This window comes from Bacillus sp. 1780r2a1, assembly GCA_024134725.1.
GTDB classification, from domain to species: Bacteria; Bacillota; Bacilli; order Bacillales; family Bacillaceae_H; genus Priestia; species Priestia aryabhattai_A.
This window is the reverse complement of record CP099863.1, coordinates 677,501-735,171: the sequence shown is the minus strand read 5'-3', so window position 1 is coordinate 735,171 and position 57,671 is coordinate 677,501. Positions and strand designations below refer to the sequence as shown.

Annotated in this window: 48 protein-coding genes, 9 tRNA genes and 2 rRNA genes (2 of these 59 running past the window's edge); 17 read left to right on the top strand and 42 right to left on the bottom strand. The window is 38.8% G+C overall.

The genetic code is table 11. The annotated features are described in order from the left end of the window. A protein-coding gene (locus tag NIZ91_03840; GenBank protein USY55798.1) for an undecaprenyl-diphosphate phosphatase crosses the window boundary here: on the top strand, positions 1–732 show its 3' portion. 81 nt of this gene lie to the left of the window's left edge; the window shows 732 of its 813 coding nt (coding positions 82–813); its start codon lies off the left edge, out of view; its stop codon occupies positions 730–732. Positions 733–764: 32 nt separating this feature from the next. Here the strand turns inward: NIZ91_03840 and NIZ91_03835 are convergent, their stop codons facing one another. The 9 genes from NIZ91_03835 to NIZ91_03795 form a co-directional block, all read right to left on the bottom strand. Further along, positions 765–1,409, bottom strand: a complete 645-nt coding sequence (locus NIZ91_03835; GenBank protein ID USY55797.1) for an SDR family oxidoreductase — start codon at positions 1,407–1,409, stop codon at positions 765–767. A 313-nt stretch (positions 1,410–1,722) separates the two neighbouring features. Further along, entirely contained in the window at positions 1,723–2,673 is a 951-nt protein-coding gene (gene argF, locus NIZ91_03830) for an ornithine carbamoyltransferase (protein ID USY55796.1), read from the bottom strand. After that, entirely contained in the window at positions 2,670–5,786 is a 3,117-nt protein-coding gene (locus NIZ91_03825) for a carbamoyl phosphate synthase large subunit (GenBank protein ID USY55795.1), read from the bottom strand. Before NIZ91_03825 ends, argF begins: the two co-directional genes overlap by 4 nt. Continuing rightward, the gene (locus tag NIZ91_03820; protein ID USY55794.1) at positions 5,779–6,849 is read right to left on the bottom strand and encodes a carbamoyl phosphate synthase small subunit; all 1,071 of its coding nucleotides are present in this window, start codon (positions 6,847–6,849) and stop codon (positions 5,779–5,781) included. The genes NIZ91_03825 and NIZ91_03820 overlap by 8 nt, the downstream gene beginning before the upstream one ends. A 70-nt stretch (positions 6,850–6,919) precedes the next feature. After that, on the bottom strand, positions 6,920–8,074 hold the full coding sequence (locus NIZ91_03815; protein USY55793.1) for an acetylornithine transaminase: 1,155 nt from the start codon (positions 8,072–8,074) through the stop codon (positions 6,920–6,922). After that, positions 8,040–8,864: an acetylglutamate kinase gene (gene argB / locus NIZ91_03810; GenBank protein ID USY55792.1), complete on the bottom strand. Its 825-nt coding sequence runs from the start codon at positions 8,862–8,864 to the stop codon at positions 8,040–8,042. Before argB ends, NIZ91_03815 begins: the two co-directional genes overlap by 35 nt. Before the next feature lie 12 nt (positions 8,865–8,876). After that, positions 8,877–10,136 carry a bifunctional ornithine acetyltransferase/N-acetylglutamate synthase gene (gene argJ / locus NIZ91_03805; GenBank protein USY57083.1) on the bottom strand — a complete coding sequence of 420 codons (1,260 nt, stop codon included), beginning with the start codon at positions 10,134–10,136 and terminating at the stop codon, positions 8,877–8,879. After that, complete coding sequence (argC, locus tag NIZ91_03800) at positions 10,136–11,179, bottom strand: N-acetyl-gamma-glutamyl-phosphate reductase (GenBank protein USY55791.1); 1,044 nt, start codon at positions 11,177–11,179, stop codon at positions 10,136–10,138. The genes argJ and argC overlap by 1 nt, the downstream gene beginning before the upstream one ends. Positions 11,180–11,377: 198 nt before the next feature. Continuing rightward, positions 11,378–11,686, bottom strand: coding sequence for a metal-sulfur cluster assembly factor (locus NIZ91_03795; GenBank protein USY55790.1), 309 nt, complete (start codon positions 11,684–11,686; stop codon positions 11,378–11,380). 205 nt (positions 11,687–11,891) lie between these two features. Here NIZ91_03795 and NIZ91_03790 point away from each other — a divergent pair, with 205 nt between their 5' ends. From NIZ91_03790 to NIZ91_03780, 3 genes are all read left to right on the top strand, one after another. Next, positions 11,892–12,704, top strand: coding sequence for a Cof-type HAD-IIB family hydrolase (locus NIZ91_03790; GenBank protein ID USY55789.1), 813 nt, complete (start codon positions 11,892–11,894; stop codon positions 12,702–12,704). A gap of 118 nt (positions 12,705–12,822) precedes the next feature. Then, positions 12,823–12,975 (top strand): hypothetical protein, encoded by a 153-nt coding sequence (locus NIZ91_03785; protein USY57254.1) that lies wholly within the window; start codon positions 12,823–12,825, stop codon positions 12,973–12,975. Between the two features lie 3 nt (positions 12,976–12,978). Next, on the top strand, positions 12,979–13,350 hold the full coding sequence (locus NIZ91_03780; protein ID USY55788.1) for a hypothetical protein: 372 nt from the start codon (positions 12,979–12,981) through the stop codon (positions 13,348–13,350). A gap of 43 nt (positions 13,351–13,393) precedes the next feature. Here the strand turns inward: NIZ91_03780 and NIZ91_03775 are convergent, their stop codons facing one another. After that, entirely contained in the window at positions 13,394–14,242 is an 849-nt protein-coding gene (locus tag NIZ91_03775; protein ID USY55787.1) for a YitT family protein, read from the bottom strand. A 208-nt stretch (positions 14,243–14,450) separates the two neighbouring features. Here NIZ91_03775 and NIZ91_03770 point away from each other — a divergent pair, with 208 nt between their 5' ends. Both NIZ91_03770 and NIZ91_03765 read left to right on the top strand, forming a co-directional pair. Then, positions 14,451–15,314 carry a DegV family protein gene (locus tag NIZ91_03770; GenBank protein ID USY55786.1) on the top strand — a complete coding sequence of 288 codons (864 nt, stop codon included), beginning with the start codon at positions 14,451–14,453 and terminating at the stop codon, positions 15,312–15,314. A gap of 55 nt (positions 15,315–15,369) precedes the next feature. After that, positions 15,370–15,501, top strand: coding sequence for a DUF3941 domain-containing protein (locus NIZ91_03765; protein USY55785.1), 132 nt, complete (start codon positions 15,370–15,372; stop codon positions 15,499–15,501). 48 nt (positions 15,502–15,549) lie between these two features. Here NIZ91_03765 and NIZ91_03760 read toward each other — a convergent pair whose 3' ends face one another. After that, positions 15,550–16,413 (bottom strand): S1-like domain-containing RNA-binding protein, encoded by an 864-nt coding sequence (locus tag NIZ91_03760; GenBank protein USY55784.1) that lies wholly within the window; start codon positions 16,411–16,413, stop codon positions 15,550–15,552. 189 nt (positions 16,414–16,602) lie between these two features. Between NIZ91_03760 and NIZ91_03755 the strand changes: the two genes are divergently transcribed. The 3 genes from NIZ91_03755 (at position 16,603) to NIZ91_03745 (ending at position 19,606) form a co-directional block, all read left to right on the top strand. Then, positions 16,603–17,094 carry a YajQ family cyclic di-GMP-binding protein gene (locus tag NIZ91_03755; protein USY55783.1) on the top strand — a complete coding sequence of 164 codons (492 nt, stop codon included), beginning with the start codon at positions 16,603–16,605 and terminating at the stop codon, positions 17,092–17,094. Positions 17,095–17,232: 138 nt separating this feature from the next. Further along, the gene (locus NIZ91_03750; protein ID USY55782.1) at positions 17,233–18,099 is read left to right on the top strand and encodes an SDR family oxidoreductase; all 867 of its coding nucleotides are present in this window, start codon (positions 17,233–17,235) and stop codon (positions 18,097–18,099) included. Between the two features lie 109 nt (positions 18,100–18,208). Further along, positions 18,209–19,606, top strand: a complete 1,398-nt coding sequence (locus NIZ91_03745; GenBank protein USY55781.1) for a sigma 54-interacting transcriptional regulator — start codon at positions 18,209–18,211, stop codon at positions 19,604–19,606. Between the two features lie 10 nt (positions 19,607–19,616). Here NIZ91_03745 and NIZ91_03740 read toward each other — a convergent pair whose 3' ends face one another. The 11 genes from NIZ91_03740 to asnB all read right to left on the bottom strand — a co-directional run bounded on the left by NIZ91_03740 (position 19,617) and on the right by asnB (position 35,114). Next, on the bottom strand, positions 19,617–21,275 hold the full coding sequence (locus tag NIZ91_03740) for a M20/M25/M40 family metallo-hydrolase (protein ID USY55780.1): 1,659 nt from the start codon (positions 21,273–21,275) through the stop codon (positions 19,617–19,619). Positions 21,276–21,343: 68 nt separating this feature from the next. Further along, the gene (locus NIZ91_03735) at positions 21,344–22,546 is read right to left on the bottom strand and encodes an ornithine--oxo-acid transaminase (protein ID USY55779.1); all 1,203 of its coding nucleotides are present in this window, start codon (positions 22,544–22,546) and stop codon (positions 21,344–21,346) included. A 37-nt stretch (positions 22,547–22,583) separates the two neighbouring features. Continuing rightward, positions 22,584–24,131: an L-glutamate gamma-semialdehyde dehydrogenase gene (pruA, locus tag NIZ91_03730; protein ID USY55778.1), complete on the bottom strand. Its 1,548-nt coding sequence runs from the start codon at positions 24,129–24,131 to the stop codon at positions 22,584–22,586. 270 nt (positions 24,132–24,401) lie between these two features. Then, positions 24,402–25,421 (bottom strand): LacI family DNA-binding transcriptional regulator, encoded by a 1,020-nt coding sequence (locus NIZ91_03725; GenBank protein ID USY55777.1) that lies wholly within the window; start codon positions 25,419–25,421, stop codon positions 24,402–24,404. 89 nt (positions 25,422–25,510) lie between these two features. Next, on the bottom strand, positions 25,511–26,956 hold the full coding sequence (locus NIZ91_03720) for an alpha-amylase family glycosyl hydrolase (protein ID USY55776.1): 1,446 nt from the start codon (positions 26,954–26,956) through the stop codon (positions 25,511–25,513). Positions 26,957–27,087: 131 nt separating this feature from the next. After that, the gene (locus NIZ91_03715; GenBank protein USY55775.1) at positions 27,088–28,485 is read right to left on the bottom strand and encodes an ammonium transporter; all 1,398 of its coding nucleotides are present in this window, start codon (positions 28,483–28,485) and stop codon (positions 27,088–27,090) included. A gap of 26 nt (positions 28,486–28,511) precedes the next feature. Beyond that, the gene (locus NIZ91_03710) at positions 28,512–28,853 is read right to left on the bottom strand and encodes a P-II family nitrogen regulator (protein ID USY55774.1); all 342 of its coding nucleotides are present in this window, start codon (positions 28,851–28,853) and stop codon (positions 28,512–28,514) included. Between the two features lie 240 nt (positions 28,854–29,093). Continuing rightward, complete coding sequence (locus NIZ91_03705; protein USY55773.1) at positions 29,094–29,930, bottom strand: phytoene/squalene synthase family protein; 837 nt, start codon at positions 29,928–29,930, stop codon at positions 29,094–29,096. A gap of 71 nt (positions 29,931–30,001) precedes the next feature. After that, a complete protein-coding gene (gene crtI, locus NIZ91_03700; GenBank protein USY55772.1) occupies positions 30,002–31,456 on the bottom strand; it encodes a phytoene desaturase family protein in 1,455 nt (484 codons plus the stop codon). After that, positions 31,453–32,982: a phytoene desaturase family protein gene (gene crtI / locus NIZ91_03695; GenBank protein ID USY55771.1), complete on the bottom strand. Its 1,530-nt coding sequence runs from the start codon at positions 32,980–32,982 to the stop codon at positions 31,453–31,455. Before crtI (NIZ91_03695) ends, crtI (NIZ91_03700) begins: the two co-directional genes overlap by 4 nt. Positions 32,983–33,266: 284 nt before the next feature. Next, on the bottom strand, positions 33,267–35,114 hold the full coding sequence (gene asnB, locus NIZ91_03690) for an asparagine synthase (glutamine-hydrolyzing) (protein USY55770.1): 1,848 nt from the start codon (positions 35,112–35,114) through the stop codon (positions 33,267–33,269). Between the two features lie 172 nt (positions 35,115–35,286). Between asnB and NIZ91_03685 the strand changes: the two genes are divergently transcribed. Further along, positions 35,287–35,847 carry a DUF2777 domain-containing protein gene (locus NIZ91_03685; protein ID USY55769.1) on the top strand — a complete coding sequence of 187 codons (561 nt, stop codon included), beginning with the start codon at positions 35,287–35,289 and terminating at the stop codon, positions 35,845–35,847. A 369-nt stretch (positions 35,848–36,216) separates the two neighbouring features. Here NIZ91_03685 and NIZ91_03680 read toward each other — a convergent pair whose 3' ends face one another. Together NIZ91_03680 and NIZ91_03675 are read right to left on the bottom strand one after the other, a co-directional pair. Further along, a complete protein-coding gene (locus NIZ91_03680) occupies positions 36,217–37,212 on the bottom strand; it encodes a DUF3231 family protein (GenBank protein ID USY55768.1) in 996 nt (331 codons plus the stop codon). A gap of 422 nt (positions 37,213–37,634) precedes the next feature. Continuing rightward, positions 37,635–37,976 carry a DUF1516 family protein gene (locus NIZ91_03675; protein USY55767.1) on the bottom strand — a complete coding sequence of 114 codons (342 nt, stop codon included), beginning with the start codon at positions 37,974–37,976 and terminating at the stop codon, positions 37,635–37,637. 203 nt (positions 37,977–38,179) lie between these two features. Here NIZ91_03675 and NIZ91_03670 point away from each other — a divergent pair, with 203 nt between their 5' ends. From NIZ91_03670 to NIZ91_03645, 6 genes are all read left to right on the top strand, one after another. Further along, on the top strand, positions 38,180–38,401 hold the full coding sequence (locus NIZ91_03670) for a spore germination protein (protein USY55766.1): 222 nt from the start codon (positions 38,180–38,182) through the stop codon (positions 38,399–38,401). Positions 38,402–38,427: 26 nt separating this feature from the next. Then, complete coding sequence (locus NIZ91_03665) at positions 38,428–38,700, top strand: spore germination protein GerPB (protein ID USY55765.1); 273 nt, start codon at positions 38,428–38,430, stop codon at positions 38,698–38,700. Between the two features lie 85 nt (positions 38,701–38,785). Beyond that, entirely contained in the window at positions 38,786–39,436 is a 651-nt protein-coding gene (locus tag NIZ91_03660; GenBank protein USY55764.1) for a spore germination protein GerPC, read from the top strand. Then, entirely contained in the window at positions 39,433–39,609 is a 177-nt protein-coding gene (locus tag NIZ91_03655) for a spore gernimation protein GerPD (GenBank protein USY55763.1), read from the top strand. The genes NIZ91_03660 and NIZ91_03655 overlap by 4 nt, the downstream gene beginning before the upstream one ends. Before the next feature lie 14 nt (positions 39,610–39,623). After that, complete coding sequence (locus tag NIZ91_03650) at positions 39,624–40,079, top strand: spore germination protein GerPE (GenBank protein USY55762.1); 456 nt, start codon at positions 39,624–39,626, stop codon at positions 40,077–40,079. A gap of 60 nt (positions 40,080–40,139) precedes the next feature. Continuing rightward, on the top strand, positions 40,140–40,358 hold the full coding sequence (locus NIZ91_03645; protein USY57082.1) for a spore germination protein: 219 nt from the start codon (positions 40,140–40,142) through the stop codon (positions 40,356–40,358). Between the two features lie 25 nt (positions 40,359–40,383). Here the strand turns inward: NIZ91_03645 and NIZ91_03640 are convergent, their stop codons facing one another. From NIZ91_03640 to NIZ91_03610, 7 genes are all read right to left on the bottom strand, one after another. Beyond that, the gene (locus NIZ91_03640; GenBank protein USY55761.1) at positions 40,384–40,689 is read right to left on the bottom strand and encodes an HNH endonuclease; all 306 of its coding nucleotides are present in this window, start codon (positions 40,687–40,689) and stop codon (positions 40,384–40,386) included. A gap of 19 nt (positions 40,690–40,708) precedes the next feature. Next, a complete protein-coding gene (locus NIZ91_03635; protein ID USY55760.1) occupies positions 40,709–44,095 on the bottom strand; it encodes an SMC family ATPase in 3,387 nt (1,128 codons plus the stop codon). A gap of 3 nt (positions 44,096–44,098) precedes the next feature. Then, positions 44,099–45,274: an exonuclease SbcCD subunit D C-terminal domain-containing protein gene (locus NIZ91_03630; GenBank protein ID USY55759.1), complete on the bottom strand. Its 1,176-nt coding sequence runs from the start codon at positions 45,272–45,274 to the stop codon at positions 44,099–44,101. A gap of 51 nt (positions 45,275–45,325) precedes the next feature. Beyond that, a complete protein-coding gene (gene addA / locus NIZ91_03625; GenBank protein USY55758.1) occupies positions 45,326–49,045 on the bottom strand; it encodes a helicase-exonuclease AddAB subunit AddA in 3,720 nt (1,239 codons plus the stop codon). After that, positions 49,023–52,529: a helicase-exonuclease AddAB subunit AddB gene (addB, locus tag NIZ91_03620; GenBank protein ID USY55757.1), complete on the bottom strand. Its 3,507-nt coding sequence runs from the start codon at positions 52,527–52,529 to the stop codon at positions 49,023–49,025. Before addB ends, addA begins: the two co-directional genes overlap by 23 nt. A 178-nt stretch (positions 52,530–52,707) precedes the next feature. Next, positions 52,708–53,448, bottom strand: a complete 741-nt coding sequence (fabG, locus tag NIZ91_03615) for a 3-oxoacyl-ACP reductase FabG (protein USY55756.1) — start codon at positions 53,446–53,448, stop codon at positions 52,708–52,710. Between the two features lie 332 nt (positions 53,449–53,780). Continuing rightward, positions 53,781–54,383: a TVP38/TMEM64 family protein gene (locus NIZ91_03610; protein ID USY55755.1), complete on the bottom strand. Its 603-nt coding sequence runs from the start codon at positions 54,381–54,383 to the stop codon at positions 53,781–53,783. Positions 54,384–54,576: 193 nt separating this feature from the next. On the opposite strand from NIZ91_03610, the gene NIZ91_03605 reads away from it, so the two are divergent. Then, positions 54,577–54,813, top strand: coding sequence for an IDEAL domain-containing protein (locus tag NIZ91_03605; GenBank protein USY55754.1), 237 nt, complete (start codon positions 54,577–54,579; stop codon positions 54,811–54,813). Positions 54,814–54,847: 34 nt separating this feature from the next. Here the strand turns inward: NIZ91_03605 and NIZ91_03600 are convergent. From NIZ91_03600 to NIZ91_03550, 11 genes are all read right to left on the bottom strand, one after another. Beyond that, a tRNA-Ile gene (locus NIZ91_03600) sits at positions 54,848–54,921 on the bottom strand. A gap of 4 nt (positions 54,922–54,925) precedes the next feature. Next, positions 54,926–54,999: transfer RNA gene (locus NIZ91_03595), tRNA-Gly, on the bottom strand. Positions 55,000–55,022: 23 nt separating this feature from the next. Further along, positions 55,023–55,099 (bottom strand) — tRNA-Pro (locus tag NIZ91_03590). Positions 55,100–55,104: 5 nt separating this feature from the next. After that, positions 55,105–55,181, bottom strand: a tRNA-Arg gene (locus tag NIZ91_03585). Positions 55,182–55,187: 6 nt separating this feature from the next. Then, a tRNA-Lys gene (locus NIZ91_03580) sits at positions 55,188–55,260 on the bottom strand. 4 nt (positions 55,261–55,264) lie between these two features. Beyond that, positions 55,265–55,339, bottom strand: a tRNA-Gln gene (locus NIZ91_03575). Between the two features lie 6 nt (positions 55,340–55,345). Further along, positions 55,346–55,429: transfer RNA gene (locus NIZ91_03570), tRNA-Tyr, on the bottom strand. 12 nt (positions 55,430–55,441) lie between these two features. Next, positions 55,442–55,517: transfer RNA gene (locus NIZ91_03565), tRNA-Val, on the bottom strand. A gap of 22 nt (positions 55,518–55,539) precedes the next feature. After that, a tRNA-Glu gene (locus NIZ91_03560) sits at positions 55,540–55,614 on the bottom strand. A 9-nt stretch (positions 55,615–55,623) separates the two neighbouring features. After that, positions 55,624–55,739: ribosomal RNA gene (rrf, locus tag NIZ91_03555) — 5S ribosomal RNA — on the bottom strand. Positions 55,740–55,919: 180 nt separating this feature from the next. Next, positions 55,920–57,671 (bottom strand): 23S ribosomal RNA (locus tag NIZ91_03550); it runs 1,183 nt beyond the window's last position.

Below are 57,671 nucleotides of genomic sequence, written 5' to 3'. Positions count from 1 at the left end.
AGCGGACATATTGTACTTGCTCAACATTTATTTGGTTTAAATATTGAAGGCCTCAGTTTCGAAATTTTAGTAAATACAGCTTCTTTGATTGCAGTACTTATTATTTATCGTGAAGATATTCTTCGACTTATTGTAAATGGTCTTAAGTTCTTAAAAACAAAGGATCAAGACGCAAAATCTGATTTTCAATTTATCATTTACTTAATCATCGGAACAATTCCGGCCGGTATTATTGGAGTACTTTTTGGTGATGTGATTGAAGCAAATCTAAAATCGTTGAAAGTACTTGGTTTTGCTTTAATTGCTACGGGTATTGCCCTTTGGATTATTCGTAACCTTCGAGGACGAAAAAATGACGCAGCGCTTTCTGTAAAAGACGCTATTATTATTGGACTAGCGCAAGCTGTAGCACTTATCCCTGGAATTAGTCGCTCAGGAGCAACTATTGTTGCTGCTATGCTACGCGGAACAAAACAAGAAACGGCTCTTCGTTTCTCATTCTTACTTTACATTCCCGTAAGCTTAGGTGTAACAGTATTAGGGATTAGCGACATCTTAAATGATCCAAACTTTTCTGAGCTATTATTACCCTATACAGTAGCTTTCTTTGCTTCATTAATTGCTTCTTATTTCTCATTAAAGTGGTTTATGGGTATTATGGCGCGAGGAAACTTAAAATATTTTGCTTTTTATTGTTTTATTGTCGGTGCATTAGTGGTTATTTTTCTTTAAAAAAATGCGGATGGAAAACCATCCGCATTTTTTTAATGAGCAAATTGAATCGCTTGTTCAATTTCTGTTTTTCCGCTTAGTATTTCAAACGTTTTTCCAATTGTTGTTTCCTCATCTAAGCTTGCTACCAGTGCTTTTGCTACGTCTGCTCGAGGAATTGTTGCAGATTTGTCCGCAATGTCTGTGTTCACATCAATTTTTCCAGTGGCTTGATCATCGGATAAACTTCCTGGGCGAACAATTGTATACGCTAAATTTGATTGCTTTAAGTATTCATCAGCAATTGCTTTAGCACGAAGATAAAGTTGAAGCCCCTCTGGGCCTTGCTCAGGCGCGTCTGTTCCCATTGAACTTAACATAACAAAGCGCTTCACTCCTGCTTTTTTGGCCGCATCAATGACATTCTTCGCTCCATTTTGATCCACAGCAATTGTCTTATCATCTCCAGTGTGACCACCAGAACCCGCTGCAAAGATGACAGCATCCATTCCTTTAACCGCTTCTGATACATCTTTTTCTAAATCCGCTAGTATCACATCTACATTTTGCTGTTCAAAAGCTTTCTTTTGCTCTTCTTTACGTATCATGGCATATGGTTGATGTTGACTGGAGTTAGCTAATAATTCCACTACCTGTTTACCCGTTGTTCCATTTGCTCCTACTACTAAAACTTTCATAGATGTCCTCACCTTTCGTTCTGCTTAATATGTTTATGGTGTTCCCCTGGAATGTACAAATTAAACCCGATATGAAAGAAACATATAGACAACAGGCTTGGATCTAACGAACTAATTCCACCTTAAAGACGAATCATGACGTTTCTAGACTAGTTAGGTTAAAAAAACCACGTTCCTTCCATTGTGCTCCACTAGTTGTTAATAATTTTTCGTTCTACCAAAAAATATCCGAGCTACCAAAAGTAATTAACTTTTAATAGTTCGGATATTTCATCAATTAAAACCCTTATGTCACGGCCTTTTTATACCATCATTAAGCTAAGATTGCTTGTAGCAAGGCTTTTTGTACATGCATGCGATTTCCAGCTTGCTGGAACACAACAGAGTTTGGCCCATCAATAATGCTCGCCGTTACTTCTTCTTCACGATGTGCAGGTAAACAGTGTAAAAACAGATAATCTGACTTGGCATGTTGAACAAGTTCATCGTTTACTTGATACGAAGCAAATACTTCTAAACGCTTTTTCGCTTCTTCTTCCTGTCCCATACTCGTCCATACATCTGCATAGATTGCATCAGCATTTTGAACGGCTTCAACAGGATCTTCTGTAATAGTAATGGTTGCTCCAGTTTCGTTTGCAACTTTTTTTGCATATTCCGTTACAAATGCCTTTGGTTCATAGCCAGAAGGACAACCAATTGAACAATCAATCCCCATTTTTGCACATGCAATCATTAACGAATGAGCTACATTATTTCCGTCACCTACGTAAGCTAACTTTAAGCCGCGGAACGTTTGTTTATGCTCATAAATTGTGAGCAAATCTGCTAGTGCTTGGCACGGATGATAATCATCCGTCAAGCCATTAATTACTGGGATAGATGCGTATTCCGCCAGCTCTTCTATTTTAGAATGTTCAAACGTACGAATCATAATTGCATCGATAAACTGAGACAGCACTTGAGCCGTATCACCGATAGTTTCACCACGACCAATTTGAAGGTCTTGACTGCTTAAAAACAGTGCATTTCCGCCTAACTGAAGCATACCTGCTTCAAACGATACTCGCGTTCTTGTTGAAGACTTTTCAAAGATCATGCCTAAAGTTTTTCCTTCAAGCGTTTTAACGATTTCTCCATTTTTATGCTTTTCTTTTAAGCTAATAGCACTTTCTAGTAAAAACATAATATCTTCTGGTGTTAAATCTTTTAATGTCAGCAAATCTTTACCTTTTAAATTTGCAGATGCTGATACAGTACTCATGAGATTGTCACTTCCTTTTCATTATGTTGAAACCACTCTTGTAATGACGATACGCTATACTCACTTACATGATATGACTGTAAGAACAGTTCGAACGTTTCTAGTTCTGTTAATACTAGCAGACCGTGCTTTAATGCAAGCATACGATTATCTTTCTTTGCAGAATCAAAACTTACAAATAGTAATGCTTCTTTGCTTTTTGTCCAAGCTTGTAGATCTTTCGTATCTACAAGTTTCAAACCAGCCTGAGTAATCGCTACTTTTAATTTTTCTGGTACTTCTACTGCATCGATATAGATTTCAACTGCTTCTTTTTTAGACGTTGCATACTGATGAAATACTTTCTTAGACGCTTCCTCGATTGTAGAAGCAATCGCAATTCCTTCTCCTGTTGATTTCATTTCTGGTCCAACAAGTGGATCTACTCCTGATAATTTACTTGTCGAGAAGACAGGAAACTTTACTGTTACGTATGCTGGGTCTGGCAATAAACCTGTTTGTTCGCTCATTTCCGACAAAGATTTCCCGAGCAATACTTGCGTTGATAGCGAAATAAGCGGAACATCACATACTTTACTTACAACAGGAACTGTACGACTTGCACGAGGGTTTACCTCTAAAACGTATACTTCATCGTTATAGATTACATATTGAATATTCATAATCCCTTTATAGTTAAGCTTTTGAACAATTTTTTGAGCATATAAAACCATTTGTTGTTTATGAGCGTTCGTTACACTTTGGGCTGGTAAAAGCGCATAGCTGTCACCAGAGTGAACACCTGCTTTTTCAACATGCTCAACGATCGTTGGAATTAAAACGTCTTTTCCGTCGCAAACGACATCCACTTCAGCTTCTTGCCCAGGATAGTAAGCATCAAGCAGCATTGGGAAATGTGATGATTTAATCGATGATAAACAATCCATGAGTTCCTGTTCATTTTGAAGCGTAAGCATTCCTTTCCCTCCAATAACGTAAGAAGGACGAATTAATAGTGGAAAGCCCATTTCTTTTGCCTTTGTAACCAGCTGTTGCTCACTATCTGCCATCTCACCAGGAATATGTGGAATGTCACAATCGTCTAACAGCTGATAAAACTGCTCGCGATCTTCTAAGGCGTCTATCATGCTATTCGTAATACCTAGCAAGTTAACTCCTGCCTCTTCAAGACCTTTAACTAATGAAATAGCCGTTTGTCCACCGTATTGAACAATAACATCATTTACGTTTTCTGCTTCTAAGACATTTAAGACATCTTCAACCGTAACTGGTTCGAAATAGAGACGATCTGCTACCTCAAAGTCTGTGCTAACCGTTTCCGGATTATTGTTAATCAAAATGGTTTCATAACCCGCCTTTTCAAGCGCCCACACACCGTGTACTGAACTGTAGTCAAATTCTACACCTTGCCCAATTCGAATCGGACCAGATCCAATAATTGCTACTTTTTTATTTGAAGACGGTTCAATTTCGTTTTCTCCATAGTAGCTAGAATAAAAATATGCAGTGGATGATTCAAATTCTGCTGCGCACGTGTCAACCATTTTATAGCTTGGATAAATCTTTAAATCTTTACGCTTAGCGCGCACCTGCAGCTCTGACACATTCCAAATAGAAGCTAAATATGCATCCGTAAAGCCATGTTCTTTTGCATGCTTTAGTGCTTCTTTATCAATTGAATCAAAATTAACGTTCTTTAATTCTTGTTCTTGATCAATTAAATGACTGAAATGATTTAAGTAGAAGTAGTCAATTTTCGTCTTTTCATGAATTTCTGCTGTTGTCACATCACGACGCAACAATTCTAAAATGATAAAGATACGCTCATCGCTTTGGTCTGCTAGCTTATCAAATAAAGCATCTAAAGATAAAGCCTGTAGTTCTTCTACTTCTAGTCCATTTAAATCAATTTCAAGAGATGATAATGCTTTTTGGAAGCTTCTTGTAAAGGTGCGGTCAATGGCCATCACTTCACCAGTTGCTTTCATCTGCGTTCCTAGCGTTCTTTCTGCATAGAAAAATTTATCAAAGGGCCATCTAGGAAACTTCACAACCACATAGTCTAACGCTGGTTCAAAGCTAGCATACGTATCTCCTGTAACAGGATTTAATAGCTCATGAAGGTTATACCCGACCGATAGTTTTGCTGCAATCTTTGCGATTGGATATCCCGTTGCTTTTGATGCCAAAGCAGACGAACGACTGACGCGGGGATTGACCTCAATTAGATAATATTGTTTGCTGTTAGGATCAAGTGCAAATTGGATATTACAACCACCAATAATACCGAGAGCCGAGATAATTTTAATTGATGATGATCGCAGCATCTGATACTCAACGTCTGTTAATGTTTGTGAAGGTGCGACTACAACAGAATCTCCTGTATGTACACCAACTGGATCAATGTTTTCCATGTTACAAATCGTAATGCACGTTCCGTTAACATCACGCATAACTTCGTACTCTACTTCTTTAAATCCTGCGATGCTTTTCTCAATTAAACATTGATGAATAGCACTTTCTCGAAGGCCTGATGTGGCAAGCTTTTCAAGCTCTTCTAATGAATGTGCAATTCCTCCACCCGTTCCACCGAGAGTGTAAGCTGGTCGAACAATAACCGGAAAACCAATTTCTTTCGCAAACGTTAACGCTTGCTCAACTTCAGTTACAACTTCACTTTCAGGAACTGGCTCATTTAATTCCTGCATGAGGGCACGAAACTCTTCACGACTTTCTCCTTGCTTAATGGATTCAATTGGTGTACCTAGCAGCTTCACGCCGTATTTTTCTAAAATTTGATGTTCGTGTAGCTCTAATGCTAAATTCAGTCCCGTTTGTCCTCCTAGCGTTGCTAAAAGGCCATCAGGCTTTTCTTTTGCAATAACTTTTTCAACAGAATCAACCGTAAGTGGCTCAAAATAAATACGATCAGCTATATGTGTATCCGTCATAATTGTAGCCGGATTGTTGTTAATTAAAATGACTTCATATCCTTCTTCTTTCAGTGAAAGACACGCCTGTGTACCTGAATAATCAAATTCGGCTGCTTGCCCAATCACAATTGGACCAGAGCCAATAACTAAAATGGTTTGTAGTGTTTTATCTTTAGGCATATACTTTTTCGCTCCCAACTTGCTGTACTTGCTTCATAAATTCATCAAAGATATATGTGCTATCACTTGGTCCTGGATGTGCTTCTGGGTGATACTGTACCGATAACACCGGAAGTTGCTCATGTACAAGACCTTCAACTGACTGATCATTAACATTTTTAAATCGTACTTTAAGAGGCGTTTGCTCGACTGTCACTTCATCTACCACATAGCTATGGTTTTGTGATGTCATACATACTTTATTTGTAAATAAATCAATAACCGGCTGATTTGCTCCACGATGACCGAACATTAATTTCTTGGTTTTTGCACCGAATGCTAACCCGATTAACTGATGACCAAAGCAAATTCCAAGCGTTGGATATTTACTGATAATTGCTTTGATTTCTGATAATTGATCTGCTACTTGCATTGGGTCTCCCGGTCCGTTTGATAGAACAATCCCATCTGGCTTTAACGCTTTAATTTCTTCAAGTGAAGTCGAGTAAGGAACCACCGTCACTTGGCAGTTGCGATTTAATAGCTCTTGTAAAATTGATTTTTTATAACCAAAATCCATTAGTACAATATGTTGTTTATCTCCAGCGTGTGATACAACCTCTTTCGTTGATACTTGCTTAACCACGTATGGTTCAGAGTCCGTTACTACGTTACCTTGAGCAGAAGCGGAAAAGGCTGCTTGCATTGTTCCCTCTTTTCGAATTCGTTTAACGACCGCTCTCGTATCCACATGTGTGATAAGAGGAATATTCCACTTTTTTAAATATTGCTTAAAGCTATACATCGCTTCATAATGGAATCCTTCATCGGAACATTCGTATACGACAACGCCTGCTACATGAGGCTTTTTACTTTCAAAGTCTTTCTCATTAATCCCATAATTTCCAATCAATGGATAGGTAAAAACAATAATTTGGTCTTTATAAGAAGGATCCGTCACAACTTCTTGATAGCCTGTCATTCCTGTAAAAAAGACAATTTCTCCGCTTGCTTGGTGAGAGGCAGTATTTTCAATACTACCTTCAAATGAATCTCCGTTTGCTAAATGTAAATATCCATTCATTTTGCATCCCTCTTCGAATAATTATTTATTTTAAAGAATTTTTATACATCACTTTCAAAAAAATAACTGTTTATATCGTTATCTTAAGCTCTTGAAATACTTGCTCAATAACAGTCAGTGCTTCTGATAACTCTTCACTGCTAACTGTTAATGGTGGTAGTAAACGTATTACGTGAGGACCTGCACCTAACACTAACAGTCCTTTTTCACGCATAGCAGTGATTAACTGGGCTTGATATTTCCCGCACTCAATACCAATCATAAAACCTTTTGCACGAACTTCTTTCACAATTGAATAGCTTTCTAACATGACGGTTAGCTGTTTTTTGAAAGTGGCTGACTTGGCATTTACTTCTTCTAAGAATTGTTGATTAAAAATAATTTGCAGCGTTGCTTTAGCCGATGCTAAGGCAATTGGATTCCCCCCAAATGTCGTACCATGGGTTCCAGGTCCGAATGATTCCTTTAAAAGACCTTTCCCAATCATTGCACCAATAGGCATTCCGCTTCCTAAGCCTTTCGCAGCTGTGATAATATCAGGCGATAAATTAAAGTGCTGATAAGCAAATGGTTTACCTGTTCGGCCAATTCCTGTTTGTACTTCATCGACAATAAACAGCGCACCGTATTCCTGACATAGCTTTTGAATAGTTGTTAAAAAACTTTCTGTTCCTGGCACTACTCCGCCTTCACCTTGAACAACCTCAGTCATAATTGCAGCTACCGTATCATCCATTTCTGCCTCTACGCTTTCTACATCATTATAAGGAAGATAAACAAATTCATTAACGAGTGGTCCAAACCCTTCATGAATCTTTGCTTGCCCAGTTGCCGTCATCGTTGCAAACGTACGGCCATGGAACGATTTCGTAAACGTAATAATTTTATGCTTTTTGGTATGCTTTCTTGCTAGTTTAATAGCCGCTTCGTTAGCTTCTGCTCCACTATTGCAAAAGAACACTGCGTCTCCGCTTGAATTAGCAACAAGTAAGTTGGCTACTTCTTCTTGGATGGATTGGTGAAATAAATTAGACACATGCCACACTTTATTTAACTGTTCTTCTACTGCTTTTTGAACTTCAGGGTGACGATGCCCTACGTTACATACAGCAATTCCTGAAATGAAATCTAAATATGTTTGGTTATTTTCATCCGTTAAATACGTTCCATTCGCTTCTTTTACATGTATATCAAGACGTTGATACGTTGGAAATAACGAGCTCATCTTTATCCTCTCCACCTTTAATAATATGTTTAATTGCAGTTCCAACTAAGTTTCCACTTTGATCTAAAAAGCCGTTAATACCACTGATGATATTGACCTCGTGTAGCGTTGGAGACAATGCTTTGACTGCTGACATAACCTTAGGAATCATCCCTCCATAAATGGTTTTCTCTTCGATTAGCTGGCTCACTTCTTCTACCGTCAACTCTGTTAACAACTGCTGGTCTTTTAAAACTCCTTGCACATCTGTTACAAACATAAGCTTCTGTGCTCCGAGTGCCTTAGCAATTGAACCTGCTGCTACATCAGCATTAATATTAAACATCTCACCTTGACTATTTACACCAATCGATGAAATAACAGGGATGTAGCTTTTTTCTATCAGCTGCTTTAAAAGGTTTTCATTGACAGAAACCACTTCCCCAACATAACCTAATTTTTCAAAATCAATAGCTTCAGCTTCTAAAAGCTGAGCATCACACCCTGACAAACCAATTGCTTGAAGACCTTGAATTTGAATATCACGCACAAGCTGTTTGTTAACCTTTCCTGATAGCACCATTGTCACCACATCTAAAGCTTCTTTAGATGTTCGTCGTAAGCCATCTACGAATTCTGCTTTAATATCAAGCTTTGCTAACATATTCGCAATATCTGGCCCCCCACCATGTACTAATACAATGTTATGGCCACTCTCAATCAGCTTCTTTAAGTCTCTAAAAAATGAATTTGTTAACTGATTAATGATGCTTCCTCCACACTTTATAACAATTGTTTTTGCATCCGACATCGTCTTCTCTCCTTACGTTCGGTAACTTGCATTAATTTTCACGTAATCATAAGTTAAATCACAACCCCATGCTTTTCCTTTAGCTGTTCCTTCATTAAGAAATACATTCAAAGCTACATGTTCCTGCTGTAAATAGTTCTTAGCCGCTTCTTCATCGAAAGCTTGAGGCTGACTATTTTGCAACATCACGATGTCACCTAACGCCACCGTTATATCATTTGGATTAATTTTGACCCCGCTGTAGCCAACTGCGCAAATAATTCTTCCCCAGTTTGCATCCGCTCCGTACACAGCTGTTTTAACAAGGCTTGATCCAACAATTTGCTTCGCAATTGTATTGGCATCTTCATTTGTAGCAGCACCTTCAACATTTACTTCAATAAGCTTTGTTGCACCTTCTCCATCGCGAGCAATTTGCTTGGCAAGATCCTCACACACAAGTCGAAGTGCCTCATAAAATGCGTTCCAATCAGAGTGATTTACCGTTAGCATTTCGTTTTCAGCTTTTCCATTTGCAAGGACTAACACCATATCATTTGTGGATGTATCTCCATCAACCGTAATCTGATTAAAGCTTTTATTCGTAATAGATCGAAGGGCATCTTGTAAAACTATTGATTCAATATTGGCATCTGTCGTGACAAATCCAAGCATAGTTGCCATATTCGGATGAATCATCCCTGATCCTTTCGCCGCTCCACCAATCGTAACGGTTTTTCCATCGACAACCACTTCGTAGCAAGCAGTTTTCATTACTGTGTCAGTTGTTAAAATCGCCGTTTGGAAAGCTTCTGCTCCTTCCTTTGTATTTGCTGGTTGAAGCTGCTTGATTCCTGCATTAATCTTCTTCATATTTAATAGTTCACCAATCACACCTGTAGAAGCGACGGCTACATAATGAGCAGGTATTTGAAACTGTTCGGCGCTTGTATCCCGCATTTCGTATGCGTCTTTTAACCCTTGTTCACCTGTACAAGCATTCGCACAAGCGCTGTTCACAACAACAGCTTGTAGCTTTTGTTCTTGGCTGATGCTATCTTTTGTCACATATAAAGGTGCTGCTTGAAACGTATTTAGCGTATAAACCGCCGCACAGTTAGCAGGCACATCGCTCATAATGACGCCAATATCTTTTTTCTCATATCGAAGTCCGGCATGAATTCCCGCAGCGGAAAATCCTTTTGGACTAACAATCGTACCATTCTCGATTTTTTTAATATCTACCAAACTCTTTTTTGCTGTAATCACATTATTCCCTCCTACGCTGCTCATCATGGATAGACAGGTAATCCGTTAATACCCAAGTTCTCTTCAAAGCCCAGCATGATATTTGCATTATGTACCGCTTGCCCTGCTGCACCCTTCATCAAATTATCAATCACTGAGACGATTGTGATCCTTTTCGTGCGCTCATCATAATCAAGGCCTATATCACAATAGTTTGATCCGCTCACTTCTTTTGTTGACGGAAATTCTCCTAGCTTTCTCACTCGAACAAAAGGCTTTGCTTCATACGCTTGCACATACAACTCATGAAGTTCTTCTATCGACTTCTCTTCCTTTAACTCTGCATACATCGTGGCCATAATCCCCCGCGTCATCGGAACAAGGTGCGTATTAAACATTACGTTACCAATTTCAGAATCCCATCGTGATAAAACTGATTCAATTTCAGGAATATGCTGATGCTTGTTAACTTTATAAATTTTCATATTTTCATTGATTTCAGCATAATGTGCCAGTTGAGATAATCCGCGACCTGCTCCTGAAATACCGGACTTTGCATCAACGATAATGGAATTAGAAACCACTATTTTTTCTTGAGCAAGCGGTGCTAGCCCCAATAACGTCGCCGTTGGATAACACCCCGGATTTGAAATGAAATCAGCGGATGATACTTCATCTGCAAACCATTCTGACAAACCATAAACGGCCTTCTCTAAGTCTTCCAAACTAGCAGAAGGCTTTTTATACCATTTTTCATATAGCTCTTCATCTTTTAATCGAAAGTCTCCCGAGAGATCTATTACTTTTAATCCTTCGTTAATTAATGTAGGAACTAGCTTACTCGATACACCTGAAGGGGTTGCTGTAAAAACCATTTCAAGCTCTTCCGCCATTTCTTTAGGGTTAATTTCTTTTAATTTATATGCAAAATGTGATAAGTGAGGGTACACTTCAGATATTGGCAAATCATTCTGTGAAGATGAATACACTGAATGAATATTTAAATATGGATGACCGTCTAACAACCGAATTAGTTCAGCGCCACCATAACCTGTTGCTCCAACAATACCGACGTTAATCTGTGTCATAATACTACTCCTTTTTCTACGTAACTATTTGAATTATTTCTCATTATAATACTGTATAAAAATAAAATCAAACGAATATTTAAAAAAAGTTTATCTTTTTTGAAGTTTGTTAATTTGTTTTAAATATACATATAAATTTATTTTTATTAAAAAACACTCAAAAAAAGTACTCCAACTTTTAAGCTGAAGTACTTTTTTTCACTGAATGCCTAGTGCAATTTTCGCATAGCGTGACATTCTCTCCTTTTCCCACGGAGGGTTAAAGGTAATATTCACCTCGACATTTTCAACGCCATCGAGTCCAATTACGTTTTTCTTCACATCTTCTGTAATTGCTCCTGCTAATGGGCAACCAATGGATGTTAGCGTCATCGTCACAACAACTGTTTGATTTTCTTCCATCATTACATCATAAACAAGGCCTAAGTTTACAATATCAACGCCTAGTTCAGGATCAACTACCTCTTCAAGTGATTCCATAATCTTTTCTTTTAATTGTTCATCCATGTCGCAATCTCCTTTCATATTATGAGATTCTTTTTCGATTGTTTTACCGTAACAATCTCGTTTCTATCTGTCAAACGTTGTGCTTTGTTCTTTTCACAAACTTATGTAAGATAGAAAATAAGCGAATGAATTACGCTGATTTTTAATATATATAAAACCAACTAATTAAGTTCGATTACTTATTAAGATATGTAAAGGAGATCCTATGAATACAGAAAAACATTTAATCGCTTTAGATTTAGACGGCACGTTATTAGCTGATAATAAAACCATTCTACCTAAAACAAAACGGACGCTTGAACGAGCGAAAGAACTTGGACATATCGTCATGATTGCTACTGGAAGACCTTATCGTTCAAGCGCGATGTATTATGCGGAAATGGAACTCACGACCCCTATCGTTAATTTTAACGGAGCATTGGTTCATCATCCACGTGAAAAAAATTGGGGAGTGTATCATGAGCCGCTTCATAAACAAACCGTTGATGATATTGTCGAAGCAATGAGCAACTTCCGCATTAACAACATTTTGGCTGAAGTAAAAGATGATGTGTACCTACACTTTGAAGATCGAAAGCTGATGGATGTTCTAAGCTTAGGAAATCCACGCTTGGAAACAGGAGATTTGCGTCAACGACTTCATCACAACCCAACTTCTCTACTTATCCATGCGGATGAAGAACACGTAGCTGACATTAGGTCTCACCTATCTGATGTACATGCTGAAGTGATTGAACATCGCCGCTGGGGCGCTCCTTGGCACGTTATTGAGGTTGTCAAAAAAGGATTAAATAAAGCTGTTGGGCTTGAACGCGTCGCAAATTATTACGGAATCTCCCAAGAAAATATTATTGCCTTTGGTGATGAAGACAACGACCTTGAAATGATTAAATTTGCTGGTCATGGGATTGCAATGGGCAATGGAATTCAGGAACTAAAAGATATTGCTCGTGAAGTCACGTATTCAAATGAAGATAATGGTATTGCTTATTATTTGGAAAAGACCTTAAATTTATAACTTAACTATTTTTTGAAAGCACAGGTAATTTTTTTACGCTATCTTTTCATTAAAGCTGCACACACTATAATCGACGCTTAGTTAAGTGTCGATTTTCTTTATTTTAGAGGAGGAAGATATGATGGGTAGAAGCAATCGATCAAAGCGTTTTGTCAAACAAGGTGCAGATTCAGTACAAAAGCATGATGAACGTATTCCTTATCATATGACAATGGCGGAGGCTGAAGCGTTTCAAGCCCAGCAAAGTCAAGCTCCTCATGGAGGTCAGTAACGTATGAAACATTCGTTTTTTCAACAAGTAAAAGAAACAATCCAAAATGTTGTTTCAAATCGCTCTGAGAATCATAAAGGAGAAGGTCAGTCAAATCATGAAAATCATAAAAGCCATAACGGCGAACTTGATATTTCAAGCGAAATGTTAAAAGCCGTAATGACTGATGCTTCACCTCAAGAACAAGAGCAAATCCAGCATTTTGAAAATTCTTTAAATCAAACATATAACACAAAGCAAGCTGCTTCATCACACACACCAGCAGGTCAGATGGAAATTGCGGAAGATATGTTATCTCATATTGAAAACAATGCCTCTCCATCTGAACAAGCACAGCTACATGAGCTTGCTGAAGATTTAGAGAAAAAGAATTAACAAAGACAAAAGCACGCTACATATCATAGCGTGCTTTTATCTTTTATTCGTCTTTGCGAAATAACCCAAATATGCCTGTCGTTTGTACAATGTTTGTGAATGCATGAGGATCAACCTCTTTAATGGTTTTTTCTAAATCAAACAGCTCATACCTTGTCAAAACAATCATTAGCATTTCCTTCTCTTCATTTGTAAAACCACCTTTTGCAGGAACAGCAGTGATACCTCGTACTAATTTGGAATGAATGGCTTTTCTAAGCTCCTCGCCTTTTTTGGTCACAATCATAGCTGTCACTTTCACGTGGCGCGTATGAATAACATCGATGACCCTTGTCGTCGTATATAAAGCAACCAACGTATATAATGATTTTTCCGCACCATATAACAAACCTGCAGCTGCAATAATGACAGCATTTAACGTAAATAAATAACCACCAATTGGCTTATCCTTCATACGTGATAACACCATAGCAATGATGTCTAACCCTCCCGTTGAAGCACCAAACTTCAGCGTAATTCCTACTCCTACAGCTAAAATGACTCCTCCAAATACCGCGTTTAAAATGATGTCTTGAGATAAAGCTTCAATCGGTACAAACTCTAAAAACACCGTTGTAGCTAAGACGCTATAGAAGCTATAAATCGTAAATGTCTTACCTACCTTTTTCCAACCTAAAATCGTTACGGGAATGTTTAATAAAAGCAGCAGAATACCTGTAGAAATTGTAAATGGCGTATAGTCAGTTACAACACTTGAAATTAATTGGGCAACTCCTGTAAATCCACTGGAATAAACATTCGCTGGAATTAGAAATAAGTTTAAAGCAACTGCGTTTAATAAAGCACCAACTGTAACAACAATAATTTTTTTGACTTCCAGCCACTTGTTCAATTGTTTCAGACCTCCAAACTATATATACATGTAGTATTTGCTCATTCTTTTTTTATAGTATGAACATTTTTACTTTATAAAAAAATTATTCATAAATTGTATTTTTTCCTCAGTACTTATACACTAGTATTATTATTGTATTTATTTTCTTTCCGTCAAACTGTAAAAAAGTAAACGCTTAGATAAATGTAGTAGGAAGGTGACATTTATGTCAATAAAAATTTTAACAGACAGTGCTAGTGACTTACCACGTTCTTTTTTCGAAGAAAATAACGTTTCGTTACTCCCTCTTCGTGTTCATTTACGCGATACAGAATATTTAGATTTAGAAACAATCAACCCTGCAGAAGTATACAAAGCCATTCGAGAAGGAGCAATGCCGAAAACATCTCAAGCTGCTCCAACTACTTTATATGAAACATTTGAAGAGTTGGCCAAATTAGACGAGCAATGTGTTTATATTGCATTTTCTTCTGAACTCTCAGGAACTTATCAAACGGCTGTGATGGTTAAAAATGAACTATTAGAAACGTACCCTAACTTCGAGCTAGAAATTATTGATACAAAATGCGCTTCTCTTGGGCAGGGTCTTGTTGTACACTATGCCGTTCAACAGCTGGCAACTGGCCTCAGCTTTAAAGAACTTGTAGCAAAGACAAAACAATATGCGACTAGCATGGAGCATATCTTCACGGTAGACGACCTTGATTTTCTTGCACAAGGTGGACGCGTAAGCAAAGCTTCTGCATTTGTTGGAGGATTGCTAAATATCAAACCTTTATTACATGTTGAAGATGGTAAGCTCGTTCCAATTGAAAAATTAAGAGGACGCAAGAAAGTGTTAAAGCGTATGGTCGATATCATGGAAGAACGCGGTGCAAAAAATCTAAGGGACCAAACAATCGCAATTAGCCACGGTGATGATGAAGAAACAGCTAAGCAGTTAAAAGTACTAATTGAAGAGCGATTTGGCTCCAAATCGTTTTTAATTAACATGATTGGAGCAGCTGTTGGTTCTCACGCTGGACCTGGGACGATTGCACTTTTCTTTTTAAACGACATTATCGAATAATGCTTATAGTTCAGGGTAATCTAACGATATGTTCTAAAAAGGAGTGTGTGTTAGAATGCCTCATACAAGTGATAATGATAAAAAAGCAAAAGATAATCAAGCAAAGCAAGAACAAAAGAATCTACATGAACAAAGAAATCGACAAGCAGGAAAACATTCATTTTCTAAAAAGACAGATCACCTATAAATTCATGACAAAACCGCTTGGATGGTTCCAAGCGGTTTTGTTTCGTCTTTATTTATCTTTTTTAAAGTATGTCCAGCCTTCTTCTTGATACACCTTGTCTTCTTTCATTAGCTTTCCTAAGGCGCGCTTAAACGCTGCTTTACTCATATTAAAACGTGTACGAATATCTTCTGGGTAACTTTTATCCCAAAATGGCATAACGCCTCCGCGACTTTCCATGTAATCGTATAACACCTGCGCATCTTCATCCATACTTTCTTGTTTTCGGGGTAGTAACGAAACATTCAATGTACCGTCTTCTTTTACATTCACAACACGTCCCGTTACAAGCGCTCCAATCTTCGGCTCTTCCTTACGTTCTGATTCGTGAATAAATCCAACATAACCTTCTTCTGTCATAATAAAAGACCCTACTCGTAGCACGCGATAGATACGACCCGTGACTTCGCGATTAAACAGATGACTTGGAGCTGGCTTAGCCATTGCTTTCATAACGTCATCTGTGGCAACTTTGCCATAAATTTTTCCACGCTTTGATATTTTCATCGTACAATAAAGCTTGTTGCCTACATCAGGCCACAGGCTCTCTAGAGCTGGAAGGTCCGTTGAACCGATAAGCATGTCTTTGCTCATACCGATATCCACAAATACACCTAAATCATCATTTACGTCAACTACTTCAACCCACGCATACGTTCCCTCTTCAACAACTGGCATATGCATCGTAGCTGTTAGTCGACTTTGGTTATCTAAGTATACAAACACTTCTACTTCTTCTTGTTCTGCTAACTCTTGCGTTGTTTCATTTTTATGAAGAAGAATCTCTCCATCTTCGCTATCAAGCATATATCCCATCGGCGTTTCACGGCTTACAGTCAAATATGCTCTTTGGCCTGGTTCTACTCTACTCATTTTTTATCCATCCTTTATGTGAAGTTCATTTATTCCTTTTATAATCGAATTGTACTCTCATCATTGATTCTACACTACGAAAACAAACGTTCAAAATTGTATTGTATCAATTTCAAGATGCTTGTTCAATATCAGTTGTATCCCCTTTTCGTTTTATTTATAATTAAAGAAAAAAACAAGGAGGATTCTATGGCAAAAGATAGCTCATTTGACGTAGTATCACAGGTTGACTTACAAGAAGTAACAAATGGAATCACAATGGCTTTAAAAGAAATTCGAAACCGCTATGATTTTAAAGGAAGCAAAAGCGACATTTCTGTTGATAAGGAAGAGCTCGTATTAGTTTCAGATGATGAGTTTAAGCTGGAACAACTGAAGGATGTTATGGTTTCAAAATTAATTAAGCGCGGTGTACCAACAAAGAATATTGAATATGGTAAAGTTGAGAACGCTTCAGGTGGTACAGTCCGCCAGCGCGGTAAGCTGATTCAAGGTATCGATAAAGAAAATGCTAAAAAGATTACTGCTCTAATCAAAAAAAGCGGATTAAAAGTAAAGAGCCAGATTCAAGATGATCAGCTGCGTGTAAGCGCTAAAAGCCGCGATGATCTACAACAAGTCATTGCCGCAATTAGAGAAGCAGATTTATCAATTGACGTGCAGTTTATTAATTATCGCTAAGTTTATTCATTATCATTAAGGGTAAAGACCAGTAGCTATGCTATTGGTCTTTTTTTCCTTTACGCATACTTATTCTAGCACCACGCATACTATTTACGTTCAATATCATCAATTACTTTTAAAGGAGTGTATGAGCAAATGAGTCAACAACAGCAAAAACAAACCTTTCCCCCACAGCATCAGCAAACACAACCTGGCATTGAATCAGAAATGAATCCAAAACCAACTTCTATTTCCACAGACTATAAAGCCAGTGGAAAACTTTCTGGAAAAGTAGCGATTATTACAGGAGGTGACAGCGGTATTGGACGTTCGGTTGCATACCATTTCGCAAAGGAGGGTGCCAATATTGTTCTTACGTATTTAGATGAGCATGACGATGCAGGTGAAACGAAAAAGACCATTGAAGAATGTGGGGTGTCGTGCTTAGCTCTTTCTGGAGATATCGGTGAAGAGCTGTTTTGTGAAAAAGTGGTTCATGAAGCCGTTCAGAAGTTTGGACAACTTGATATCTTGGTAAATAACGCAGCTGAGCAGCATCCTCAAAAAGATATTACACAGATTAGTGCAGAACAGCTACAGCGAACGTTTCAAACAAATATTTTCTCATTCTTTTATTTTACAAAAGCAGCGATGCCTCACTTAAAAAAAGGAAGTTCTATTATTAATACAACGTCTGTGACTGCTTATCATGGTCACGATCAGCTTATTGATTACTCATCAACAAAAGGAGCCATTGTATCATTCACTCGCTCTTTGTCAGCATCATTAGCAGCAAAAGGGATTCGAGTAAATGGCGTTGCTCCTGGACCTATTTGGACACCTCTTATCCCTTCAACATTTGATGAACAGCAAGTAGCTTCATTTGGAGCAGACACGCCGATGCAGCGTGCTGGTCAGCCTTCTGAGCTTGGACCTGCTTATGTATTTTTAGCAAGCAGCGATTCATCTTATATATCTGGACAAGTTATCCATATAAACGGTGGAACCATTGTAAATGGATAATTTGTTATTGAAGCTGTAGACTTCTCTACAGCTTCTTCTTTTTGCATATAAAAGACATATCTGCTTAAATAATAGATGATACGATGCTGCTTTAAAGGGGATTGAGGAAATGACAAAGTCTAACTATTCTACACCGCTGGTTCAGTCCATCTTCGAAAAAATTATTAATGAGGTTGATGCTGGTATTCATGCAATTGATGAACATGGTACAACCATTATTTATAATGAACAAATGATGCAAATGGAATCCATGGAAAAGCACGATGTGCTTCACAAGAACGTGCTGGATGTTTTCATGTTTCAAGATAATCAAGAGAGTACGCTTGTCAAAGCTCTACGTGAGGGTAAATCAACTATTAACGTAAAACAAACGTATTTCAACAATAAAGGAAAAGAAATTACGACCATCAATAACACATTTCCAATCATTGATAATGGGAAAATTAAAGGCGCAGTTGAAATTGCGAAAGATGTAACTCAGCTTGAGAAGCTTATCCGTGAGAACAACCGACATCGAGAGCCAAAAATGATAACATTTGAGCAGATTATCGGTAGCAGTACAGCTATGCAAGATGTAGTAAATGTCGCGAAACGAGCCACGCGCACTCCTTCATCCGTTTTAATTGTAGGTGACACAGGCACGGGAAAAGAATTGTTTGCTCAAAGCATACATAATGGAAGCAGTCGATCGGCTAAACCGTTTATTTCACAAAACTGTGCTGCAATTCCAGATACTTTAATGGAAAGCCTCCTTTTTGGAACAGTTCGAGGTGCTTTTACAGGCGCAGCAGACCAGCCTGGACTTTTTGAACAAGCTAATGGAGGAACTTTACTATTAGATGAAATAAATTCGCTTCCTACAAATCTTCAAGCGAAGCTGCTTCGTGTTTTGCAGGAAAAAACGATTCGTCGCATTGGCGACACGAAAGAAAGAACGATAGATGTTCGTATTATCGCTAATATGAACGAAGACCCTATTAATGCTATTAACGAACATCGATTACGAAAAGACTTATACTATCGCTTAGGGGTTGTCACGATACAGATTCCACCTCTAAGAGAGCGTAAAGAAGATATACCAGCGCTCGTTAAAACATTTATTCAAAAGTACAACGATCGCTTTCAAATGGAGGTAATGGGAATTGATGAGCGAGTCATGTCATCTTTTTTACATTACGAATGGCCTGGTAACGTTAGAGAGTTAGAACACGTTATTGAAGGTGCGATGAACTTGATGATTGGTGAAGAGGAAATCCACTACCATCACTTACCATTCCAGTATCAAAATCGCTTCCTTCCGCCTGTTAATACCAGAGTGATAAGCCATGTCCGGAACGAAGATCAAGCTTATGTCCCCTTAAAAAGTCAGCTTTTGCAGTTTGAAGCTCACTGTATTAAAGAAGCACTAGAGCAACATGATGACAACATTTCTCAGACAGCTAAGGCACTAGGAATGAGCAGGCAGAGCTTACAATATCGAATGCGCCGTTTGAACATTACGAAATAAGGCTTCTGCCTTATTTCGCTTTCAACAGCTCCGTTGTCACCTGTTGGATAAATTGAGGTAAAATCTTAAATGAATAAGGCTTATAGACTCTTTCCGTCCATTTATGACCATCTTTTCCGTATACGCCAAGGTTGATAGACGGAAGGTCCAACTCTTTAATTTCTTGAAACGGAATGGTCTGATTAAATTCCCAACCTGGAAAGTTCCTCGTGAACGAATGTATTTCTTCGTTTGTTTCTGAAAATGACAAAAAACTTCCATCAGATAGATAAGGGAAAAACTTTCGCACTTCGAATTGCTCATTCGTTTCAGATGTGAACTTTTCTACACAAGCATGTATCGCGTTCAAAACCTCATTTCCCTTTTCAGTACTTATATCGACGTGATTATGCGGTAAATAAGGTGGTGCATAAAACAAAATAACTCGCGGCTTATGAGAAGTATCCAAAGCTTGAAGTACTTCTACTAACTTAAAAGCTTTCATTCGAGCTTCTAACAGCTCATATTTAATTAGGGTTTTCTCGATATGGGGGCGCGGATCGATGCCTTGTGTCTGTAAGTCTAAAAGGTATTGATGTAGCGTGACAACTTCTATCTCAAATGATAGGGTGCGGTTAGGCAATTGAGCTCTTCTGCAAAAATCTTCATACGCTTGATTAAGTCTGTTTTCAACCTCTTGACATGCTTGACGTGCAACCTTCAGCAATTCATTCGTTACTTCATTGATTTTCTTTTCATACATGAAGTAATTAAAGTACAAATGCGTATATACAGCTGTCTGCACATTATATGTTTCTTTGCCATCTCTCTGGTACAGACAAGTCGGTGGTAAAATCATTTCACCTTCAATCTCCTCCGCTAAGCTCATGTTATTATGAATGCTTCGTGTAAGCTCAGAGGCAATCACATTTGGATCAATTCCTCGTAGCGTATCGCCTACGTGTACCGTACGACCATGAACATAAAAGCATGGCAATACTTTTCCAGCTGTACCTGTATAGAGATAGCGGGTTTGATCTCCTTCATACAAAGGCGCAATAAAGTCATTGTTAATGGCTGTTACATAGTCTAACTGATATTTTATTTTCAAGCGTTTCAATTCTTTAACAGCAGCTAAAATTCCTCTATGTTCACTTTCTTCATCTCCATTAATGACCAATAAGATATTTCCTTCCAGCTCCTTGATCTTTTCTGTAAAGTAAAGGATGTTAACAAGATGAACGGCAATTCCACTTTTCATATCAAGGGCTCCACGCCCAAACAGCCAATCACCTGATGCTGCATCAGCTTGAACTTCTGGATCTTTTTGCTGAATCATGAAATATGTCTTTAATTCATCAGCATCGTATGCAATATGCTTAAGATGTCCATAATCATCTATCCCCACTGTATCTAAATGCGCATGGTATACAATGGTTTTTGCTGATTGCTTTGCGCCTTTCACAAATGCAAAAACATTTTTCCGGTTCACGGGGTCATGAGGAACATGTTGTATCCATAGATGATGAGGATTTTCACTAAAATAAGGAAATGTTTGAAGTAACTCTTTTACAAATTCAGCAAGCTTCTCCTCTCCTTCTGTTCCATTGACGCTTTCGATTTCTACCAATGTTTTTGTAAGAACTTCTACTTTTTGTTCTAATGACAAGTGAGCAAGTTGTTCATACATATTCGCAACATCTCCTTCTATTATAAAAAAGCTCAGCCGCACGGTTTAACACCGTACGACTGGGCTTTTTAGGCATAAAATACTTTTTGAATTCGCTCAATTGCCCAATCAAGCTCTTCTTTTGAAATTGTGAGCGGTGGAGCAAATCGAATAACTGTGTGATGCGTTTCTTTACATAAAAGACCTTCTGCTTTTAATTTTTCACAATATGGTCGAGCTGCTTCGTATAGCTCTACACCAATAAATAGACCGCGACCGCGAACTTCTTTAATAATCGGGTTTCCAATTTTATTTAGCTCTTCTTTGAAGTAATTGCCTAATTCTAATGAGCGGTTTGCTAATTCTTCTTCTTCAATTACTTCTAACGATGCTAGGGAAACAGCACAAGCGAGTGGATTTCCTCCAAACGTAGAACCGTGCGATCCTGGATTAAATACACCTAAGATATCATCATTTGCAACAACGCATGAAATTGGGAACACGCCTCCTCCTAATGCTTTTCCTAAAATCAGCATGTCAGGTTCAAAACCTTCCCACTCGTAAGCAAATAGCTTACCAGTGCGAGCCAACCCTACTTGAATTTCATCTGCAATGAAGAGAACGTTATTTTCTTTACAAAGATCAAAGGCTGCTTTTAGGAATCCTTCTGGCGGAAGCACTATCCCTGCTTCACCTTGAATCGGTTCAATAAGAAACGCTGCTGTATTTGGTGTAATAGCAGCTTTTAATGCTTCTAAATCACCATATGGAATTGTTTTAATCCCTGGTAGCATCGGACCGAATCCTCGCTTATACTCTGCTTCTGATGATAGCGAAACAGCAGTCATTGTACGGCCATGGAAATTCCCTTCACAAGCAATAATTTGTGCTTGATTTTCAGCAACGCCTTTTACATCATAAGCCCAACGACGAGCAGCTTTAACTGCTGTTTCAACCGCTTCGGCTCCCGTATTCATCGGTAGTGCCATATTTTTATTTGTCATTTTACAAATTTTCTCATACCATGGACCTAACTGGTCATTATGAAAAGCGCGTGACGTTAACGTAACTTTATCTGCTTGACGCTTTAGTGCTTCAATAATTTTAGGGTGACGATGCCCTTGGTTAACCGCTGAATACGCGCTCAGCATATCCATATATCTATTATTTTCTGGATCATGCACCCACACTCCTTCTGCTTTTTCAATAACAATTGGTAGTGGATGATAGTTATTTGCGCCAAATCTTTCCGTTTGTTGAATAATTGTGTCTGTTTGTTTTACCTGTACCATTCAAGTCATCCTCCTTCATTTTATCTTACGTATGTGATTAGAACATTTCAGATGTTGTTTTCGCCTGCATATGAAGTAATAAATAATCAGGACCACCAGCCTTTGAGTCAGTGCCTGACATATTGAACCCACCAAATGGCTGATAACCAACAATCGCTCCCGTACACCCTCTATTAAAATATAAGTTTCCAACATGAAACTCTTCGCGCGCACGCTCGATATTAGCACGCGTATTCGATAGGACTGCGCCTGTTAATCCATAATCTGTATTGTTTGCAACTTCTAACATGTGATCAAAGTCTCTTGCTTTACAAATTGCCACAACTGGCCCGAAAATTTCTTCCTTCATTAAACGAGCGTCTTGGTCTACGTTTCCAAATACAGTTGGCTGGACAAAGAAACCGTTAGATGAGTCTCCTTCTCCTCCTACTAATAAATCTCCTTCTGTTCTACCAATCTCAATGTAACTCATAATTTTATCAAACGATGCTTGGTGAATAACTGGTCCCATGTACGTATCTACGCTCTCTGGATTCCCGACTGTTAAAGTTTGTGTTAAAGAGACAACCTTTTCGACAACCTCATCATATACGTCTTCATGAATAACGGCTCTTGATCCTGCTGAACACTTTTGACCAGAAAAACCAAAAGCAGAGTAAACGATGGATGAAGCAGCTAACTCTAAATCGGCATCGCGATCAACCAATACCGTATCCTTACCACCCATTTCTGCAATCACACGCTTTAGCCAAATTTGGCCTGGTTGTACTTTCGCTGCGCGTTCATAAATACGACATCCCACTTCTCGAGAACCCGTAAACGAAACAAATCTTGTTTTTGGATGTTCAACTAAATAATCTCCAATAATAGATCCTTTACCAGGAGTAAAGTTAAGAACACCTTTTGGCAAACCTGCTTCTTCCATGAGCTCTACAAATTTAGCAGCAATAACCGGCGTTGCATCAGCTGGTTTTAGTAAAATAGTGTTTCCACTCACAATGGCTGCAATTGCCGTTCCAGCCATAATTGCTAACGGAAAGTTAAAAGGTGAAATAATGATACCCACACCTAACGGAACATAGTTATACTGATTATATTCACCTGGACGGCTGTTAACCGGCTGTCCTTTTGTAAGCTCCAGCATTTGCCTTGCATAATATTCGATGAAGTCAATAGCTTCTGCTGTATCTGCATCTGCTTCGTTCCAAGGCTTTCCAGCTTCTTTTACTAAATAGGCAGAAAATTCGTGCTTACGGCGTCTTAGCATTGCTGCTGCGCGGAATAAAATATTTGCTCGATCTTCAGCTTTCCACTTTTTCCATTCTTCAAAAGCCTCTAACGCCGCATTCATTGCTTTTTCAGCTAGCTCTTGATTTGCTAATGAGACGTAGCCAATTACTTCTGTCTTGTTTGAAGGGTTAATAGACGTTGTTTTTTCTTCTGTTTCAATACGCTCACCGTTAATAATAAGTGGGTATGTTTTTCCCAATTGTGTACTCACGTATGATAAAGCTTCTTGAAATAGCTGTTGATTCTTTTCATCTTTAAAATTAGTAAATGGTTCATGTTGATATGTACGTACCATGTAAATACCTCCTAAGATTAACTTTTCTACTCACTAATCTTTATTGCAAGATTGATGCCAACATGCGTATCTCCGTTTTTTTCTTATTTTTCAAGAAATTAAGCTCAAATTAATAGCAAAAAATATTTGCATGCAAAAAAAGTTTTTGTTAATAAGCAAAATTTTTTTGCGTAATCTTATTCGCACTTACTACCACAAGGTTTTTGACATTTAAACAAACGTTTCATTAATAGAAAAAACGACTGTATATATACAGTCGTTTCTTACCTATTACCGCTTTTTACATGAGTGCCTTGTTACAATTGAATGTGGAATACGAATACTTTCAATTGGTTGAGAAGACGCTTCAATTTTTTTCGTCAAGCTACGGACAGCCTGATAGCCTAATTCAAAGATATTAATATCAATCGATGTAAGTGCGGGTCTTGCCATTTCAGCAATTAGTACATTATTGAAGCTAATAATGGACATATCTTCTGGGACTGAAATTCCAATCTCATCAAGGGTATTGAGTACACCTAAAGCCATTAAATCATCAGCTACAACGAGAGCAGTTGGTCGTTCTTTTAAACTTAATAACTCACAAACAGCTTCTTTCCCACCTTCTTGTAAAAATTCTTCATGAATTACATATTCACTACGATAGGGAATCCCGGCTCCTTGTATTGCTTTATCGTAACCTGTTAAACGATCAATCGTTACAACAAGATCTAAACTACCTCCAATAAACGCAATTCGATTATGCCCTAGTTCAATTAAGTATTCTGTTGCTTCTTTTGCTGCTTTAAAGTTATCGTTGTCTACATACGTGATATGCTCACTATTTTTGAATGGCTTTCCAACTACAACAAACGGAATATTTTGCTCCTGTAAATACGCTAATACTGGATCATCAATTTTAGAATATAAGAGAATTAGTCCGTCTACTCTTCTCCCTTGTACCATTTGCATTACTTCTCTTAAAATTTCTGATTCCGCTTCACCAGTTGACATATAAATAGCTCGCTTTTTTTCGTGAGCACCTGTACTAATCCCGCGTAGCACTTCTGGGAAAAATGGATTTTGAAAAACGTTCCCAGCAGAGCTTGGCATCACTATACCAATTGCTTCTGTTGTTTTATTAGCTAAATTACGAGCAATGATATTAGGATGATAGCCTAACTCTTCCATCGCTTCACGTACTCGTTGTTTTGTTTTCTCACTAATTCTTGAACTATTTGCAATTACGCGTGAGACTGTAGAAGGAGCTACCTTTGCTAAATTTGCTACATCTTTTATTGTTACGCTCACCGTATGTCCCCTCCTATATGATCATCTCTTCATCACTTGATAGCGCTGACATTTTATAATCAAATAGTATCATCAAACGATTGAAAATCCTATTGTTTTTCAGCATTGGTTAACTTACGTTTTTTTCTTTTTTTAGAAGCTGCAATTAAAAAAATCAAAAAGCCGCCATAAACAAAAACCATCATACTAATATACCATATATTAACTCCTTTATCTTTAGCTATTCGATATATATTAGAAGAATCTGAATCTAGTTGTATGCTATACTGTCCATTTCGAGCTCGGATGATGCCGCCCTCTACAAGGCCTCTTAGCTCTTGATCTTCACCGATTTCTTTTTCTTCTATTTGAACAACTTGTGCACGGGAATTATTATTTATCACAAACAGCGCTTGCTCACCTTCATCTTTATAAAGGTACACGCCCATTCCTTTGTCATTTGAAAGTTGAGTGACCTCGCCTTGACGGACGGACATAAGTTCAGCTCTCACTCCTGCCAACTTTGTGATATACTCAATAATTTCCGGGTTCGATTGAAAATTCATCAGACGATGCGCGTCAGTTCCTTTGCCCCCGTCTAGCGCAATTTCTGTACCATAATAAACAATAGGCACTGAAGAAGACAAATATAAATACGTTAATGCTTGCTTAGTACGCACCACTGGATGCTCGCTAGCCTGGAGTATGGTTCGCGTGAAACGCTCCGTTCGCGGACTGTCTAAGAAAGCACCGCCAACTTGATTAAAATGATTGCTTAGCTGAGGAAATGAACCGCTTCTACTTAATTCTTTTGCTTGTTCAATTGATTGCTCTTGGTTCACAAATAAATCTAATGAGCGAGATTTTATATCTTCTCCATTTTTACCTTCACCAATTAAATAAAAACCCTTTTTCTCATGCTTAAATTGTTCTGACAATCGATTTACAAAAGCCGCTGGAAAATCATTGATATCAGTTAAATAGTAGCCATCTAAATTTGTCTGTTTAATCCACCACTCTCCGACATCTTCTATATATGCTTGCACACCAGGTTGATCACTTTTTAAACTTATCGTTTCTCCTTGCTTAGTGAACCAATCGTTCTTACTGGAATCTTTGAGCATCGGGTGTTTTTCACTAATTGTTAAAGGCAGTTCCATTACCACTTTCATTTTTTCTTTATGAGCTTGTTCAATAAATTGTTTCATTTGTGGCAACGTTCCAAAGCGCTCATCCATTTGATAATGGTCGGTAACGTTATAACCGTGGTATCCACGTTCATCGTTTTTAAATACTGGCGTTATAATAATCGTTGTAAACCCCATGTCCTTTATGTATGGAATTCGGTTTTGCAGTCCTTTTATATCTCCACCGTAAAAACTGAGAGGATTATTATAGTCTACGTTCAAGTCATTACGCTCGTCTCCGTTTTGAAAACGATTCACCATCACATGATACATAATCTCGTCTTTAATTGGTTCTCTTGCATCAGCTTGTACAGGAATAAAGCTAACAAACAGCATTCCTAACAGCAAGCTAATCAATTTTCTCCCCACTCCTCATCTCCCCTGTCATAGAGCCTTTTCTCTAGAGTATCGCTTTTAACAATTAAACGTCAACGCTTTCTTATCAACTCTTATTAACACACAAAAAAAGCTAGGTGATAAACACCTAGCTCAACATCTTTCTAAACCGATTCCTTCACACCGCTATTTACTTTACTAGAGCTTTTTCCAACGCTGTTTAAGCGGTCAATCAGCCCTAATCCGAATTCTGGGTTGATATCCGAATTTCCTTTAGATAATAAGTTTTCACGGAATTCGTAAGCTGATGAGCCATGCTCTGCAAAATCTAGACCAGCAATTTCCTCTTCACTTGATACACGAATAGATGTAATTCTTGTTAAGAGGAATAAGAAAATTCCAACTGTCCCCATTGTCCAAGCCATAACCGCTAGGATACCAATTGCTTGAACTCCAAGTAATTGAGCGCCTCCACCGTAGAACAACCCATTTGCTGTATCAAATAGCCCAACTGCTAACGTTCCCCAAATTCCACATACACCATGAACTGTAATTGCTCCAACGGGATCATCTAGCTTCATTTTACTATCGATAATATTAACAGCTTCAACAAGAATTACACCGGAGATTAAACCAATTACGATTGCACCTGGAATTGATACATTTGCTGTTCCAGCTGTAATACCAACTAATCCAGCTAAAGCACCATTTAACGTTAAACTTGCATCTATACGCTTATAACGTAGCTTCGTATAAAGAGCTGAAGATAATACTCCACACGATGCTGACATTAACGTTGTAGCGATAATTGAAGGCACTAGTGAAGGATCAGCAGCTAGTGTACTTCCACCATTAAACCCAAACCAACCAAACCATAAAATGAATACGCCTAGCGCTCCAAGAGGAATATTATGTCCTTGAATTGCATTTACAGAACCATCTTTACCATATTTACCAAGACGTGCTCCTAAGAATGAAACTGCAACGACTGCACCTAATGCACCTGTTAAGTGGACAACTGTTGAGCCTGCAAAGTCAACAAAGCCTAGTTCTGATAACCAGCCACCACCCCAAATCCAGTGGCCTACAACCGGATAGATAACGGCTACCATTACAATCGTTAACAACATATAGCTCGATAACTTCATACGTTCTGCAACAGCACCTGAAATAATCGTTGCACATGTAGCAGCAAATACAATTTGGAATACAAAGAAACTCATTTGATCACTTTGACCATTTAAGAAAAATCCACTTGTTCCAATAAAGCCACCGCTTGAATCTCCAAACATTAAAGCAAAACCAATAACAAAATATAGGACTGACGAAATTGCCACTGTGAGCATATTTTTCATCAAGATGTTTAATGCGTTTTTAGAACGTGTAAAACCTGTCTCTACCATGGCGAAGCCTGCATGCATTAAGAATACTAGTACCGCTCCAAACATGACCCACATCATATCGATTGAAGCACTGACCGATTCCACTGTTGGATCTGCAGCGTAAGCTGTCGTTGATGTTAATAAACCTAACATCAACAAAGCACCTATTTTCTTCTTCATACAATGATCATCCTTTCAGACTGTTTTTATAATATAGCTTGTAAACCCGCTTCGCCTGTGCGAATACGAACTGCATCTTCAATTGAATATACAAAAATCTTACCGTCACCAATTTGGTTTGTGGAGCACGTAGATTGAACGATTTTGATAATTTCATCAACGTGTTCGGCTTCTACAACCATTTCAACCTTCACTTTAGGAACGAGCTTAATTTCAAAACTTTGACCTCTAAATAGTCCTTGCTCTCCCTTTTGTTGACCACAGCCTGCAACTTCTGAAACGGTTAAACCGTTAATTCCCACTTCTTCTAACTTCTCACGTAACGACTGAAACTTTTCTGGACGGATAATTGCTTCCACCTTCTTCATTCATCGTTCCCCCTGTTTTGATGTAAGATTTTATTACATTGTATGTTATGTTTAATATCATATGATGATTTTTCAAAAAATTCAAGCTAATTTCAATAAAAAATAAGATTTTTTTCAAAAACACGTTATGTAATCGTTATCATTAAATTTTTAAGAGAAAAGTTTGTATTTATTGTAAAAAAATTGAATTTTATTATGTTTTTAGACACAAAAAAGCAAGTAGTTCAACTACTCGCTTTTTTAGGAAATTGATGTTAAAATCGTTTGTTTTTGTAGACTTGTTACGTAATGCTTTTGAGTAAATACACGATATTCTTCTTTTCGAATTTTCTCTAAGATCGCTCGATACAAATGGGCAGCTCCTTTTAAAGGAAGCCGTGAAGAAATTGGGTATTTGTGAAGAGACTGTAATCCTTCTTCATAAAGCCGCTCTGCTTCAGTCGCAAGTTCTTCCCACATTGAAACAAATGCAGGGTTAACTTCTTGATTATAAAGCATCTCCATCGTATAGCCTTTCTCTTCCATGATATCTTTTGGTAAGTATACTCGCTTCCGTTCTAGATCTTCTCCTATATCACGTAAGATATTTGTAATTTGCATCGCAATTCCAAGAGAAACTGCATCTGCTTCCAATTCGCGATGCGTTTTCGGAGCTAGTATCGGCAATAGCATTAAACCTACTGTACTAGCAACATGATAAGAATACAATTTAACTTCGTTAAGCGTTTCATATTCATGCTTCACTAAATCCATCTCTTGACCAATAACCATATCTTCAAAAGCTTTTTCATTCATTTCGTACTGATCAAATACATCTCTTAAAGCAATCCACATCGCTGTATCTATCGATTCTCCCTTTCTAAATCTAGAGAACTGCGCTTTAAAATGCTCTAATTCTGCTTTCGGGTTGTTTCCTTCATCGACAATATCATCCACTTGGCGACAGAATGCATAAACAGCCCAAACCGCGTTCTTTTGTTTAGATGGCAACATGGAAAAAGCCTTATAGAATGTTTTCGAATTCGCTGCAATAATTACTTCACATTGTTTATAAGCTTCCGTTAATAGTAGGCTCATAGTCGTTACTCCTCTCGTTTTAAAAGGATAATTAATATTCAATACAGTCTACCATCTTTCATGATGTTCACTTATGACAACTTTTCAAACGATTGATGAGATGCTTGAACCAACGAGTCCGCTAGCAGTTTAGCACCTTGCATCACAATAGGTACTCCTCCACCAGGGTGAATGGACGCTCCAACGGCGTATACATTTTTGTACTCGTAGGGTTGAAGCTGTGGACGAAACACACCGGATTGAAAAAGCTCTGGCGCAATTCCAAAAGAACCTCCTTCATACAATCCAAATTCGTAAGCATCCTTTGGTGTACGAATTTGCTTCCATTCAATTGCTTGTCGCAAGCCAGGGAACCCTTTTTGCTCCAGCGTATCAATTATTCGGTCCATAAATGCGGATTCTGTATCCCAATCAATGTCATGACCCGAGGGTACTGGAACAAGCGCATAAAGTACACCTTTTCCTTTCGGCGCAAGAGTGTCATCAATAAGAGACGGATAAAACGTGTAAATAGCAGGGTCAGTTGGAACAGTTTTATTCTTAAATACTTGATCCATATGCTCATTGAAATCCTGTCCCATAAAATACTGATGTATATTACTATGAGCGTACCGCTTATTTAATCCAAAGTAAAATAATAAGCAACTTGAAGAAGGTACATATTTCTTTTCTTTTACTTTTGAGACTTTTGCCATACTTGGAAAGTCACCGTTTAAAACCACGGAGTCAAATTCATTAATTTCACCGCGTACTTTTAAACCTTTAGCTTCATTCTCTTCAATAATTAGCTCATCTACAGGCGCATTTAAATGAATTTGCACACCAGCTTTTTTTAAAGCTTTCTCTAGTACTGGAACTAAGCTTGCATAGCCCCCCTTCACATAAAAAATGCCATGAGCATGCTCACTATATGGAATTAATGAATAAATTGCTGGTGATGAATAGGGGTTGCCACCAATATAGAGAGATTGTAAAGCATAAGCACTAGCTAAGCGCTCATCATTAAAATAACGTGACACAAATTTATGCATAGACTGATTAGCATTTAGCTGCTTTAAAAACTTTACATTTTGCCACGTCCAAAAATCCCATTTATTTACGAAAGACTTTTGCAAAAAGGCTTTCTCTCCCACTTCAAAGCGTTTTTTCATATCAATCATAAAACGTTTATAATTTTCGGATTCACCCGGAAACGAACGTTCAATTTCACGTAGTTGCTCTTCTTCTTTAGCTCTCTTGGTATATGTTGTACCATCAGAAAAGTGAATTTTGTAAAGAGGATCACACTGGATTAATTCGTACTGGTCTGAAGATATTCCTGCTTCCTCTAGAATTGTTGTTAGCATTTTTGGTAATAAAACAATTGTTGGTCCTTCATCGATGCGATAACCATTGTGTTCAACAAACGCTAAACGGCCTCCCAACCGATTTTCTTTCTCAAATATATCGATTTGAAACCCTTGCTTTGCCAACAGTAAAGCGGTTGTTAAACCTCCTATACCTCCTCCAACAATTCCTATTTTCATAAGGCTCTCTCCAATTCATTCGTTGTTTTATATGGTTCATTTAATAGCTGTTGATCTTTCTTTAAGATTGCTTTTGCCGTAATGCGCGCTGACTCTAAAATAGTAGGCAATCCGCTACCTGGATGTGTTCCTCCACCAACAAGCCAGCAGTTTTTCACTTCTTCAAATTGATTATGGGGACGCAAGACCATCATTTGTGACAGCTGATGTCCTAAATTAAATGTTGCCCCTTTGTATACAAGTACATCTTCTTCCCACTGCTTTGGTGATAAGATTTTTTCGACTTCAATATGCGCCTCTAAGTTTTTAAAGCCCGTTTTTTGCGCTACGATTTTTAAGATAAGATCACGAAATTCTTTTTGCTTCTCATCCCATTCAATTTCACTAAAATTATTTGGAACGGGTGCTAAAATATATAAAGCAGACTTCCCTTCAGGCGCTAGTGTTTTGTCCGTTACAACTGGGTTATGAATATAAATGGAAGGATCTTCTGAAAGCAGTAAGCTTTTCGTAATTTCCTCTACATTTTTCTTGTAATCTTTTGAAAACACAATTGTATGATGAGGTAAATCAAATTGCTTATCGATTCCTAAGTAAATCATAAAAGTTGAGCATGAATATTTTTTCTTTGCTAATTTTTCAGGTTTATATTTTCTCAAAACGCCTTCATCAAATAAATTCGTCATAGCATGAGCAAAATCTCCATTTACCACCACTTGATCAGCAAATACTTCCTCTCCATTTTCAAGAAGTACACCTTTGGCTTGTTTATTTTCAACTAATATTTTCTTTACCCCTCGATTGAGATGGATGGTTCCTCCATGTTCTTGAATCACCTTCGCCATTGCTTTAGACAACTGATTAACGCCACCAATTGGATGAAAAACACCGTATGCGTGCTCCATAAATGACAAAATTGAAAAAGCACCGGGACACTCCCAAGGTGACATTCCTAAATACTTCGATTGAAATGTAAAAGCTAAGCGCAGCTCTTCTTCGGTAAAATAAGAGCTCAATACGTCGTATAATGTTTTACCAAGCGATAGATGCGGTAAAGCCTTTAACGCTTCCGGCTTTAAATAGTGATGATATCGATCCATCTGACCTTGCAACAGAGGCATAAGTGCATTCATTTTCTCTTCTGTTTCTTTCATAAAACGATCGTACCCTTCGCCGTTTCCTGGAAAAACGCGCTCGATCTCCCGCTTCATTTCTTCATGATTATCCGTCATCTTTATATTATAGCGATCAAATATTAGCTCATACATCATATTCAACCGCTTTAAATCCATATAATCGTATGCGTTTCGATTTACAGATTCAAACAGCTCTTCAAAAATTTGAGGCATGCTGAGAAACGTTGGACCCATATCAAAGGTAAATCCATTAATATGAATGGAAGCATTTCGTCCACCAACGTACGGCTGTTTTTCGAATACATCTACTTGATACCCATGACCTGCTAATAGCATAGCTGCCGCTAAACCACCTGGACCTGCTCCAATTACAATAACACGCTTTCGCATGATAAACCCCCTAATAGTTATACATTTATTATACAAATATTATACAAATCTTCTTTCCTAAACACAATTAAAAATATGTGGAATTTATTTTCAATCTATTATTTAGTAAAAAATACTTAAAATTACTGCTCATACAATTGCATAAGTAGTAGTATCTATCCATCTTTTACCCTACCTCTATAAAAATATGTATGTGTTGTCCAAATAAAATAGACGTCTCTAGCATGCCATATAAAAAGCCTTTTGATTCAGTAGAAATCTCTGAATCAAAAGGCTACATGACTTTACTCTTTAATTTGAATATTATTATGTGCAAACCACACGTGAATTTGTGCTAAGTGAGCAAGAAGTTGAGGTCCCGTCATTAATTGACCAAACCAAGGCACTTTAAAGTCTTCTCCACCCGACTTAATAATTGTGTTTAATTGCTCACGATTAAAGAATTCGTGAAGCGCTGAAGATTTGTCTTCTAAAAGCGACTCTAGCCAGAGTGTTACTGCTTTTGTATAGGCTGGATTATGGGTTTTAGGATACGGGCTCTTCTTACGATATAAAACATCATGAGGTAATACTCCTTCTAATGCTTTTCTCAAGATCCCCTTCTCTTTATTACCAACCATTTTCATCTCCCATGGAATGTTCCATGCATATTCTACTAGCCGATGATCAGCAAATGGAACGCGTACTTCCAGACTAGCTCCCATACTCATACGATCTTTTCGGTCCAATAACGTTGTCATGAACCAAACCATATTTAAATAAAATAGTTTGCGGCGCTGCGCATCCTCACCTGACTCCCCATCTAGTTCAGGCACTTCTTTAATCGTCTTATCGTAGGTAGCTCTTACATAGTCTTCTAAATTAAGTTTCTTTCTCCAGGAATCTTGCAGTAAGTTCATTCGTCCTTCTAAAGAACGCATCCAAGGAAACGTATCGGATTGCAAATCGTGCTGGCGATGAAACCATGGGTATCCACCAAAGATTTCATCTGCACATTCTCCGGATAAGCCAACCACAAAATCCTTCTTGATTTCTCTACAAAACCATAATAATGAGGAGTCTACGTCAGCCATTCCAGGCAAATCACGTACTATTACCGCTTCTGTTAAATGATGCACAAGGTCTTCCGTTGATATAACGCAACGATGATGATTGGTTTGGAAGGTGTCAGACATAAGTTGAATATACGTATAATCTGAATTCGGCTGAAATTCATTTGCTTTAAAGAATTTGTCATTATCTTCATAATCAATTGAATACGTATGAAGCTGACCTTTTCCATTCTCTTTAAATGAATTAGCTGCAATTGCTGTAATCGCACTAGAATCTACTCCGCCTGATAAAAATGTACACACTGGAACATCTGATACTAATTGACGCACAATAGCATCTTCAACTAAAAACTTTACTCTTTCCGTTGTTTCTGCTAATGAATCCGTATGCTTTGCACTCTTCACATTCCAATATCTCCACACTTTAAGCCCGCTTTTACTTAGCGTCATGGCATGAGCAGGTCTTAATTCATCTATTCCTTTAAAGACACCGTGCCCTGGAGAGCGTGAAGGACCTAATCCTAACACTTCAGCTAACCCATCTAACCCGATTTCAGCTGGTACTTCTGGATGAGCTAAAATCGCTTTTAATTCTGATGCAAATTGTAACCCTCCATCGTACGACCGATAAAATAAAGGCTTGACGCCTAGACGATCACGTGCAATAAATAACTTTTCTTCAGATGCATCCCAAATAGCAAAAGCAAAAATTCCGTTAAAATAGTCCACACACTCCTCTTTCCATTCAACATAAGCTGTTAGTAGTACTTCCGTGTCAGAGTGCCCTTGGAATTGATATCCTCGCTTTAATAACTCTTTGCGAATATCTTCTGTATTATAAAGCTCACCATTATAGCAAATCGTATATTCTTTTTGCTCTTTCTTTCTAGTCATCGGCTGCTTGCCGCCTTGTGGATCTACCACAACCAATCGCTTATGTCCAAACGCCGCATGCTGTTGAATCCATACATTTGTATCGTCAGGACCTCGCTTTTCTAATGTTTCCGCCATTTTTTTAACGGTGCCTTGTTCACCTAACAAGGAGCGTTTGAAATCAACCCATCCGGTGATACCACACATTAGTTATCATCCTTTCCTTACGCGCTTTGTAATGAATGAAATAATGCCATTGTATGCATGGAATTCGCACAGTTGATTTGTCCACCTATTTTATTTCAATTATTTTAGTTATAAACGCCTTCGTTTTAGGAAATACAAACAAATAACAATTTCGTATATGGAGGTCTTAAAAATGAAGAGTAATTCAAAATATTCAATTCTACAAAACCAGCCTCGTTCGTTTATGACGGGAACTGTTGAATACATTGATTCAGAATGGATTTTCTTTGATGAAGAAACAGATGAAGCATCTATGCTAAACGATATCCTCAATGAATCCGTTGAGGTATACATCAATATGAGTTGGGAAAAGGGACTATTTATCTCAGATCACCAGTTTAAGCTTCACAATATGATTTATCGAATTAAAAATGGTGATAAGCTTCGCGTAACGAGAAAGCTCCCATACGCATATGAACAACTACTGAAACACCTAAAAAAAGAAGCGTTTCACACGCTTACGAGCCACTTAAACTCTCTAAACATCTCTCTTTATGACTGCATCTATTGTCATAACACACTTATTTTCCTGCCGGAAGATAAACATACAAAAGGAGCAAATTTTCTCATTTTTGATAATGAAGAAATGATTTGTTCCGTTCAACACTTATTTGAGCGTGGCGAAAATGGTTTAGACCGTTTCGAATACACGTTAAGCGATGGAAGTCGTTCTATGAATTTAATTCTTCACTAAGGTGTAGAAATGCAACCATACGTCAATAAGCAACACAAGGAATATAAAAGGGCTATGGAGGAAACAAGGTGAATACAAGTAACCTTTTCCATGCATGAAAAAGACTGTTGATTCACTCAAGATGATGAAAAATCAAGGTTATATAAAAAGCAAAATAAACGGATAAAGTGAAAGGGTCCTTGTGTAACAAGGGTTCTTTCTTATTGTTAGTTCTGAAAATTCATATTATGACAACTAAGCATTTCATAAGTAGCGAAAAACAAAAAAGCCACTGCTTCTGAACAGTAGCTTTTTCTACTCACGTGTAACTTTGTACTAAGTGATGAGTTATACTCCAAGGGTCAAACACTATTTACTAACAATGTGTATCTAATAATTTAATCTCTTCCGGTCATCTGCTTGGGGAGGTTGTTCCATCCACTGATTATCAATTAAATCTTTCCCAATACGACTATATATCCATAAGCTATCCAAGGCTGCCTTTTCACAACGCGCTGAAATATCAGCTCTCATACTTGCGATAAGGGATGCGTTATAATACGTCACTGCTACACCAAAGAAGAAACCAGTTTGAAGAAGCATAAGTCTCTCTGAAAAAGGGGAAACAATAGAATCTGTAACCTCCGTTTCGCATGATTTGGGTAAATGAAGGTTATCTTTTGTTAATAAAGATGAAAATGTAGCAATGTGTTTGTTTTTGACTTTTAGGCTTTTTTCTAATAATACTCGTACGTTTTGATTTTTTGAAACTTTGGAAAAGCCAAGGATCACCGCTTTTGCAACCAATGTTTTTTGTAAATTAAAATAAGTATGTCCAGCTTCGATTGCATTCATCGGCCGCTGTTTACCAAAAACATCTGTTACGTAGTGGTATTTTTCAATCATTTTTACCTTACTAGGTGTTATATAAGTAGGTGATTGCTGATACAGTTGTTTTGAAATAAGGAGATCTTTAGATTTTTTATAAATTTCCATCGCATCAAGGTTGCATTGATAATAAAAATCTACAATATCTTGGCGTATAGAAGTCGTAAAAGATAGGCTTATTTCGTTATGTCCATGTGTGCTAATCATGTAAAGAGATTCAAGGCATAAAACGTCTGTAAATAGAGCAGGAGCTTCTAAATTAACATCCTCTTCTGTAAACCCCTTGGGAATAGGAAAGTTCTCTTTTTTAAATAACTTTTTTAACATATCTACATGGTTAAATGAGTACTGAAGAGCTGTTTGAAAAAGGCTATGTATTTCAGGGTCTTGGATTGTATTAAGCATATATTTGTTTACACATATAGATAAGGTTTCACGGATATAATGTGTCCATAGGTTTGCAATTTCAGGAGATGTTAATTCATTCTTTTTTTGCAATTTTCCGGTCCTCCGTATAAAAACTAATTTTTCTTAGTTTCTCCCCTTTTTAAGCTTTCATACAAGTTAGCTTTTTTCCTAATAACCCCTCAAAAACTTTTTGTAAGTGCTATATTTTCGTTCGTTAATTTACGAGTAGATAGGTAAACTCTTAGAAAGATTAATTCTGTGTGCTTCCCTCCCTTCTACTATAGACAAATACAATGAAGATGACTGATTTTTTCTTTATTGAGACGCTCGGGATTGCAACGACGGTTGTGACACTCCTGCAGGACTAGCGAGTGTTCTGAGACCCCGCAGTTTACGAGGAGGCTCAGGCCGAGCCCTGCGGAAAGGGAGCATATCCGAGTGGAAATCCCTCCTGTTGTATGCGTGCCTTTCCTCTTTCAAACAACAAAAAAAGCTGCTTATATCAGCAGCTTTTAACCTAAAACAACATATCCATAGTAGAATACTAGTACAAGCGCTACGACTAGAAGTGCCCATGCGCCTCCTGTTGCTTTGGCTTTTTTTGTCCTAACAAGTACCATCTCCATACCAACTAGCACTAGAACCCCAGCCAGTCCCTTAATAAGAGCTTGTCCTTTAAACTGATACCAATCTGCTAGCAAATGAGCACCTGATAACAACACAAGCACATACAACAGACGAGTAATCATATGTACAATCTTTGCGCCTTTTTCTTTACCGGACTTCGTTAAAACAAGCGCTACCACAAAACCAATCAGCAATAATGTCCATAATGTTACATGTAAATGAATCATCTTATCCTCTCCTTTCATTCCATATCATACCATGAATACAAGCTTTCTCACCACTGTACATAAGCATCAAACAGCAATGCACTTATCACTTTCACATATCTGCCATATATTACTTCAACTATGAATACATATGAACAGAAAGAACTTTTTAACATTCTTTTCATACCATGATAAGAGACTATAATGATAAAGGATGTTTGCCTATGCCAGCCATCGTCGGCGTTGTCAACGTAAATAGTGTCGGTTCTGCTAGTGTTCTGCACATTGGCGACGTATACAGTATTGCTCCCATCTCAACGGCTAAAACATTTGCCGGAGCAGGATCTTTTAATACTGGAGATCGTCTTCATGTCATTAACCAGCAAAGCGCAACGAACACCCAAGATAGTGATGTAAATGACCAAAACATTACAGCTAATGCTTAAGTTGTAACAGAAAGGAGCTACCTCCATTGAACTTCTATGTAAATCAAAGCATTTGTATCCAAAGCTTAAAGGTAAGTGCTGTCAGTAACTCTTCTGTATTACAAATTGGAAGCGCAGGCATCATCAAACCGAACTCCAACCTATTTAATACAGGTGGCTTTACTGAAGCCGCACCTGATGAACAAAAGAAAGGAATTTTAGGATCAGTTTCTCCATCTACTTTCACACCGACACAATCTTCAGCAGTTCCAGCACCTTATTCTCAGTCGCTCACTCCACCCGTTCGGGTGAACAACTGACATGTTCATAACTTCCTCACCATATGTATAAAATATATCATTTTTAAATGACAATTTGCATACAGGGTGAAAGAAGGTGCGGAACATGAAAAGCATGGACTATACGCAGCAAATGCATCGTTATATTGAGCAACTATCAGTGCGAGTTGCTACCCTTGAATCAACTGTTCAAAAACTAGAACAGCAGATAAAAGAGCTAGAAGAAAAAACTCCTATTAATATTGAAAAAATTGAATATAAATTTGAACAGCTAAAAATCGACTCGCTTGATGGCACATTAAATATTGGCTTAAACCCGCTTACACCAGACAACCTAGAAGACATTATTATAAATAACCAAACCCCTGAAATTACGCTTCCACAGCAAGGGCCACAAAACCCAAGTTTAAAGCCACTTGACCGCAATATAACGAAGCAGTGGGTTGAAGATATATATGCATCTATGACATCTGAACTTGACCAGCATGGCTACTCAATGGTTCAGCATGTTCTTGACCAACGCTCCATGACAATTGAAGGAGCCTACTATGACTTTATAATTGAAGACGTAAAAAAGCAGTTAGAACAACGTATTACTTATTATTTAAATCAAGTTCAATCTGAAGAGCTAGAGCAAAACTTTGAAGCAATTAAACCCCAAATTATTGAGAAAATCTATGAAGACATCAAAAAAGGCATCGATGCTTTCTTAACCTATTTACCCGATTCGTTAAAGAAAGGCGGTCATAACCAATGAATTATACGGTCATTAATCGAGAATTAATGGTAGGAAATATTGATATTACCGGCGTATCTTCTTCTTCTGTTCTTTTAATTGGAGATGCTCACTATATAAATTTATCAGCAACATTTGATACACCTGCAGAATCTCTCATAATTGGTCCTTACGTTCCATTATCCTTATCTTAAAGGAGAAATTAACTATGCTATCCCGAATGTCTCAGGTAGATCATTTAACAATAAATTCTGTGTCATCCAGTTCACTTTGTCAAATTGGTGATTCTACTCAGATGGTGTTAAAGACAAGAGCACTAGCTGTCAAGCGAGAGTTCCCTTTTTTCTATGGAAGAGAAGGAAACTTTGATGATTATGATGTTTTTAATGAACCTATCCCACAACCAATAATTGAAGCTGTAAATATGCAAGTAACTAACCTTGCTCCTATCATTAAAGTAAATCGTATTAATATTAAAGGGTGTTCATTCTCTTCGGTTATTCATATTGGTTCGACCTGTACGCTTGATGCAGAATCTCGCATTAAGCATATAAGACAACTGGATGGAATTGAATCTAAAACACCTGATGTTGGGTTAGAAAAGGAGCTTAACATGACAGCAGATGATGTTGAAACTACTCTTGAAGACGATTCCACAGAATGAACAAATCTTACTGCTTTATCATACACTAGATTATTATCACGATAATAAAGGGTGGATAACATGCCAGCTTTAATCGGTCCTGTTAGTATCACAAGCGTGGGTGGCGGTGTTGTGACGTTTGGAGATACCTTTTATGTGTCCCCAAAAAGCTCATCAAAAACCAATACGGGCTCCGGGGCAGTTAATACCGGTAACTTCGTCAATACCAATACCGGAATCTCTGGAACAAATACGCTTGATCCCGATCTTGCAGATCAAAACAACGTTGCCAATGCATAAAAACAGCTGGAATTCCAGCTGTTTTTTATCTTTTTTTTCGCTCATTCGACTTTTTAATTTTAGGCACTCGTGAAGATGGCTGCTTTTGAATCCATTTTATAAACGAATGAATCTGTGGATCATCCTTTAGTAAGGCAATTGTATTTAAGCGAATCGCTAATTCTGTATTTGTATAAAGAGCGTGTATTTGCTTATGACACGGAATACAAAGGTTAGCAGTCGGCTCAAATGTACCTCCCATTTCTTTTGGGGTAAGATGGTGAACCGTAATTTCGACATCTTCTCGTTCGCATAATTCGCACCAGCCAACGTGACGATCTTTTTTTCCCACTGCTTTTCAACCCTTTCCTTTATAGAGTTTCAACAGCTACTTTTGTTCCCATACCAGTAGCATCAGCAGGTTGTACAATTAATCGCTTAGGTAAGCGTGCTCTAAGCTCTTGCACGTGACTAATAACTCCGATTGATAAATTATCTGACTGAAGCTTTTCTAAGGCCGTAACAACCGTATCAAGAAGCTCTCCATCCAGTGTTCCAAACCCTTCATCTAAAAAGAAAAATTGTAAAGGATACTCTCCGCGAAGCTGAATTTGTGCAGATAGCGATAGAGCTAATGCCAGTGATGTCAAGAACGTTTCTCCTCCTGAAAGAGTTGAAACCGGACGCTTAACTCCACCGTTAGCATCATCTCTCATAATAAAACCACCTTGAGAATCTACTTCAATTGCATAGCGGTGACGTGTTAAAATGGCTAATCGCTCCGAAGCATCTCGACTAATCGCCATCAGCTGTTCTTCAGCCATGTATTCAACAAATGTATTACCTTTAAACACAGACTGTAGCTTTTGATATTGTTCAAACAAAGCTTCTTTTTCTACTCTCTGCTTTTCAAGCTCTTTAAAGCGTTCATGTCGCTTTAATATGTCTTTTAAGGTCTCTTCTGCTCCACCTTTTAGCTGATTTGCTTCGTTAACTGCTGCTTTTATATTTACTAATAGCGATTTGGTTTCTTCCCACTTATCTTGAGTTATAGATTTACCATTAAGTTTCCCCTCAACTTTAGCTATATCAGCTTTGGCTTGTTTTAGCTTATCCTCAAACGCTTGAATTTCTTCAGTTAATTTCTGTATGTCATCACTTGTTTGAACCGCTTTTTTGACTTCTTCTTTTTCTGAAAAACATGATGGCTGAAGGTGCTCTTCCCAGTCTTTTTTGACCTCTTCATATCGTTCCGTTAAATCCTCTAATACCTTACGCTCTGCATGCTCATCTGCCTGTAGCTTTTGATAAGTCACTTGCATACTATTTAGCATTTCATAACAAGTATTTTCCGTTTGATCAAGCTCAATAATGCGCTGCTCAACCTCTCTTAGCTCTGACGTCACATCCCCTGCTTTTGAAAGTTCCATAAGCATCTGTTTTTGTTGTTGGAGCGCTTGATGAACGTTTTTTTGCTCTGCTTCTAACTGAACATTCTTACGCGTCGCTTGATCATAACCCTCTCTCGCATACGCAATTTTATTTTGTTGTTCGTCAAAAAACTGATAGCTTTTATTAATGCGTTCTACAAGCGTTCGTTCTTCTGCAATTCGCACCTTCATTTTTTCTTGAACTTCATAAATTTTACTCATTTCTAGATGTGGATATAGCTCATTCCATTCCTCAATAAGCACGCTAAAATCATTTTGATACTTACTTAGCTCTTCAGCAAGACCCTCTACTTCTTTTATGAGTTGCTGCATGCTGAACAGTAAATCTTGCTGCTGCTGTTCACTTTGTTTATAGCTCTGTAACAGCTCTGTTTGCTTCTCACGAACTTCAATATAATCTTGCTGTAACGCTTTTAACTCAACTTTTAACTTAGTGCTATATTCATCGCCGTTTCCCTCTAATAGTTGAATAACCGGCAAGTCATACTTCGTATCTGTGATTCCAGGATACGCATCGAGTAACATTGAATGAAGCTGTTCTAAACGAAGCTTCATGGCTCCGTACTCCTGCTTTTGCTCATCCAGTACATGTTTTTCTTCTTCATAGCTCGTAATGTGTTCATCCAGTTTTAAGTTCGCGTGTCCTTCACTAGATACAGCAGGTGAAGGATGATCCATTGAACCACACACTGGACAAGGTTTTCCTTCACTGAGATCTTCGGCCAGCTGATGGGCTAAGTGATTAATTCTTTCCTTTACTTGCTGCTCACGCAGTGACTGTAATTGACGATTTATCGAGCGAAAAAATTGTTCAAATTCACGCTCACGCTCACAAACAACATGATAGATGCGCTGGGTAGATACAAATAGCTGTTGTGCTTGAGAAGTTTGGCGTTGTTTTAATTCTTTTTGGGTTGCAAGTTTTGCTTCAGCTGCTTTTAGATCTAGCTGCTTTTTGTTCACTTTTTCCTCATGTTCTTTTATTATCTTGTTTAATTCCATTACTTTCTCAGCTTTGACAGTAGCTTCATATGTCTGTTCACGCTCTTCATCAGAGACCTTTACCTGTTCTAACTCTTCTTTTAAGCTACTTTGCAGCAATTTACCTTTTTCTAATTGCTCTTCAAGCTTTTGCAGAATTTGCACCTGCTCTTTTACATCAGCTGAAAGCTGATTGCACTCTTTTTCTTTTTCATCGTATTTCTTTTCTAATTCCCGTATTGATTTTTGAATTTTTTTGGCTTGTTCTAACTGTTCTTTGCGAATAAAGAGCTTTGGTTGTTCCTGCTGTTTTGTTAACCGTGCTTGGTCATACGCTATCTGGCTTTTTTCATACTTGTCATACTGTGCACGCAACTTCTCTTGAATAACTAATACGTTTTGACGAGTTCTTTGCTTTTTCATCGTAAGCTGCTCGTACGCATTTAGATAGGGCAACAACTTTTTTGCTTCTTCAGCTATAGCTACCTGTTTTCGCTTCCCTTCTATAAGCCCCTCTTGCTCCTTCAACCCTTTTAACGTTTCTTCTAATTCATGTTTAATCTGCATATCATTCCAAATTGCAGTTTGTTCATCATACAACGTTTCGATATCTTTTAGTTCGCGCTCACGCTTTTCAAGTAAAATGATACGTTCTTGAAGGACTTGCTCCGCTTGCTTAACGCTTTCCTCTGATGCTTCCCCTAATCCCGTCTGCTCTGCAGAAATCGTATCAATTTCACCTTTTAACAACTGAACCTTGGAACGAATTTTTTTGTTAAGCTGATCACCGTACTGCTCTAAATTAAATAAACGCTGCAGCATTTGACGACGTTCTGTTCCTTTTAACGATAAGAACTCAGCAAATTTCCCTTGTGGCAGTACAACAGCGCGCGTAAAGTCATCAATTGTTAAACCTAATAACGACTGAACTTGCTGGTTGACATCGTTTGTTTTATCAGCCAGTACGATGGTTTCATCTCCTACTTCAATAAAACGGCTGGTTGCTGATCTTACCCGCATTTCATCCGAACGTTTGAAGCTACGCTCAACGGTATAGCGCTTTTTATGGGTTGCATTTTCTAATTCAAATGTAAAAGCAACTTTCACTTCGTCCTCAGCATGATTTAAAATGCCGTGTGTGTTGTTAGCTGCCCTTTCTACCTTGCCGTAAAGCGCAAGCGTCATCGCATCTAAAATAGAAGATTTGCCGCTACCTGTTGGGCCGAAGATACCGAACACACCACCTGAACATAGGCTTGTAAAATCGATAATTTGCTTTGACCTAAAGCTGTGCAAGCCTGCTATTGTTAAAGTAATAGGCTTCATCTTCTACTCCTCCTCTTCTGCCTCTTGTGTATGAATCAATGATAAAAAGAGTTGAACCAACTCGTCACTTGGCGTTGCTCCACCTGTTTGCTTACGGTAGAACTTCGCAAAAGACTCTTCCACCGGAACGTTTCGCTGTTCTTGTTGCACCTCAACAGTTTCTTCCTCTTTAAAAATCGGTCGGATATGAATAAACCCTTTGTGTAGCTTGCGTAATCGGTGAATTTCTTCAAGAGACAGCGCATCTTCTAAGTGAATCTCTAAATCAATCCAAGCAGTGCTATCTTTTCCTTCATCCAACCACTGATAGACTTCTGCGATACCGTTTTTCGCTCTCCATCTTGTAAGTGGTCTTCCGCTTGATAAAGGAATTTCTGTTACTTTCATTTCTTTTCCCGGCTTCCCATCGAGTATCGTTACTGATTTGGTATAGCCTGATTCAGAAAAGCTATAGGCAAGAGGTGAACCTGAATAACGAGCTTTTGTAGAAGCTCGCTTAATGTCTTGCGGTCGGTGAAGATGTCCAAGTGCCACGTACTGAGCTGCTGCTGGAAGGCTTGATGCTGCCACGGTATACGCTCCACCTACTTCAATTGGCCGTTCAGAATCCGTTGAGCTTCCTCCAGCAACATAGATATGACTCATGGCAATGTTTACACTGTCGTTTGTAAAATGTGAGCTCATCTTTAAGAAGATTTCGCGTACTCGCTCATCATATGAGTTTCGAAGCAACAATTCGTCGTCTTCCTCAGCCAACATTTCCTTTAATCTAGATTCCGATGGATAAGGAAGTGCGCCTACTTTTAACGTTTCTTCAACAGTTGGAAGGTAAATCTCTTGTACATCTGTTGTCGGTAAACCTATGAGCGTAATATTTTGTTCGAATGCAAGCGGAGAGGCTGCAGATAAGCGATCGGGGTTATCATGATTACCCGCAATTACAATAATTGGACGATTGCCTTTTTCACTAAGCTTCGACATACTCTCATAAAATAATTGCTCTGCTGCTGCAGGCGGATTGACGGTATCAAATACATCACCGGCCATTAAAATTGCATCAATTTTTTCTTCCTTTACAATTTGAGCTAGCTCATCTAAGAACTGAGCTTGTTCTTCAATTCTACTCCTACCTTCTAAGGTTCTCCCTAAGTGCCAGTCGGCCGTATGTAGTAATCTCATTTGCTCCCCACCTTTTCTTGACAAAAAGAAGACGAAAAGCTCGCCTTCTTTTTACTCTTTTATCTCTATTACATGTCCACCATCTAAAAAATATAAGTAGCTATGTGCGATTGACTTTTTCACGATGGTTTCTACCGCTTTCCGATATAGCTTTAGCTGCACTTCATAGCGGTTTTTCAAGATTTCTTGCGCACTGTTAAAGTCATTGCTAAAGCGATTTTTAATATCATCGGTTTTGTAATCAACAAGAATGAGCTGACCATTCCATTCGTATAAGCAATCTATAATTCCTTGGACTAAAATTGCTTCATTATCATTCCATCCGTAAACCTCTTCTGTTGAGACATTTAAGCTAAACGGCATTTCACGATAAATCTTCTCTGCTTCTTTGAGCTGTTGTCCAATAAAGCTGTTTGTAAATTGAGCAATATCAGAAGGGTTAATACTTTCTGCTTGCTCCGCTGTTAAAATTTCATTGATAACGAGAGAATCAATAAGCTCTTGTACAGCTTCAATTGTTAGCGATTCCTTAAATGGTAAATGTTGCATCACTGTATGCACAGCTGTTCCACGTTCTGCTGCAGTTAATGAATGCGACTGCATAAAGGTCGGACGATCTTCAATGGTTGACTTAAATCCTGTTATAAGTTGACTTTCTGGTTCTTCACTAGTGGTTTGATACTGCCTTTTTAAATCAGAAACGGACTGCTTGGATCGATGTGTCGTTGCTTTTAAATGACTATATTTCCAGCGTAATCGCTCTTCAATACGCTCTTTATTTATACTTTCAAAATCAACTGGATTACCTTCTTGTACCGCAGCTAGCAGTTCTTCATGTTCCGATTGTTCTTCAACCAGCTGTTCAGATAGCTCCGTCGCTTGAATCGCTTGTACTTTCCATTTGGAACTGTGCTCATACACCTCTTGCAACACTGCTCTTTGCTCCTCAGGCATCCACTTTTCGAAATGACGATGTCTGGCTAAAGCAGGACCCACCCAATCAAGATATGACTTGGCATCTGCACGCATATAAGCAGGTAGCTCCCATTGGTCATGAGTTAATACTTGGCTCCATTTTTTCATTTGAGCCTCAGCATCTTTTACAGTTCCGACTAAAATTAATTTTTCCTTAGCACGTGTTAGCGCTACATATAAAACTCGCATTTCTTCAGCAATGCTTTCTTTCTTCATTTTTTGTTTCATGACTTGCTGAAGCAACGTTGGATACGTAATACGAAGCTTTGGATCAATATACTTGGATCCGAAACCGAGTTCTTTATCTAGCATATAAGATTTATTTAAATCCATTAGATTAAACTTACGGTTCAATCCAGCTACGAAAACAATAGGAAACTCTAAACCTTTACTGCTATGGATTGTCATTAAACGAACAACATCTTCTTGCTCACCTAGCGCTCTGGCCGTTCCTAAATCATTTCCACGCTCTTTCATACGATCGATAAAGCGCAGGAAGCGGAATAAGCCTCGAAACGACGTCGCTTCATATTGACGTGCACGGTCATATAAAGCTCTTAAGTTAGCTTGACGCTGTTTACCTCCAGGTAGACCTCCTACAAACTCATAAAATCCTGTATCACGGTAAATCTGCCAGATAAGTGTAGATAAAGAAGTTTGGCGTGCTGTGGTTCTCCATTCGCTAAGCTTCACAGCAAAGTGACAAAGCTTTTCTTGAAGAGGTCCTTCAAGAGACAAGCGAACATAATTTTTCATCGCCTCATAGTACGTCCCCTTTTTATCCTCGGCCCGAATTAGAGCAAGTTCTTCATCTGACAAACCTACAATTGGCGAACGCAATACAGAAGCAAGGGGAATATCTTGATATGGATTATCAATGACTTTTAATAAAGACATCATCATCATCACTTCCGTTGCATCAAAATACCCGGACGACAAATCTGCATAAATAGGAACCCCTTCTTGCTTAAACTCTTCCATAATTTGTGCTGCCCATGGCATAGAGCGAAGTAAAATAACAAAATCTCGATATGTTACGTTTCGCATCACATCTAACTTACGGTCATATACTTGAAAACGTTCTTGAACAAGCTGCTTTATCTTACGAGCCATTGCTCGAGCTTCTAGCTGAGCCGTTTCTAATTCTGCTTCTGAAAACTCCACTAAAGTTGACTCTTCTTCCTCTTCTCCGCCTTCTTTGGAAATCAGTAAAAGTTCAGACTCCATTTCACTACTGTCTGGATAAGAAGCCCCCAACTTCAAGGATGCATCGTCGTCATAGACGATTTCACCAACCTCTTCATCCATCAGCTGCTGAAAGATAAAGTTGGTCGCATCGATAATCTCAGAGCGGCTGCGGAAATTCTTGTTCAAATCAATTTTCATGCCATTCTTTCGTCCATCATGTGTAAAAGTCTTGTATTTTCCAAGAAAAAGAAATGGTTCTGCTAAACGAAAGCGGTAAATAGATTGCTTAACATCACCTACCATAAAGAGGTTACCATCTTCATCATCATGCTTCACAAGCTGAATTAGGGTTTCTTGTACCATATTCGTATCCTGATATTCATCTACTAAAACCTCTACAAACTGCGTTTTATATTTGTAAGCAACTTCAGATGGTTGAATTCCTTGATCTGACGGACGTCCTAAAATTTCCAAACAATAGTGTTCTAAATCTGAAAAATCTACGAGCCCTTTCGCTCGCTTTTCTGCTTCATAGCGCTCACCGAACTTCCTTACAAGCGATATAAGAACTTCTACTACAGGATGCATTTTCTTAAAGTCGCTCATGTATCCACTGAGCGGACGAGAAAATAAATCGCTCTGCATTTTTTCAAGAGCTGCTTTTGCTTTTTTACGAAGATTTCCAAATTCATCAAGTAAGGCAGCGTCATACTCATCACCTTTGCATGGCTTTAAACGCGTAAAGCTAAGGGTTTGCATTTGTTCATGTAGCTCAGCAAAAGTGTCAGCTGCAAGCATACGATTAACCTGAGCTAAATCATCCTCAATATTTACTTTTCTTGGAGCTGGACCTCCAGGCATTGTTGTTAACCTAGACGCTTGGTGTAGCATAGCTTGAACACCGCTCAGCTGTTTTTTCACTTCATCCATTAAAAAGTTCATAAATGGAAGAGAGTCAATTGTAGCCTCTTCACCAATGCTATATTGATGAAGAAGCATATCTAACCAGCTATTCGGCTTTGGATTAGAACGAGCAAAATCATATAATCTGCGAACCATATGCTGAACATCTAAATCATGACGATCACTTGTATATCGATCCACTAACTCAAAAAATAATTGATTACCTTCAAGGCTATACTGCTCTTCAAAAAGCTCGTCCAATACTTCTTCTCTCAAGAGCTCTGCTTCGGTATCGTCTGCAATTCGAAAACCTGGATCCAAGTCAATCATATAGTAATAGCTGCGGATAACTTCAAGACAAAATGAATGAAGAGTTGAAATAGACGCTCGGTTTAGTAAGTGCAGCTGTCTTCTTAAATGTAAAGAAGACGGGTTTATCTTTAACTCTTTTTCTAAAGCTTCCCCGATACGATGACGCATCTCTGCAGCTGAAGCGTTTGTGAACGTCACGACTAATAAACGGTCGACGTCCACTGGATTTTCAGGATCGATAATTTTTTTAATAATGCGCTCAACTAAAACAGCTGTTTTTCCTGAACCTGCCGCTGCTGCCACTAAAATATCTTGTCCAGATGACACGATTGCTTTCCACTGATCATCTGTCCACTGTGAATCAACAGGCTTACTCATTCGTTCCTGACTCATGCTTTTCCTCCTCTCGTATTTTTTCTAAAATATTATTTTGATTTTCATTTTTCAGCTGACGATATTCGTTTTCGCTTAGGGCTTCATCGAATTGACAAATTGAACGGTATTCACAAAAGGCACACGGTGTTTTATCTTTAAGTTTGTAAGGAGATATATCAATTTTACCTTCAGTAATTTCTGTCCCCGCCTCTACAAACTTTTTACGTACGTATTGTCTAAGGTGTGTAAAGTCCGTCTCAGATGCAATTGAAGAGTTCGAATAAAAACCACCTGTTTTTTTAATACCAGCTGAGATAATTTGTGAATGACCAGACTCTAGCGTTTCATCCATTAGGCGAACCGCTTCTTCATCACCTAACAGTAAGCCTTTCATCTTAAATTTCTTAAAGATTTCTTCTTCAACCTGATTTTCACTCAGACTCTTTGTACTATTAACCATCGGATTATGAACGTGGAAGTATAAAACACCTGCAGGTAAAGCACCTTGGTTCGTTTTTAAAAGCTGTTCAGCGTAAGTTACCACTACATCCAAATATGCAAGAATTTGAAGTGAAAGCCCATAATAGACTTCTAGTAAATTTAACGCTTTGTCACTGGATTTATAATCGACAATCCGAAGTAGTATCCCTTTAGAGCTTTCTGCTTTATCTACTCGATCTATTCGTCCCACTAGCTCCATCGTATGTCCATTTGGAAGCGTAAAGGTCATAGAAGGTAATTCTGCATCAGGACCAAAACCTAACTCTAGCCCAACAGGTACAAACCCGCTCGATTTTGCATGTTGACTTAATACAATCGACGCCCGTTCGATTACTTGCTGCAATTTATATGCAAGATATTGATGACGATTAGAACTCAACAAGATTTCGTTTTGTAAGCGCGGCGCTAATTCCTGAACTGCATCAGCAGAGAGAGATTGACAATCTTTCTTCGTTAACTGCTTCCAATCTTTCTCACTAGTTCTCAACTTATCTGAAATATGTTTTAACGCTGCATGAAAGAGCTCACCAATGTCAGGTGCCGCTAGTTGAAACACTTTTCTATCCTTCAACTTTAAGCCATGAGAAGCAAAATGCGAGTAAGGACAAGCCTCAAACTTTTCCATGCGCGATACGCTTGCCTGAATATGTTTGCCATACAAGCGCTCACTTGTTTTCTTCGTTAACCGCTTTGCATCGTTTTGATAAAATAAACTGCTCAAAACCCTTTGACTATACGTCTTCCATTCTGAAGTCATATAAAAGTTATAAACGTCCCACCATGCATCGCTCATTGGATAATGCCGTTTCCAAGCTTGTAGATTGCTTGCTAAATAAGCCATCGTAGACAGTGGATTCGCAATGTAATCAAGCTGCTTTTCCTCTTCTAAACTTGTAGGGTCATTCATTAATAACTTTTCTTCAAGTAATGGAAAGAGCTCTTTCAATCGATTAATAACCAGAGATGGTAGCAAAGATTTCCCTTCATCATTTGCTAGTGGATAGCTGATATATAACTTTTCTTCTGAGCTTACAAGCGCTAAATAAATTAAGAACTGATCATCAAACAGCTGCTGCTTGCCCGTTGGAGCTAACGTCACACCTGATTTAAATAATTCATCGCGGTCTTGATCAGATAAAATACTATCCCCCTGAGGTTTAGCTGGTATCACACCATCGTTCACTCCTACAATAAAGGTCGCTTTAATATTGGAAAAACGAGAGCGCTCGAAGCTTGCAACGAGGACCTGATCAAGAGATGGTGGAACAATAGCAAACTGCATACTGTCTAGTCCCGTCTCAAAAAGCTCAGTAAACAGCTTGATGGATACTTTTTCTTCTCCCATCATTTCTACAAACTGATCAAATAAGTTTAAGACGGCTTTCCATACTTGCTCATGTTCACGTGCTTCTTGTACCTTTCCATTTTCTTCACAGTGATCACGAAGCTTCTCAATTTTTTGTGGGATACTGAGCTCTATTAAAAAGAGGTAAAGAGCTTTTGCTTTTTCTTTCCCCGTCTTTCCTTTCTTTAGTTCCTGCTGCAGTTTCATAAGTGGATTTACAACAAGTTCTTTTAGCTCATTAATCTTTTCTTCGAACTGGACTTCCTCATCTGTTTTTGGTAGATTCATATCCTCTAATGAACGATATTTTCGATACTTCCACCTTTCACCATTTGTCCACTTAGTACCTTGAATCCCATATGCTAAGACATAGTTTTCAAATTGGTCCATTCCTTCCCTTAGCTTATTAACCTCAGCTTCTATCGGAAAAAACATATCTGTCTTAATGGCACGAAAAATACTTTCATAGCGCCAAGAGCCACTTACGACTTCTAAGCTGGAACGAATAAATTCAATAATTGGATGGTGAAACATTGCTCGCTTTTGGTCAATAAAGTATGGAATTTCGTAATCGCGAAATACGGTTTCAATTAATTCATCATACTCATTTTTATTCCGGACAACTAAAGCAATATCTCGGTACCGGTAATCAGAGTCTTTAACTAGCAGCTGAATTTCTCTTGCAATTCCTTCTACTTCTGCACGCCGACTCACAGCAGGATATAAAGAAATGTCATTTGGCTTCTGAAAAAATTCAACAGTTGGACGCTCGTCATAATACTTCTCTAAGTGAGACAATTCTTTGCTGTTTGAATGGCGAAAATTATCCTTTAATAAAACGGGATCTTTTATTTCAATTCCTTGTTCTAACGCTACTTTTGTTAACTCTCTATACGTCTCTCCAGTTAATCTAAAGAGTTGCAAATCAGCTGGTATATAGTCTGCTTGCGTATAATCTCCCGTCAATGTGACCGTTACATCTGAGCAAACTTTCATAAGTTCGACTAAGACATCGAGTTCTTGCTTTGTAAAATGATGAAATCCATCGACGTAAATAACAGCTTTCTTTAAATACGAAGAAAGCTGAATTTTTTCAGCTAATAGTTTCAAATAATCTTCACTATCTACATACTTCATTAATAGCTGTTTTTCTAGCTCTTGATATATAAGTCCTAAATCATGCAGCTTATCCGCTAGCACTTGCTCGTTACTGTCTTTAAGTTCTTTCTGCAGAGTCACTAACGATTCAGGCTCTAATCCATACTGCTTAAACTCTTTTAACATCTTTTCTAGCTTTGTGATAAACCCTTCTTTTTCAGATGCTGCTGCAAATAAGATGAGCTCTTCTTTTTGTTGTTCTATAATTTTTCTAAGCATCATATGCATGCCTGTTTGATCAATATGATAACGACTAATGCCGCCTGCTTCTTGGAGAACTCGCCAAGCCAAACGCGTAAAACTATAGACTTGAGCTCTCATCATTCCGCCCAAGCCTGGCGTTTGAATAAGCTCGTACTCAGACTGGAAAGTCATTTGCTCTGGAACAATATAAATAATTGGGTTACCCAGTGGCTCACGCGCTAATTCTTGGCGAATAGCATTTAAACATGCTGCTGTTTTACCACTTCCAGACCTACCCAGCATAAACTGTAGCATTTTCTTCACCCCTAACGAATTTGAACGCCACAAAAAAAGTGACGTTCAACAAGCTTTCTTTCTATATTCTGATCAGTTATTTACCCTTTTCGTTACCATTTATTTTACTGGACTTACATAAAGAAATCCAATAAAATAAACCGTTTTGGCTCGTTACCAAAACGGTTTATTTTTCCTATTACATCATAATTCCACCATCGACATGTAATACGGTTCCGTTTACATAATTGGATTCATCTGATGCTAAATATAAGTATGCATAGCCAATATCAGAAGGCTGTCCTAACCTTTGAAGCGGTATGGTTGATTTCATTTGGTTAATGACCTTCTCTGGAACAGCAGCTACCATATTCGTTTCAATAAATCCTGGTGCAACAGCGTTTACGTTAATTCCTTTACGCCCAAGTTCTTTTGCCCAAGTCTTAGTCATTCCTACAACCGCGGCTTTTGCTGCTGCGTAATTGGTTTGTCCAACGTTCCCATATACGCCTGAAACAGACGACGTACTAATAATTTTCCCACTGCCTTGAGCTACCATATGAGGCACAACAGCTTGCGTACAGTTAAAAACACCCGTCAAGTTAACGTTAATAACTGCTTGAAAGTCTTCCATTGTTAACTTAGTTAGCATTGCATCTCTGGTAATTCCTGCATTGTTAACTAAAATGTCTATTTTGCTATAGGTTTCTACTACTTCTTCTACCATCCCATCTACGTTATCACGATCTGCAACATTGACTTGAAAGAATGTGACGTCTCCACCTTCATTTCGTAAAACCTGTGCTTTCTCTTCACCTAAAGCTTGGTCATAATCAACGAGTGCCACTTTTGCTCCTTCTTTTGCAAAAATCCGTGCAGCTTCAAAGCCTAATCCATTTGCAGCGCCTGTAATAATTGCCACCTTGTCTTTTAATCTCATCTCCTACCACATAGTATGAACGTTCTTAAGAACAGGCTTGCCTCCATACTATGCATAGCCCCCTTTTACTTGACGACAAGCACGTCGTATTCGTAAATCATGTGCAAAAGCGATGAATTAAACAACCCTTTTACTAACATATGTAGTAGAGAATTGCCCAAAACATTCATAACTTTTCAGAAAACAGGGAAATCAACAGATTAAGGTGAGGTAAAGAACGTGTAGGGATTCTAGAAAGTGTAGCAAAACCTGCTAATTTTATCCTTATTTTAACATATATTCCACTAAAGCGAAATCATGAATTCAGAAAAGAAAATTCCTCTTCATTTATTCTACTGGTTCATACGAACATTTAGGCGCCTCTCAATTTGTTTTCCTACAACCCATAATACAAAAATAACAATTAAAACAACAATAGCTTTTGTCGGCTGTTGTACGAAGGAGATAAAGTCAGCTCCTATAAAGCTCATCATAAAAATCATTACCATTTTTCCTGCTAAAACCGCTAACACAAATTGTGGCATACTGACTCTGGATAAGCCAGCAACAACATTAATAGCAGCTGATGGAGTGAAAGGAAAGCATAGCATTAAAAACAGTGGACCAAAACCATGGCGTTCAACCCAGGCCATAATCTTTCGAATTTGAGCATGCCTACTTATAAAATTCAAGAAGCGTGCTTGTCCATATCGACGAAAGATAAGGAAAACAATAATTGACCCTACGCACGACCCAACCCACGAAATTAGAAAACCTAACCATAAGCCAAATGCAGCAGCATTTGCCATAACAAAAGCAAACAGAGGTAAAATCGGAATAAATGCTTCAAGAATAGGAAGTAATAGTCCCGGTATAATACCAAATGATTGATATTCTTCTAAAAGTTCAAGCACACCTTCAAGCGTTAAGTATTCTTTAATTTTATCAAAGTCCATTACTTAATCTCCTAACTGATGACTACTAACTTAATCAACATTGTACTACTTTCATTACCGAAACAAAAGGTGCTCAAACATTTATATTTGTCTGGTCACTATACAATAAAATAAGTCTAAAAATTTAGAAAATTAGTTGTTTTTTTGTTCCTTACTCTATATACTAAGAAAAAGGCTGCAGAGGTGATGATGGATGAACAATGAAAAATCGTACGCCGAGATGATGAAATCCCTCGCTCGCAAAAGAAAAATTCGCGAAGCTGATAACGTGCTTGATATGTACATTGACATGCTTATTGACGATGCCTTATTTAAACACAAAAAAACCATTTTAGAAACGCAAATTAACTATGCATTAGATGAACGAGATCGTACTGCATTTTATGACTTGTCTCTTCAATATCAATCTCTTTTAAGAACATCTACATGAAAAAAGAGCATCTTAACTAGATGCTCTTTTTTAGTGGGCCTAAGTGGACTCGAACCACCGACCTCACGCTTATCAGGCGTGCGCTCTAACCAGCTGAGCTATAGGCCCGTTATGGAGCGGGTGATGAGAATCGAACTCACGACATCAGCTTGGAAGGCTGAGGTTTTACCATTAAACTACACCCGCATATATAAGTCAAGAATATTTCCTGGTCGGGAAGACAGGATTCGAACCTGCGACCCCTTGGTCCCAAACCAAGTGCTCTACCAAGCTGAGCTACTTCCCGTTCTATGGCGCGCCCGAGAGGAGTCGAACCCCTAACCTTTTGATCCGTAGTCAAACGCTCTATCCAATTGAGCTACGGGCGCTTAATATGAGCCATGAAGGACTCGAACCTTCGACCCTCTGATTAAAAGTCAGATGCTCTACCAACTGAGCTAATGGCTCTTAATGGCTGGGCTAGCTGGATTCGAACCAACGCATGACGGAGTCAAAGTCCGTTGCCTTACCGCTTGGCTATAGCCCAATAAAATGGTGGAGGGGGGCAGATTCGAACTGCCGAACCCGAAGGAGCGGATTTACAGTCCGCCGCGTTTAGCCACTTCGCTACCCCTCCAGCTTAAATAAATGGTGGAGGATGACGGGATCGAACCGCCGACCCCCTGCTTGTAAGGCAGGTGCTCTCCCAGCTGAGCTAATCCTCCAAATTTCTTATATAAAAATAAGTGGTGACCCGTACGGGATTCGAACCCGTGTTACCGCCGTGAAAGGGCGGTGTCTTAACCACTTGACCAACGGGCCAATTTAAATGCCTGGCAACGTCCTACTCTCACAGGGACAAAGTCCCAACTACCATCGGCGCTAGAGAACTTAACTTCCGTGTTCGGCATGGGAACGGGTGTGACCTCTCTGCTATCGCCACCAGACATGAATTGAGATTATTCTCTCAAAACTAGATAACATTTTGCTGAGTACTAAGTTTACTGTCTAGCTACGGCTCCTAATTGTTCGGTCGTTTCACTTCTGTTATTGAAACCAAAAAGCGGTTTCCCTATCAGAAGCTCCAACGCCTTTCACAATTGAACAGTCGCCTTCGCTTTTCTAATTTGGTTAAGTCCTCGATCGATTAGTATCAGTCAGCTACACACGTCACCGTGCTTCCACCTCTGACCTATCAACCTGATCATCTTTCAGGGATCTTACTAGCTTGCGCTATGGGAAATCTCATCTTGAGGGGGGCTTCATGCTTAGATGCTTTCAGCACTTATCCCGTCCACACATAGCTACCCAGCGATGCCTTTGGCAAGACAACTGGTACACCAGCGGTGTGTCCATCCCGGTCCTCTCGTACTAAGGACAGCTCCTCTCAAATTTCCTACGCCCACGACGGATAGGGACCGAACTGTCTCACGACGTTCTGAACCCAGCTCGCGTACCGCTTTAATGGGCGAACAGCCCAACCCTTGGGACCGACTACAGCCCCAGGATGCGATGAGCCGACATCGAGGTGCCAAACCTCCCCGTCGATGTGGACTCTTGGGGGAGATAAGCCTGTTATCCCCGGGGTAGCTTTTATCCGTTGAGCGATGGCCCTTCCATGCGGAACCACCGGATCACTAAGCCCGACTTTCGTCCCTGCTCGACTTGTAGGTCTCGCAGTCAAGCTCCCTTGTGCCTTTACACTCTACGAATGATTTCCAACCATTCTGAGGGAACCTTTGGGCGCCTCCGTTACTCTTTAGGAGGCGACCGCCCCAGTCAAACTGCCCACCTGACACTGTCTCCCAGCCCGATCAGGGCTGCGGGTTAGAATTTCAATACAACCAGGGTAGTATCCCACCGACGCCTCCACCGAAGCTAGCGCTCCGGCTTCTCAGGCTCCTACCTATCCTGTACAAGCTGTACCAAAATTCAATATCAGGCTACAGTAAAGCTCCACGGGGTCTTTCCGTCCTGTCGCGGGTAACCTGCATCTTCACAGGTACTATAATTTCACCGAGTCTCTCGTTGAGACAGTGCCCAGATCGTTACGCCTTTCGTGCGGGTCGGAACTTACCCGACAAGGAATTTCGCTACCTTAGGACCGTTATAGTTACGGCCGCCGTTTACTGGGGCTTCGATTCAGAGCTTCTCCCAAAGGATAACCCCTCCTCTTAACCTTCCAGCACCGGGCAGGCGTCAGCCCCTATACTTCGCCTTGCGGCTTCGCAGAGACCTGTGTTTTTGCTAAACAGTCGCCTGGGCCTATTCACTGCGGCTCTCTCGGGCTATACACCCTACCAGAGCACCCCTTCTCCCGAAGTTACGGGGTCATTTTGCCGAGTTCCTTAACGAGAGTTCTCTCGATCACCTTAGGATTCTCTCCTCGCCTACCTGTGTCGGTTTGCGGTACGGGCACCTCCCGCCTCGCTAGAGGCTTTTCTTGGCAGTGTGGAATCAGGAACTTCGGTACTATATTTCCCTCGTCATCACAGCTCAGCCTTATGATGAGCGGATTTGCCTACTCATCAGCCTAACTGCTTGAACGCGCATATCCAGCAGCGCGCTTACCCTATCCTCCTGCGTCCCCCCATTACTCAAACGGCGGGGAGGTGGTACAGGAATATCAACCTGTTGGCCATCGCCTACGCTTTTCAGCCTCGGCTTAGGTCCCGACTAACCCTGAGCGGACGAGCCTTCCTCAGGAAACCTTAGGCATTCGGTGGACAAGATTCTCACTTGTCTTTCGCTACTCATACCGGCATTCTCACTTCTAAGCGCTCCACCAGTCCTTACGGTCTAGCTTCGCAGCACTTAGAACGCTCTCCTACCACTGACATCAAAGATGTCAATCCACAGCTTCGGTGATACGTTTAGCC

What these genes read in the sequence shown, in the direction of transcription:
- NIZ91_03835 (USY55797.1), bottom strand. Translation starts at nt 1,409, where the DNA reads ATGAAAGTTTTAGTAGTAGGAGCAAATGGAACAACGGGTAAACAGGTA.
- argF (USY55796.1), bottom strand. Translation starts at nt 2,673, where the DNA reads ATGAGTACTGTATCAGCATCTGCAAATTTAAAAGGTAAAGATTTGCTG.
- NIZ91_03825 (USY55795.1), bottom strand. Translation starts at nt 5,786, where the DNA reads ATGCCTAAAGATAAAACACTACAAACCATTTTAGTTATTGGCTCTGGT.
- NIZ91_03820 (USY55794.1), bottom strand. Translation starts at nt 6,849, where the DNA reads ATGAATGGATATTTACATTTAGCAAACGGAGATTCATTTGAAGGTAGT.
- NIZ91_03815 (USY55793.1), bottom strand. Translation starts at nt 8,074, where the DNA reads ATGAGCTCGTTATTTCCAACGTATCAACGTCTTGATATACATGTAAAA.
- argB (USY55792.1), bottom strand. Translation starts at nt 8,864, where the DNA reads ATGTCGGATGCAAAAACAATTGTTATAAAGTGTGGAGGAAGCATCATT.
- argJ (USY57083.1), bottom strand. Translation starts at nt 10,136, where the DNA reads ATGAGCAGCGTAGGAGGGAATAATGTGATTACAGCAAAAAAGAGTTTG.
- argC (USY55791.1), bottom strand. Translation starts at nt 11,179, where the DNA reads ATGACACAGATTAACGTCGGTATTGTTGGAGCAACAGGTTATGGTGGC.
- NIZ91_03795 (USY55790.1), bottom strand. Translation starts at nt 11,686, where the DNA reads ATGGATGAACAATTAAAAGAAAAGATTATGGAATCACTTGAAGAGGTA.
- NIZ91_03790 (USY55789.1), top strand. Translation starts at nt 11,892, where the DNA reads ATGAATACAGAAAAACATTTAATCGCTTTAGATTTAGACGGCACGTTA.
- NIZ91_03785 (USY57254.1), top strand. Translation starts at nt 12,823, where the DNA reads ATGATGGGTAGAAGCAATCGATCAAAGCGTTTTGTCAAACAAGGTGCA.
- NIZ91_03780 (USY55788.1), top strand. Translation starts at nt 12,979, where the DNA reads ATGAAACATTCGTTTTTTCAACAAGTAAAAGAAACAATCCAAAATGTT.
- NIZ91_03770 (USY55786.1), top strand. Translation starts at nt 14,451, where the DNA reads ATGTCAATAAAAATTTTAACAGACAGTGCTAGTGACTTACCACGTTCT.
- NIZ91_03765 (USY55785.1), top strand. Translation starts at nt 15,370, where the DNA reads ATGCCTCATACAAGTGATAATGATAAAAAAGCAAAAGATAATCAAGCA.
- NIZ91_03760 (USY55784.1), bottom strand. Translation starts at nt 16,413, where the DNA reads ATGAGTAGAGTAGAACCAGGCCAAAGAGCATATTTGACTGTAAGCCGT.
- NIZ91_03755 (USY55783.1), top strand. Translation starts at nt 16,603, where the DNA reads ATGGCAAAAGATAGCTCATTTGACGTAGTATCACAGGTTGACTTACAA.
- NIZ91_03750 (USY55782.1), top strand. Translation starts at nt 17,233, where the DNA reads ATGAGTCAACAACAGCAAAAACAAACCTTTCCCCCACAGCATCAGCAA.
- NIZ91_03745 (USY55781.1), top strand. Translation starts at nt 18,209, where the DNA reads ATGACAAAGTCTAACTATTCTACACCGCTGGTTCAGTCCATCTTCGAA.
- NIZ91_03740 (USY55780.1), bottom strand. Translation starts at nt 21,275, where the DNA reads ATGTATGAACAACTTGCTCACTTGTCATTAGAACAAAAAGTAGAAGTT.
- NIZ91_03735 (USY55779.1), bottom strand. Translation starts at nt 22,546, where the DNA reads ATGGTACAGGTAAAACAAACAGACACAATTATTCAACAAACGGAAAGA.
- pruA (USY55778.1), bottom strand. Translation starts at nt 24,131, where the DNA reads ATGGTACGTACATATCAACATGAACCATTTACTAATTTTAAAGATGAA.
- NIZ91_03715 (USY55775.1), bottom strand. Translation starts at nt 28,485, where the DNA reads ATGAAGAAGAAAATAGGTGCTTTGTTGATGTTAGGTTTATTAACATCA.
- NIZ91_03710 (USY55774.1), bottom strand. Translation starts at nt 28,853, where the DNA reads ATGAAGAAGGTGGAAGCAATTATCCGTCCAGAAAAGTTTCAGTCGTTA.
- NIZ91_03705 (USY55773.1), bottom strand. Translation starts at nt 29,930, where the DNA reads ATGAGCCTACTATTAACGGAAGCTTATAAACAATGTGAAGTAATTATT.
- crtI (USY55772.1), bottom strand. Translation starts at nt 31,456, where the DNA reads ATGAAAATAGGAATTGTTGGAGGAGGTATAGGAGGTTTAACAACCGCT.
- crtI (USY55771.1), bottom strand. Translation starts at nt 32,982, where the DNA reads ATGCGAAAGCGTGTTATTGTAATTGGAGCAGGTCCAGGTGGTTTAGCG.
- asnB (USY55770.1), bottom strand. Translation starts at nt 35,114, where the DNA reads ATGTGTGGTATCACCGGATGGGTTGATTTCAAACGCTCCTTGTTAGGT.
- NIZ91_03685 (USY55769.1), top strand. Translation starts at nt 35,287, where the DNA reads ATGAAGAGTAATTCAAAATATTCAATTCTACAAAACCAGCCTCGTTCG.
- NIZ91_03675 (USY55767.1), bottom strand. Translation starts at nt 37,976, where the DNA reads ATGATTCATTTACATGTAACATTATGGACATTATTGCTGATTGGTTTT.
- NIZ91_03670 (USY55766.1), top strand. Translation starts at nt 38,180, where the DNA reads ATGCCAGCCATCGTCGGCGTTGTCAACGTAAATAGTGTCGGTTCTGCT.
- NIZ91_03660 (USY55764.1), top strand. Translation starts at nt 38,786, where the DNA reads ATGAAAAGCATGGACTATACGCAGCAAATGCATCGTTATATTGAGCAA.
- NIZ91_03655 (USY55763.1), top strand. Translation starts at nt 39,433, where the DNA reads ATGAATTATACGGTCATTAATCGAGAATTAATGGTAGGAAATATTGAT.
- NIZ91_03650 (USY55762.1), top strand. Translation starts at nt 39,624, where the DNA reads ATGCTATCCCGAATGTCTCAGGTAGATCATTTAACAATAAATTCTGTG.
- NIZ91_03645 (USY57082.1), top strand. Translation starts at nt 40,140, where the DNA reads ATGCCAGCTTTAATCGGTCCTGTTAGTATCACAAGCGTGGGTGGCGGT.
- NIZ91_03635 (USY55760.1), bottom strand. Translation starts at nt 44,095, where the DNA reads ATGAAGCCTATTACTTTAACAATAGCAGGCTTGCACAGCTTTAGGTCA.
- NIZ91_03630 (USY55759.1), bottom strand. Translation starts at nt 45,274, where the DNA reads ATGAGATTACTACATACGGCCGACTGGCACTTAGGGAGAACCTTAGAA.
- addA (USY55758.1), bottom strand. Translation starts at nt 49,045, where the DNA reads ATGAGTCAGGAACGAATGAGTAAGCCTGTTGATTCACAGTGGACAGAT.
- addB (USY55757.1), bottom strand. Translation starts at nt 52,529, where the DNA reads ATGCTACAGTTTATGCTGGGTAGGTCTGGAAGTGGTAAAACAGCAGCA.
- fabG (USY55756.1), bottom strand. Translation starts at nt 53,448, where the DNA reads ATGAGATTAAAAGACAAGGTGGCAATTATTACAGGCGCTGCAAATGGA.
- NIZ91_03610 (USY55755.1), bottom strand. Translation starts at nt 54,383, where the DNA reads ATGGACTTTGATAAAATTAAAGAATACTTAACGCTTGAAGGTGTGCTT.
- NIZ91_03605 (USY55754.1), top strand. Translation starts at nt 54,577, where the DNA reads ATGAACAATGAAAAATCGTACGCCGAGATGATGAAATCCCTCGCTCGC.